The organism is Rhodovibrio sodomensis, assembly GCF_016583645.1.
Taxonomy (GTDB): Bacteria; Pseudomonadota; Alphaproteobacteria; order Kiloniellales; family Rhodovibrionaceae; genus Rhodovibrio; species Rhodovibrio sodomensis.
This window is the reverse complement of the sequence record NZ_NRRL01000002.1, coordinates 1-56,680: the sequence shown is the minus strand read 5'-3', so window position 1 is coordinate 56,680 and position 56,680 is coordinate 1. Positions and strand designations below refer to the sequence as shown.

Sequence of the window (56,680 nt, the reverse complement as noted above, 5' to 3'; positions counted from 1 at the left end):
ACGCGGCTGCCGTCCTCCAGGCGCGCGTCGACCAGCGGCGAGGACTCGTCGATCCGACGGCCCACCCGGGTGACGATCCGGGTGGCGATGTTCATGACGTGGGCGTTGTCGCGGAACTCGACGTCGGTCAGCTCCAGCTTGCCGCCGCGCTCGACGTACACCTGGTTGGGGCCGTTCACCATGATGTCGGTGACGCTCTCGTCGGCCAGCAGCGGCTCCAGCGGGCCCAGGCCCAGCATGTCGTGCAGCAGCAGCCGGACCAGCTGCTTCTGCTCGTTGCGGTTCAACTGGACCTTCTGCTCGATCAGCACCTCGCCGATCATCTCGCCGATCTGGCGTTCCAGCTCGGCCGGCTCGAGCGAGGAGGCGACCGCGACGTCGATCCGCTCCATGACGAACGGCTGCACCGTCTGCTTGGCCGCGCGCAGGCGGTTGGGCTTGCTGCGGCCCTGGCCCTGACCGCCTGGATGCTCGCCGTCGGCCTCCACCGCAGTGGCGGAACCTGCGGGCGCATTGCTGCCCGGCGCGGGCGCGTCGGCGGCGCTGGCGCCGTCGGCCGGCTGCGGGGAGGCGGCGGTTTTCGCCTCCGCCAGCAGGGCGTTCAGGACATCGGTGACGAGGTTGCGCTGGGCCAGCATGTCCAGTTGCTTGCCGTCCTGGCTCAGCACCTGGTCGAGGCAGGCGCCGACCTCGCGGGCGAGCTCGCGCCGCGACCGGCTGGCGAGCGCGCTGAGGTCGAGGCTTTCGCGCACCTTTGCCTGGACGCGCGCCGCGAGCCCGCCGCCGGTCGCGGCCGCGCGGCTGCCGGTGCCGTCGGGGGCGGTACCCTCGGGGGCGGTGCGGGTCGTCGCGGTCTCGTCGAGCATGGCCATCTAAGCGCCCTCAGCTCTTCTTCAGGAAGCTCAGCAGCGCACGCTTGCGTTTGCGCGGCTCGCCGACCAGCTCGATGAGCAGGGCGCGCAGGTCCGCCAGCAGCTTCGCCTTGGGCGCGCCGACGCTGAGCGTCCGGCCGGCCATCGCGGCCTTGGCGACGCTCTCCGGATCGAAGCTGAGCTGGGCGGCGAGGTCGGTTTCCAGCTCCTTCCCGAATTCCTGCGCGCCGACGTGCCCGGGCGCCTGCTTGCCCACCCGGTTGGCGACCACCCGGACCCGCAGCTTGCCGCCCTGCTGCTTGGCCAACCGGACCAGCCGGTTGCAGTCGCGCAGGCCGGCCAGGGAGAGATCGGTCACGAGCACCAGGTCGGTAACCTGCTCCAGCAAGTCTGGCTGTTGGCCCAGCAGGTGGCGCGGCAGGTCGGCGACCAGGACATCGCGGCTTTCGCGCAGCTTGGCGAGCAGCTGGGTGACGGCGGTGCGCGGCATCACCGGCACGTCGTCGACCGCCTCCTCGGCGGCGAACAGGCTGAGCCGCGCGTCCGCCTTGACGCCCAGGTTGTCGATCATGCTGTCGTCGACGCGCTCGGGATCCTCCAACGCCTCGCGCAGGCCGGCGGCGGGCTGCAGGTCGAACGCGAGCGCTTGGCAGCCGTACTGCAGGTCGAGGTCGAGCAGCCCGGTCTGGCGTTCGCGTTCGCTCGCGACCAGCCAGGCGAGGTTGCCCGCGACCATGGATGCGCCGACCCCGCCGCGTGCGCCGACCACCGCGATGCAGCGCCCGCGCCGGGTCTGCACCGGCTGAGCGGCGGCGCGTGCCGTCTCGGCGCGCTCGACGGCGGCGGCGAGCTGCTTGGTGTCGACCGGCTTGACCAGGTAATCGGCCGCGCCGGCGTCCATCACCCGGCGGAACATCCCGACGTCGTTCTGCGTGCCGAGCGCGATCACCTTGCTGCCCGCGGCGATCTCGCCCAGGCCCGCGGCGATCTCCTCGGCGTCCGCGGCGTCGGACAGGTCGACCAGCAGGATCTCGGGCGCCGCGATCACGCCCAGCTGGCGCAGGGCGGCGGCGAGGCCGCCGCGCTGCACCTCGGCCGGCGGCCAGCCGCGCTTGCCGGCCAGCTGGACGGCGGCGGCATAGGCGGTGTCGTCGGAAACGAAGGCGCCGAACGGCTCGCGCGCGTCCAGCCCCGGGTCGGCGGAGAACGCCGACGGATCTTCGGCCAGGCTCATTCCGCACCCTCCGTGCCGCCGCCCGACGGGCGGTAGTTGCCACCGGCCGCTTCCTGGTCGGCGGCGACGTTCGCGCCTTTGTCGTCGCTCAGGAACGACGGGGTGTAGCTGCGTCCGTCGTGGTAGTCGCGCACTGGGATCGAGGTGCGCGCGCCCGATACCGGGCCCATATCGCGCCCGCGCAGCAGGTCGCGCGGGTTCGCCACCATCAGCCCCAGGTTGCGGCGGTCGGCGCAGCCGAAGTTGCTGGCCGGCATGTTCGAGGTCGTGCTTGTCATGGTGCGGCTGTAGTTCGGGCAGTCGGGCAGCACGACGTGGTAGCGCGCGATCCGCACCAAGACCTCGCCGCCGCCGGGCTGGGCGGTGTCCAGCAGCGGATCGCTGGCGCGCGGGTCGAAACCGCGCCGGCGCAGCAGGCGCACGACCCGCTGGCGCCGCCGTTCCGCCAGATCGCCGGGGGCATCGGCGGCCGCGACCAGCACGGTCGCCTGGCGGTCCGCACCGCTGTGCCGCAGGAAACGGTCGAGCGCGGCCTGCTCGCCTTGGGACAGCTCGGCGCTGTCGCCGGGGAACGCGACGTCATGGCGGTACAGCGTGCGTTCGACGCCCAGATTGTGAATCTGCGGCCCGGAGCCGCCGGGCGGCCCCATCTGCGGGGTGCTGCAGGCGCCGGTCAGGGTGCCGGCGGCCAGCGCGGCGGCGAGGCCGGCGGCGCGGACTGGGTTCACGGCACGTTGGGTCACACGTGGGTTCACGGGCCTGACCTCCTATTCTTCCAGCATGAAGCCGACGGGGCCGGCCAGGGATTTGCCGTTGAGCTCCTGCTGAGCGGCTAGGCGGGCGCGGCTGTGTTCGCCGTACATCCGGCCGAAAAAGATCCGCTCGATATCGTCGGGCGGCAGCAGCTCGTCGGTCGGCGCGGCCAGCTGGCGGGTCGAGACGGGTTTCACGATGTACGGGGTGACGATGATCGCAAGCTCGGTCTCGCCGCGCTGGAACCGGTCGGACTTGAACAGGGCGCCCAGGATCGGCACGTCGCCGAAGCCGGGCAGCTTCTCGACGTCGTGGTTCTGGGTGTTCTGCAGCAGGCCGGCGATCGCGAAGCTCTGGCCGCTCGCCAGTTCCACGGTGGTGGACGCCCGGCGCGTGCTGATCGCAGGGACCGTCACCCGGCCGAACGAGAAGCCTTCCGCCCGGTTGAGCTCGCTCACCTCCGGCGCCACGGCGAGCGAGATCCGGCCGTTGTCCAGCAGCGTCGGCGTGAACTCCAGCTGCACGCCGAACTGCTTGAACTCGATGGTGATCTCGTCGTCCTGCTCGGCCACGGGAATGGGGAACTCGCCGCCGGCCAGGAAGGTCGCGGTCTCTCCAGACATCGCGGTCAGGTTCGGCTCCGCCAGGATGCTGACCAGCCCCTCGGTCGCCAGCACGTCGAGGATCCCGGTCACGCTGTCCGCGCCGTCGGTCAGTTGGCCGAAGATGTTGTAAGAGCCAGCGACGCCGGTCAGGCCGCCGCCGGCGACCCCCAGCAGGTCCGTACCGTTCTGCAGCAGCGCGTCCCACTGCACGCCGAGGCGCTTGCTCACTTCGCGCGACACTTCCGCGATCCGGACACGCAGGTTGATCTGCGTCGGGCCGGTGACCTGGATGCGGTTGATCACGTTGTCTTCGCCGGCGAACCGCGCCGCCAGCCGGCGGGCGTTCTCCGCCGCGGCCGGGGAGGGCAGGCGGCCCGAGATCAGGATGGCGTCGCCGATCGCGCGCACCTCGACCGGCTGCGCCGGCGCGAGATCGGCCAGCGCGCGCTCCAGGGCAGCCAGGTTGTGCTGCACGATCAAGCGTTCGCTCATCACCACCCGATCGTTGGGATCGACCGCGAACAACGTGGTCTCGCCCGGCTTCTTGCCGAACACGTAGATCAGCCGCGGCGACTTCACCTGAACGTCGGCGATCTCGGGATCGGCGACGAAGACGCTGTTAACCGGCCGTTCCAGGCGCACGAGCACGCCTTGGTCGCGGTTCAGCCGAACGCTGTTGTTGCCGGTGTCGACGATCTCCGCGGCGCCGGCTGGCGCACCGGCCGGCAGCGCCAGCGCGAGCGCCAGCAGGGCCGCGCGGGCGGGCCGGGCGAGGGTGGCGAACATGGGCCTCTACTCCCCGATCTCGACGCCGGTCATCTCGCTGCCGCGGACGACGACGACGGTGGGGCCGCGCGTGTTCCGCGGGGCGGACATCACGCGGCTGATCTCGGTAGCGGTGGTGAAGGTCGGACCGGCCGGCGCCTCGGGATCGCCGTTGCGCGCGAGCGGGCGCAGCGACAGCGACAGGTCGCCCAGCCTCTGCGCCAGCGACAGCGTCTCGGCTTCCTTCGGGGCGACCTCCAGGGTGGCCGTCTTGGCGACCACCCGCTCGCCATCGACGCCGTCGGTGCGCTGGTCGAGTGCGAGCACCCGGATGTCGGACAGCACGGTCTCGCTCGCCGTGCGTTCGCTCCGGCCGCCGGCGTCGCGGTCGTTCTTGATGCTGTGCGACAGGATCACGTCGACCCGGTCCCCCGGAAAAATCAGGCCGGAGATGCCGCTGGCGGCGTTGACCGGCACCGACAGCGCCCGATGGCCTGGCGCCAGCATCGCGGCCAGGAAGCCGCGGTCGCCGGGGCGCACCACGCGCTTGTCGGTGATCGGCTCGCCGTCGACCATGCTGGCGCGCACCACCGCACCGATCAGCGCGTCCCGGCCGTTCTCCGCCGCCGCGTCCCGGGCCGCCGTGTCGACGACGTAGACGTCGAGCACGCCGTCCTCAGGCCAGGCCTGCCAGCGCAGGTGGTCCGGCTTCAGGATCGTACCGGCGGTGAGCGCGCCGTCGGCGACCAGGATCTTGGGTTCCCTGGGCGCCTCGATCGGCGCCGGCGCGGCGGCGGCCTGGGTGGTCCGGCCCTGCTGTTGCTGCAGCCAGTTGTTGGTCATGACGGCCGCGCCGCCGGCGATCGTCAGCGACAGGGCGGTCAGCACAAGGACGCGTGGGCGCATGGGAGACTCCTTGGTGAGGGCGGATCAGGCGGCGATCAGGCCGTAGGCGATCCACAAGCCGCCGGCCGCGAGCGCGACGCCGTAGGGGACGCTCTCCCCGGTCGCGGCACGGCCGCCGGTTTGCGGACCCGCCCGGAGCGGGCTGGCCACCAGGTGGCCGAACGGGCCGTTGCGGGTTGCCAGGATCAGGACCGACAGCACCGCCCCGGTGAGCGCGGTGACCAGCACGAACCCGGCGAGGTCGCTGCTGCCGGCCCAGAGGCCGAGCGCCGCGGCCAGCTTGACGTCGCCGCCGCCGATCGCGCCCAGGGCGAAGCCGGTGAGGCCGATGGCGAACAGGCATCCACCGACGGCAAGGCCCGCCCACCAGTCGCCCGGAAGCACGCCGGCTGCGACCGCGACCGGATAGAGGGCGGCCAGCGCCAGTACGCCGGTATTCGGGATCCGACGCCGGCTCAGGTCCGTCCAGGCGCACCACAGCGACAGGACGGCGACCGGGGTTAGAAGTATGAAGGTATAGGGGTCGACCATGGGGTAGGCCTGAACCGGCAACTAATAAGGTAAGAGGGGACGGGAGGGAGCGTCCGGCCGCACTCGCGATCGAACGCTCCCCATCGCACCATCTTTACGGCGTGGCGCTCTGCAGCTCACTCGACACGCTGTTGAAGAGGCCGCTGATATCAGTGCCGACAGCGGTTGCAGCCCCGACGATCGCGACGGCGATCAGGGCGGCGATCAGGGCGTATTCGATGGCGGTCGCGCCCGACTCGTCGCGGGCGAAGGTCTTGATGAAGTTGCGCATGATTGCGTCCTCCTAAAGGTGAGTTCCGTCGAACGGCATGTCGGACTTTGCGCCCGGCCTGTAAAAATAGTGTTAATGTACAGGTTGAATATTTGCGTGGAATTCCAAATAACAAACAGCGTGTATTTTACGGGAAATCCTACGCTTATCAGAAACCGGAATACAACGCTCGCGCGTGGAGGCCAGATACGCGAATTTTTATATGAATGCCGGGTCCTTCGGGCCGCGCGACCGTAGTATCGAAAGGCGTATATTTGTGCGGAAACTTCGATCGAATGCCCGGTTTAACAGGCTGTTCACGGCCCGGCCGATAGCGTTCGCGCGGTACGGAGAGCCGGGCCGCCCGGTTTCCCCCGCGTTTGCTTCACGCTGTCCCTGCTCGAGGAGAGCTGGCCATGACCACCCAACTGGGCCGCATCGTCGCGGTCGCCGGCGCCGGCGTGACCGTCAAGCTGACCCCGGACGAACACGGCGCCTCCGCCGCGCAGATCCAGGCGCTCGTCCGGGTCGAGGCGGCCCAGTCGGTCGTCTTCGCGAGCGTCCGCGAACTGCGCGTCGACGCCCGCGCGGCCGGCGATACCCAGATCGCCGAGCTGGAGCTGATCGGCGAACAGGCGCGCACGCCGGCGCGCGGCCTGCATCCCTTCCAGCGCGGGGTGGTGCACTTTCCCGCGCTGGGCGACGCGGTGCACGAGGCCGCGGCGGAAGACTGGCGGCGGGTCTACATGCCGGATACCGGCGCCAAGCAGATGCGGCTGGGCGACCTGGACCGCGACGGCACCCTGCCGGCGATCCTGCTGTCCGACGAGCTGCTGTCCAAGCACTTCGCCATCCTGGGCACCACCGGCAGCGGCAAGTCCTGCTCGGTCGCGGTGCTGCTGCGCCAGCTGCTCGACGGCCACCCGAACGGCCACGTCATCCTGCTCGACCCGCACAACGAGTACCAGGCCGCATTCGGCGACCGGTGTGTGCTGGTCAATCCGCAGTCGATGTCGCTGCCGTATTGGCTGCTCAACATGGAAGAGATGATCGAGCTCTATTGCAGCCCGGACGCCGCGCAGCGGGAACTTGAATCGGACATTCTGAAACGCGCGGTGATGGCCGCCAAGCAGGCCTTCCACGGCGCCGAACAGACGCACATCACCGTCGACACCCCGGTGCCGTTCCGCCTGACCACCGTGGTGCAGCACATCGACCGGGAGATGGGGCAGATCAACAAGGGCAGCGACAGCCTGCCGTTCCTGCGCCTGAAAGCGCGGATCGAGACGCTGCGCTCGGACGCCCGCTTCGCCTTCATGTTCGGCCAGATCTCGGTCCAGGACACGATGGCCGACATCCTGTCGCGGGTGCTGCGGATCCCGGTCGCCGGCAAGCCGATCACCATCGTCGACCTGTCGGCGGTGCCGGTGGAGATCGTCGACGCGGTGGTCTCGCTGCTGGCGCGGATGATCTTCGACTTCGCCGTCTGGGGCGGCCCCGGCGCGGAGGTGCCGATCCTGCTGGTCTGCGAGGAAGCGCACCGCTACATCCCGAACGAGCCCGACGGGGGCTTTCAGCCGACCCTGAAGGCGCTGTCCCGGATCGCGAAGGAGGGGCGGAAGTACGGCATCTCGCTGGGCCTGGTCACCCAGCGGCCGAGCGAGCTGTCCGAGACCATCCTGTCGCAGTGCGGCACCCTGTTCGCGCTGCGCATGTCGAACGACCGCGACCAGGCGTTCGTCCAGCGGGCGCTGCCGGACGGCGCGCGCGGGCTGTTCGCCGCGCTGCCCGCGCTCAGCAACCGGGAAGCGGTGGTGGTCGGCGAGGCGGCGGCGGTGCCGATGCGCATGCGCTTCGCCGAACTGCCCGCGGACGCCCGACCGCGGGCCGGTCAGGCGAACTTTGCCGCCGCCTGGCAGAAAGACGATCCCGGCCGCGAGGTGCTGGACGGCGTGATCGCGCGCTGGCGCCGGCAGGACCGCAAAGCCGGCACGCCGCGCGCCGCGGCGGAGTAGCCGGCGTGTCCCAGCGCGGGATAGGCGGCCGGAACGCCGGGCTCAGCTCTCGAACCGGATCAGCGAGGTAACCGGGACGTCCAGCTTGTCGCGGCCGTTCAGGAACGACAACTCGATGATGCAGGCGCAGCCGCGCACGTCGCCGCCGATCTTGCGGATCAGCTCGACCGACGCCGACATCGTGCCGCCGGTGGCGAGCAGGTCGTCCAGGACGATCACGCGCTGGCCCGGCTGGATCGCGCCCTCCTGGATCTCGATCGTGTCCTGGCCGTACTCCAAATCGTAGGTGTAGGGCACGTTGGGGCCCGGCAGCTTGCCCTGCTTGCGTACCATGACGAAGCCCAGGCCAAGCTGCAGCGCGAGCGGCGCCGCCACCAAAAAGCCGCGCGATTCGATGCCGGCCAGGATGTCCGGCTGCTCCGGCTGGACGGTTGCCTCCAGCTGGCGCACCGTCTCCTGCCAGGCGTCCGGATGCGCCAGCAGGGTGGAGATGTCGTAGAACAGGATCCCCGGCTTGGGGAAGTCTGGCACCTGCCGGATGTGCTGCTTGAGGTCCATGTCCTGCGGCCCTGTTCTGGCGTCGTTGGAAAGGCGCTGTGCCGGATTGGCGGGGTGATGATTCCGGAACCTAACCCTACTGGGGCGACCCGCGGGTGACAACGGGCGCTCCGGCCTGTGCGATCTGCGCGGGCGGTTGCGGCCGATCCCGGCGCCACACCTCACGCGCCGGGGTTGCGCCAGCGGGCTGGTTGGCGTGGGATGCAGCCGGTTAGATTCGCAACAAGCCGACCCAGCCGGGGCCCGATGACCCGCATCCTGCACCGCGCGACCCGCCAGACCTATCCGACGGCCGTTGCCGGCGACGGCCCATACCTGATCGACCAGGACGGCAAGCGCTACCTCGACGCCTCCGGCGGGGCGGCCGTGTCCTGCCTGGGCCACAGCCGCCGCGACGTGGTCGAGGCGATCCAGGCGCAGCTCGACCGGCTGCCCTACGCCCACACGGCGTTCTTCACCAACCAGCCATCGGAGGAGCTGGCCGAGTATCTGACCAGCCAGGCGCCCGACGGCCTGACGCACGTTTATTTCGTCTCCGGCGGCTCGGAGGCGAACGAGACCGCCCTCAAGCTCGCCCGGCAGGCGGCGGTCGAGCGCGGCGAGGGCAAGCGGACCCAGATCATCGCCCGGCACCAGAGCTATCACGGCAACACGCTGGGCGCGCTGGGAGCGAGCGGGAACCCGGGCCGGCGCCGGCTCTACGGACCGCTGCTGGCGGACAACGTGCACTTTATCGATCCCTGCTACGCCTACCGCCATCAGGCCGAGGGGGAGCGCGACGCCGATTACGCCCAGCGCGCCGCCGACCAGCTGGAGGCGAAGCTGCAGGAACTGGGCCCGGACAACGTCCTGGCGTTCATCGCCGAACCGGTGGTCGGGGCGACGCTGGGCGCGGTGCCCGCGGTCGACGGCTATCTGAAGCGGATCCGCGAGATCTGCGACCGCCACGGTGTCACCCTGATCCTGGACGAGGTTATGTGCGGCATGGGCCGCACCGGTACGCTCTACGCCTGCCGGCAGGATGGCGTGGCGCCGGATATCCTGACCTGCGCGAAGGGGCTGGGTGCGGGCTACCAGCCGGTTGGCGCGGTGCTGATGTCGCAGGCGATCTACGATACGATCGCGGGCGGCAGCGGCGCGTTCCAGCACGGCTTCACCTATATCGGCCATCCGACCGCCTGCGCCGGCGCGCTGGCGGTGCAGCGGGCGATCGCGCGCGACGACTTGCTCGCCAACGTGGCCGGGCAGGGCGACAAGCTGCGCGCGGATTTGAGCGCGCAATTCGGCAACCACCCCCACGTCGGCGACATTCGCGGCCGGGGGCTGTTCGTGGGCCTGGAGTTGGTCGCCGACCGCGCCACTCGGGCACCGTTCGAGCCGGCCGACAAGCTGCACGCCCGGATCAAGTCGGCGGCGTTCGCCCGCGGGTTGATCTGCTATCCCAATGGCGGCACGGCCGACGGCGCGCGCGGCGACCACGTCCTGCTGGCGCCGCCCTACATCCTGGCGGACGGGCACCGCGAGGAGCTGGTGGAGAAGCTGCAAGGCGCGATCGCGGATGCGCTCGACCAGATCAAGGGGATGGCGGCATGAGTGTCAGCGAACCCCTGGTGATCGCCGCCGCGCCCAACGGCGCGCGTAAGACGCCGCAGGACCACCCCGCGCTGCCGGTGACGGCGGACCAGCTCGCCGACACGGCGGCGGCCTGCCAGGGCGCGGGGGCTGCGATGTGCCATCTGCACGTGCGCGACGCCGAGGGGCGCCACAGCCTCGACCCGCGCCACTACGCCCGCGCGGTTGACGCGATCCGGGCGCGCGTCGGCGAGCGGCTGGTGATCCAGGCGACCTCGGAATCCGGCGGGGTCTACGATCCGCCGGCGCAACTGGATGCGATGCGCGCGCTCGAGCCGGAGTCGCTCAGCCTGGCTGTGCGCGAGGTGATCGGCCGGACCGAGGACGAAACCGCGGCCGGCGAGTTCCTGGCCTGGGCGCGCGCCCAGGGCATCGCCGTGCAGTACATCCTGTATGATCGCGGCGATCTGGACCGCTACCGCGAGCTGGCGGCGCGCGGGGTGATTCCAGGCACCCGGCACTGGCTGCTGTTCGTCCTGGGCAGCTACGCCCAGCACCGCGACGCCGCCCCGGCCGAGCTGCTGAGCTTCGTCGGCGCGGACTGGCCGGATGACAGCCCATGGATGGTCTGCGCGTTCGGCCCGCGCGAAGCGGCCTGCGCGCTGACTGCCGCCGGGCTGGGCGGACAGGTCCGCGTCGGGTTCGAGAACAACCTGCAGCTGCCGGACGGCACCATCGCCCCGGATAACGCGGCCCTGGTCGCCAACGTCGCCGACGGCGCCCGCGCGCTCGGCCGGCCGCCCGCTGGGGCCGACGAGCTGCGCGCCCGATTGGCCGCGCTGGCGGCGGGCTAGAGCAAAATCGATGAAGGCCGAGTCGACCTTCATCGTGAATCTTGCTCTAACGGCTTGAAGGGATTGCAACATTCAGCTGAGAGGTGGCTTCACCTTTCAGCATCTTGCTCTAGCCGGGACCTGCGGGTTCGTGTGCCTGAACCTCCACTCTGGCCATCCCCGGCGAAACTGTGTTCAATGGGCGGCGCGCGTCCGTCCCGCCACTCAACGAAGCGGCGCCGCCAAGAACAACACGGCCGCCCGGGACCAGCCGGGCGAACAGGAACAGGCTTCAACGGAGGGGACGTTGAGGACCCGGAGTTCCGGTATGCGCCGGCAGGCGACGCGGTTTCGGTCACGCGCGCCGGACGACGGCGCTCCGTCACCGAGATCCGGCCGCTTCAGCGTCGTCGACTCCCCGTACGTCGCAGTGACAGCTCACCGCCGGTGTGTTGCCGCGCCATACGCGTGGCCGTCCGGCCGGGGCAAGAGGGCGTATCTGCCGTCGCCTTCCCAGGCCCCGACATCAACCAACCCAAGGCAGACTACGGAGGCTTTTCCATGAAGAAGCTCGTGATCACGGCTGCCGCCGTCGTTGCGGCGACCGGTGCCTGGATGGCGGGAACCAGCAACCAAGCGCTGGCCCAGGACGAGACGAACTTCGTCACCATCGGCACCGGCGGCGTGACCGGCGTGTATTATCCGGCCGGCGGCGCGATCTGCCGTCTGGTCAACAAGGACCGCGAGGAGCACGGCATCCGCTGCTCCGTCGAATCCACCGGCGGGTCGGTCTACAACCTGAACACCATCCGCGCGGGCGAGCTGGAGTTCGGCGTCGCCCAGTCGGACTGGCAGTACCACGCCTACAACGGCTCCAGCCGCTTCGAGGACGCGGGCGCGTACAAGGATCTGCGCGCGATGTTCTCGCTGCACCCCGAGCCGTTCACCGTGGTCGCCCGCAAGGGCAGCGGCATCGAGGACTTCGAGGACCTGAAGGGTAAGCGGGTCAACGTCGGCAACCCAGGCTCGGGCCAGCGCGCCACCATGGAGATCGCCATGGACGCGATGGGCTGGACCATGGACGACTTCTCGCTCGCTTCCGAGCTGAAGTCGGCGGAGCAGGCGCAGGCCCTGTGCGACAACAAGATCGACGCGTTCGTGTTCGTCGTGGGCCATCCGTCCGGTTCGATCCAGGAGGCGACGACGACCTGCGACGCCCAGCTGGTCAACGTGAACAACGAGCAGATCCAGAAGCTGGTCGAGAGCCGGCCGTACTACTCCTTCGCCACCATCCCGGGCGGCATGTACAACGCCAACCCGGACGACGTGACCACCTTCGGCGTGCGCGCGACCTTCGTCACCAGCGCGGACGTGAACGATAAGGTCGCCTACGAGGTGGCGCAGGCGGTGTTCGAGAACTTCGACCAGTTCCGGTCGCTGCATCCGGCCTTCCAGGTCCTGCGGAAGGACGAGATGGTCAGCCAGTCGCTGTCCGCCCCGATCCACGCGGGCGCGATGCAGTACTACAAGGAAGCCGGCCTGAAGTAAGCTGGCGTTCCCGCGACGCGACGGGCGGCCGCGTCCCGCACAGCCGGGGCGCGGCCGACCTGTTCGCGGATGTGAGAGGTGCGACGGCTCATCCATCCGTGGCGCCTCCTCACCCTGTCCCTCTCCCGTGGGAGGAGAGGGACAGGGTGAGGAGGGTGCCTCCCGGTTAGATGCGGGGGCGCGTACCTTTGAAACCGCCGATCGCCGGCGATTGAGCGCGCCGGACCACCTGGAGGCGTCATGGCGAGTTCGCAGAGCCCGCAGCAGGGCAAGGCGGCCGGGGACAAGAAGCTGGACGACCTGGTCGCGTCGACCGACACCGGCGCGCGCGATCCGCGCAACCCTGTTGCCAAGTGGACGATCCTAGGGGTCGCACTGGCCTGGTCGCTGTTCCAGCTTTGGTACGCCTCGCCGCTGCCGTTCATCCTGAACATCGGGATCATCAACGGCACCGAAGCGCGGTCGATTCACCTCGCCTTCGCGATCTTCCTGGCATTCACGGCGTATCCGACGCTGAAAAGCTCGCCGCGCGACCGGGTTCCGGAGCAGGACTGGCTGATCGCCGGCGTCGCCGCCTTCTGCGCGGCCTACCAGTTCTTCTTCTACGAGGCGCTGGCCGGGCGTGTCGGCCTGCCGACCTGGTACGACACCACGGTCGCGTGCGTCGGCATCGTCTGCCTTCTGGAGGCGACGCGCCGGGCGCTCGGCCCGCCGCTGATGATCGTGGCGCTGGTGTTCCTCGCCTACGTCTTCTTCGGGTCGTCCGTCCTCGTGCCGGATGTGATCCAGTGGAAGGGCGCCTCGCTGGACAAGGCGATGTGGCACCAGTGGCTGCAGACCGAGGGCGTGTTCGGCGTGCCGCTGGGTGTGTCGACCAGCTTCGTCTTCCTGTTCGTGCTGTTCGGTTCGCTGTTGGATAAGGCGGGCGCCGGCAACTACTTCATCAAGGTCGCGTTCGCCCTGCTGGGCCACCTGCGCGGCGGCCCGGCCAAGGCGGCCGTCGTTTCCTCGGCGATGACCGGCCTGATCTCCGGCTCCTCGATCGCCAACGTGGTCACCACCGGCACCTTCACCGTGCCGCTGATGAAGCGCGTCGGCTTCTCCAGCGAGAAGGCGGGCGCGGTCGAGGTCGGTTCGTCGGTCAACGGCCAGCTGATGCCCCCGGTGATGGGCGCGGCCGCCTTCCTGATGGTGGAATACGTCGGTATCCCCTACTTCCAGGTGATCAAGCATGCCTTCTTGCCGGCGATCATCAGCTACATCGCGCTGCTCTACCTGGTCCACCTGGAGGCGCTGAAGGGCGACTTTCAGGCGCTGCCCAAGCCGCAGGCGCCCAAGCCCGCGAAATGGACGCTGATCGCGCTCGGCCTGACCGTGGCGTCGATCGCGATTATCGCGGGCGGGGTCTACTGGCTGTTCGAACTGGCGGGGCTGCTGGCGCAGTCGTCCAACCTCTTGTGGGCGGTGGTGCTGATCGGCCTGCTGCAGGGCGCGCTTTACTTCGGGCTCAGCCGCTCGGTACCGCAAGACAGCCGCTGGCGGTACGTTTCCACGGGCGCCGTCGTCGCGGGCAACGTCGTGCTGGGCGCGTTCGGGGTCTACGGTTTGGTCAGTCTGGTGAGCGCGCTGCTCGGCGGCTCCGCCGTCTACGTGATGGTGCTGCTGGTGTTCGCCGCCTATGCCGGGCTGGTCTGGTACGCCACCCGCGTACCCGAATTGGAGCTGGACGATCCCAACGAGCCGGTCTACCACCTGCCCGAGGTCGCGCCGACGGTGAAGTCCGGGCTGTACTACCTGCCGCCGGTCGGCGTGCTGGTCTGGTGCCTGATGATCGAGCGGCTGTCGCCGGGCCTGTCGGCGTTCTGGGCGACCGCGTTCATGCTGTTCATCCTGGTCACCCAACGCCCGCTCAAGGCGTTCTTCCGCAACGCCGGCGATTACGGCAACCAGATGCGGGCCTCCGGGATCGAACTGCTGGACGGCCTGATCGGCGGCGCGCGCAACATGATCGGCATCGGTGTCGCCACCGCCGCGGCGGGCATCATCGTCGGCACCGTGACCCTGACCGGCATCGGCCAGGTGATGACCGAGTTCGTCGAGCTGATCTCCGGCGGCAACGTCATCCTGATGCTGATGTTCACGGCGCTGCTCAGCCTGATCCTGGGCATGGGCCTGCCGACCACGGCCAACTACATCGTGGTGTCGTCGTTGATGGCGCCCGTCATCGTGCAACTCGGCTCCGAGGTCGGGCTGGTGGTGCCGCTGATCGCGGTGCACATGTTCGTCTTCTACTTCGGCATCATGGCGGACGTCACACCGCCGGTGGGGCTGGCGTCGTTCGCCGCCGCGGCCGTCTCGGGCGGCGATCCGATCAAGACCGGCTTCACCGCGTTCTTCTATTCGCTGCGCACGGTGGTGCTGCCGTTCGTGTTCATCTTCAACACCGAACTGCTGCTGATCGGGATCGACGGACCGGTCGAATTCATCATCATCGTGACCTCGGCGCTCGCCGGGATCCTGGTGTTCGCCGCGGCGACGCAGGGCTACTTCGCCGCGCGCAGCAAGCTCTGGGAGAGTGCGCTGTTGCTGCTGGTCGCGTTCACGCTGCTGCGGCCCGGCTACTGGATGGACCAGATCATCCCGCCCTACCGCACGGTCGATCCGACCCAGATCACCGAGCGCGCGGCCGACGCGCCGGCCGGCGGTGCGCTCCGGGTGGTGATCGAGGGCCTGACGATCGAGGGCGAGGAAGCGCGCAAGACGGTGCGCCTGCCGCTCGGCCCCGCCGAGGGCAGCTCCGGGATCCAGCGTCTGCAGCATGCCGGCATCATGGTCCAGACGATGGGCGAGCAGGTGCAGATCACCAACGTCGTGTTCAACTCGCCGGCGGAGAAGGCGGGCGTGGACTTCGGCTGGAACTTGGTCGGTCTGCAGGTGCCCACCCAGCAGCCGCCGAAGGAGCTGTTTTTCATTCCGGCCCTGGTGCTGCTGGGCGGCGTCTACCTGCTGCAGCGCCGGCGCAATCCCGGCCGCGGCGTGGCCAAGCGGGCGCAGCCGCAGGGCGCCGGCGCGGAATGACGACGGTCGCGACCCAGCCGGCGGTCAGGGCCCGCGATCACGGCCGGCGATCAGGTATGGGGCACGCGGCGGGCCGGGCGGCGCGCCACTCGTGAAGGGATAACGTGATGTACAAGGACATCCTGGTTCCGGTCGACTTGGACGATACGAACTCCTGGTCGGCCGCGATCGCCCGGGCGGTCGAACTGGCGCAGGCGTTCGGCAGCCGGCTGCACGTGCTCACCGTCGTGCCCGACTTCGGCGCGACCATGGTCGCGCAGTACTTTCCGCAGGATTACGAGCAGAAGATCGTCGCGGAAGCCCGCCAGCGGCTGCATGCCTTCACCAAGGACCACGTGCCCGAAGGCGTCGGCGTGCAGCACCTGGTGGGCCACGGCCGGGTCTACGACGAGATCCTGCGCATGGCGGAAGAGGCGGACTGCGACCTGATCTGCATGGCCTCGCACCGGCCGGAGCTGCGCGACTACCTGCTGGGCCCGAACGCCGCGCGCGTGGTGCGCCACGCCAAGCGGTCGGTGCTGGTGGTACGCGAGGCCCCGAACGGTTAGGCTGGCGGGACGGCAATCATCGGGGCGGGACACATCCGCCGAACGAAAGTCAGACGCTCTTGACCGTGCAGGCTGAGACGGCGGCCGCGCCCGAAGGCGGCCTGAAGACTGCGGATCTGGCCCGGCTCGACGATGCCGAGCTGGCGGCGCTGGCGGCCGCGGCCCGCACGGTCCGGGAGGTCGAGGCCGACCTGACCGCGCGCGGCGGCAACGTGGTGGCGCGCCTGCTGGCGGAGGCTGATGACGGCTTCTACGAGTGGGATCACTATCCCGACGGCGACGCCTACGATGCGGAAAGCGAGAGCCAGTACTTCTACCACGCCCACGCCGCCGACCAGCGCTTCCCGGGCGAGCACGGCCACTTCCATAGCTTCGTGCGGCCGTTCGGCCTGAGCCATCTGCTGCCCGACGACGCGCCCCCGCCGCCGACCGCGCTGACCCATCTGATCGCGGTGTCGGTGGATATCGAGGGGCGGGCGACGCGCCTGTTCACCACCAACCGCTGGGTCACCGCGGAGCGCTGGTACCCGGCCGCGACGGCGGTGCGGCTGCTGGCGAATTTCGAGATGCGCGGCGACACGCCGGCGCCAGAGGTGAACGCCTGGCTGACCGCGCTGCTGCGGCTGTACCGCGCCGACATCGCCGCCCTGATGACCGCGCGCGATAGCCGGCTTGCCGCCGGCGGCGGCGTCGTCACCGAGGGCGCGCTCGACGACCGCGCGCTCGAGGTCACCAGCCTGCAGGAGATCGACGTGCCCGCGCGCGTGCAGGCGGTCGAGGCGGAAGCCGCGCGGCGCGGGCTTTGAGCCAGGTTCGCCGCCCGTGGTGCCGCGAACCGGGGTGCGCACGTTCCTCGCTTGACAGGGTGAGCGCGCTGGCTAGCTTGGCGCCACGCCCCGCGGCGGGTCTGTCCGCGGCGGGTCCGACCGACGCAAGTTCAGAAGGGCACAGGTTTTGACGAGCGTTGCCGACGCCGCCAAGGCGGTGACGATCACACTTCCCGACGGCAACCAACTGGCGTTCGAGCAGCCGCCGACCGGGCGCGAGGTCGCCGAACGGATCGGCAAGCGGCTGGCGAAGGACGCGCTCGTCGTCAAGGTCGACGGCGAGCTGCGCGACCTCGACCAGCCGATCCCGCAGGACGCCCGCGTCGAGATCGTGACCCCGACCCACCAGGACGCCCGTCAGATCATCCGCCACGACGCCGCCCACGTGATGGCGGAGGCGGTGCAGGAGCTGTTCCCGGACGCGCAGGTCACCTTCGGCCCGCCGACCGAGACCGGCTTCTATTACGATTTCGCCCGCGCGCATCCGTTCTCGAGCGACGATCTGGAGAAGATCGAGAAGCGGATGCACGAGATCGTGGACGCCGACAAGCCGTTTGTCCGCGAGGTCTGGGACCGCGACGCGGCGGCGCACTTCTTCGACCAGAAGGGCGAGAAGTACAAGGCGCAGCACATCCGCGAGGGCATTCCCAAGGGCGAGCAGATCACGATCTACCGCCAGGGCGACGATTGGCTGGACCTGTGCCGGGGCCCGCACGCGCCGTCGACCGGGCGGGTCGGCCACGCGTTCAAGCTGATGAAGGTCTCCGGCGCCTACTGGCGCGGCGATCCCAACAACGAGCAGCTGCAGCGGATCGCCGGCACCGCCTGGGAGAGCGAGAAGCGGCTCAACGAATACCTGACGATGCTGGAGGAGGCGGAGAAGCGCGACCACCGCCGGCTGGGCCGCGAGCTCGACCTGTTCCACATCCAGGAGGAAGCCGTTGGCAGCGTGTTCTGGCACCCCAAGGGCTGGACGCTGTACCGCCAGGTGGAGAAGTACGTCCGCGCCATGCAGGAGCGCGAGGGCTACCACGAGGTCAAGACGCCGCAGCTGATCGACCGCGCGCTGTGGGAGCGCTCCGGCCACTGGGACAAGTTCCGCGAGGCGATGTTCACCGCGCGCAGCGAGGACGACCACGTGCTCGCGCTCAAGCCGATGAACTGCCCGGCGCACGTGCAGATCTTCAACAAGGGTATCACCAGCTACCGCGACCTGCCCTACCGGATGGCGGAGTTCGGCTCCTGCCACCGCTACGAGCCGTCGGGCGCGCTGCACGGGCTGATGCGGGTGCGCGCGTTCACCCAGGACGACGCGCACATCTTCTGCACGCCCGAGCAGATCAACAGCGAGACGCAGAAGTTCTGCGACATGCTGCTGGAGATCTACAAGGCGTTCGGCTTCGAGGACGTGCGGGTGAAGTTCTCCGACCGCCCGGAAACCCGCGCCGGCTCCGACGCGGTCTGGGACAAGGCGGAATCCGCGCTCAAGGAGGCGATCGAGGCGACCGGCCTGCCGTATACCATGAACCCGGGCGAGGGCGCGTTCTACGGGCCCAAGCTGGAGTTCGTGCTGCGCGACGCGATCGGCCGCGACTGGCAGTGCGGCACCCACCAGGTCGACTTCGTGCTGCCCGAGCGCCTGGACGCCGACTACGTCGGCGAGGACGGCAACAAGCACCGCCCGGTGATGCTGCACCGGGCGATCGTGGGCTCGTTCGAGCGCTTCATCGCGATCCTGATCGAGGAGCACGCCGGGCGCTTCCCGATGTGGCTGGCGCCCGTGCAGGTCACCGTGGCGACGATCACGAGTGCCGCCGACGACTACGCCAAGCAGGCCGCGCAGGCGCTGCGCCAGGCCGGCCTGCGGGTGGAGACCGACCTGCGCAACGAGAAGATCAACTACAAGGTCCGCGAACACTCCAATCAGAAGGTCCCGGTGATCGCCGTCGTCGGCGAGCGCGAGGCGCAGGAGCGGACCGTCGCGCTGCGCCGGCTGGGCAGCAAGCAGCAAGAGGTTCTTGCGCTCGACGATGCGGTGACTAGACTCGGTGAAGAGGCGGCACCGCCCAAGGTCGATTGACCCGGTCAAGGGTCCGCACGGGCGGACCGCCGGTCCGGGTTGGAGGACCGTTGGCCGGTCACCACGTATAGTAATGGACGCATAGTGCCGGTCGGCGAGGGCGCCGAGGGCGGTATGCCGGCAAGGTTCAACAGGCAAGGGAGTCTGATCCATAGCAAGGCCAGCCACTTCGGGCCCGCCCACCAAAGGCGGTCCCCGCGTCAACGACCAGATCAACGTCCGTGAAGTGCGCCTGATCGGCCCCGAGGGCGAGAACCTCGGTGTGCTGGACACGCGCGAAGCGCTCGAAAAGGCCGGCGATTTTGGCCTCGACCTGGTCGAGGTGTCGCCCAACGTCTCACCGCCGGTCTGTCGGATCCTGGATTACGGCCGCTACAAATACGAAGAGCAGAAAAAGCGCGCCGAAGCCCGGAAAAAGCAAAAGACGGTCGAGCTTAAAGAAATCAAGATGCGGCCGAACATCGACGATCACGACTATGGCGTGAAGATGAAGGCCATCCACAAGTTCCTGGACGAGGGTGACAAGGTTAAGGTCACCTTGCGCTTCCGCGGCCGCGAGATGGCGCACCAGGACCTGGGCAAGCAGTTGCTGGGCAAGGTGCAGGAAGAGCTCGGCGAAAAGGTCAAGGTCGAGGCACATCCCAAGCTCGAAGGGCGTCAGATGATCATGGTCCTGGCGCCGCGTTAAGGCGGCCTCCGGGCTGGTGCGTCGAGCTGGCATCCCGGGGTGCAGTGCCGTGCGCCGGATCACCGGCCTCGATCCGTCGGCTCTGGATCGAACACGACAAAGCCCGCCGACCTTGGAGGGTCGGCGGGCTTTGTCATGGTGAGCGTTGGCGCAGCGCTTGCGCGGGCACGCGGACGTCCCGGGGTCAGCTGGCGTCGCCGCCCATCTGGCCGACCAGCTTCGGCAGGGCCCGTTCCAGAACCGCGCGCTCCTGCTCGTCGAGCGTATCGATCGCGCGCACCAGCTCGTTGATCGGATCGTCGCGCAGCAATTCGTGGCCGGCGTCGGTGACGAACAGGCCGCTGTTGCGCGCGCTGCCGGAACTGCGTCCCAGATAGCCCTTGCGCACCAGGGCCGAGATCGTGGTCGAGGCCGTGCCCATGGTCGAGCCGCGGTGGCGGGCGAACGCGGTGACCGTGCGTTCTTCCAACGGCATCACCGCGAAGTAGCGCAGGGCGTGCCACTGCGCCGGCTTGAGCCCCTGCACGAAGCTGCGCGCGAAGTGCACGCGGACCAGCTGCTCAAGCGCATGGGCCACCGCGCCGGGGCCGCGCGCGTGATGGGTGATCGTCGGATGTTTCGATGCGCCCGGCACCTCCCGATCGTCATTCATGGTGTCCGCCAAACGGAGGCTCGGCGTTCCCGCCGGATCGCGCGGGGGCGTCGGGATCGGCTTGCGATCTGAACCGGCCATGTTCGTGCTGCGCACTCCTACGCTGCTCGGTTGTGTCTCGAGCTCTAAATACCAAAAGTTTAGCGATCCCCGCCATGGAAAAAACAGTTATCGAAGTCGAAAGTGGAAAACGCGCCAGCCAAGACCTTCGGCCATTGCTTAACGAGTTTCAGACTCTGGTACAAGGTAAGACGAGAAAACCGTTAATGCGCCGGCAATGAACATCTGGACTGCTGTAGATACCGAATCTAGTTTTGAGTTGTAACCCGGAAATGCTTAACCACCCTCACCGACTGGCGCGCGTCGAGCGCGTAAAGCTTGCGGTACAGGGCATCCAGGGCGTGCCGCGCCTGCGCGCGTGCGCTCGGGCACCAGGCGACCGGCGGGCCCGGGTGGCCCAGGTCCCGGGCGAAGCCGTTCAGGTCGTAGCTGGTATGGCAGAGCTGCTTTAGCGCCGCGCGGACGTGCGCCGCGGCGTCGGCCGGGTAGGCGCCGGGCGGGATGACCGGCAGTTGTTCCAGGATGTACAGGTTCAGGTTCTGCCCCTGCAGTTTGCCGCGGGCCAGCCAGTCCAGCACCTGGGCGTTCAGGTTGGCGAGCAGCAGCGGTGCGGTGCGGCGATAGGCCTCAACCGCCGCCGGGTCGTCGTCGGCCGGCAGCAGCAGCGGCAGTGAGTTGGCGGCCGCGCACGGCGGCACGGCGGCCGCGATCACGGTGCGCGCGTTGCTGGGGGAGGTGACGTGCTTCAGCGCGATCGCCCAGTCCAGGCCGTCCGGCCAGCGCGCCTGATCGGCCGCCACGCCGAACCGCGGGGTTGGCCGGAACGCCGGGTCGGCCCGCTCGGCCTCGGTGGTGCGGCGCGGCTGCGCCGGGCGCTTCAGGTTGCCGGCGTGGGTGACGACGCTGGCGGCGCGATGGTCGAACGCCTGCACCATCTTACCCTCGTACAGCGGCCAGGCGTCGCCGTCCGCCCGCGGCCAGGGCTGGAAATGCTGGGCATCGTTGGTCAGGTCGAACATCCGCCGGTAGCGGGCCGGAAAGGCGTGCACCGGCGCCGGTCCGCGCCGGTCGACCAGCGGCGGCCAGCGCCGGTGCAGCCGCAGCGCGAGCGCGGCATCGGCCCGGCAGCGCGGCATCGCCAGCCCGCCGGTCGCCGGGTTCAGGGTCGCCAGCGCCCGGGGACTGAGCGTCAGCGGCCGTGCGTTGCCGAGATCGCCCGGATCGCTGAGCGCAAATGCCAGACGGGACCGGCGGACCCGCCCCGCTCGGCCGGTCAGGCAGAGCGCGGCGAACCGGAACCGCCCGTCGACGCCCGGGAAGAACCGGGTGCCCGGCTGCGTGCGCCCCGGGCCGCGGTTCTCGAAGTCGAGGAAGGCGGCCAGCCGGCCCGCGCTTGCCAGCCGGCGGACCAGTCCGTGGGTGCCGCGGTCGGCGGCGATGCCGCTCGGCACCAGCAGCGCGGCCCGGCCGTCGGGTGCGATCCGCGCATCGGCGAGCGCGGCGAAGCCGGCGTAGAGGTTGGCGTCGCCGCCGCACGCCTCCGGATAGCGCGCGCGCAGCCGCGCGGCATACGCGGCCCGCCGGCGGCGTTCCGCGTCGAACGCCCGCCACAACGGCGTGTCCGCCGCCGCCAGGGTGGCCAGCCGTTGCTTGCGCTGGCCAGCATCCAGACCGCGGAAGCCCGGATCGTGCGCGGCCAGCCATTCGACCTGCTGCAGCTTGGCGCGTTCCCAGGGCGGGTTGCCGACGATCGCGTCGAAGCCGGGGGCGGCCGGCCCGGCGGGCGTCAGCGCCGCCCACGCCCGGTCGTCCAGCAGCGCGTCCGCGCACACGATCCGGTCTGTCAGGTCGGGCGCCGGCGCGCCGTCGGCCCGGAGCCGCAACGCCAGCGCGACCCGCGCACAGGCGACCGCGCAGGGATCGACGTCGATGCCGTACAGCCGGTCCGCCGGCATCCGCTGCTGGGCGGCGAGGAGGAACGCCCCCGGGCCGCAGGCCGGGTCGATCAGCGCCCGCGTACCGGCGTCGACACCCGCCCAATCCAGCAGCAGCGTTATCAGGGCGGGCGGGGTGTAGTACGCCCCCGCTTGCTGGCGGGCGAACGGGCGCGGGGTCAGCTGGGGCTGCCCATCCTTGTCCCACGCCACCGCGAGCGCGAGGAGTTGGCCGTAGGCCGTCTGCACGGCCGCCGGGGTCGGGGCGCACAGCGGCGCGGCGGCGACCGGCCCGTCGCCCAGATGGTGCCGCCGCCAGCTTGGGCCGAGTGTCCTCTGCGCGAGCGCGCGCAGGCCCGCGAGGATCCCGCCGGCGAGCGGATCGGCGCGGTCGAGCGCCCCGCGCGCGGCCAGATCGGCCAGCAGACGGGCGAACGCGGGGCGGGCGTCGTCGGTCTCGGGCAGGCTGCTGGCGTCCGGCAAGGGCGCCTCCCGTCCGGGCGCGGATTCTGGGGCGGAGATCGGCCCGGCGCCGCGCCCTCACAGCCAGAATCGCATCCGCGCGGCAGCCCGGCAAGCGGCCGGCCGGGTGCCTTGCAATGGCCGGCCTGCGTGGTTATAACCGCGCACCTCCGAACAAGGGCGACCGCGGCCATCTGGACATGCCCGGAAGCTCGAACAGTGGGCCGGCGCGCGGCTCAGCGTGTCGGCCGGTAACGGCCCGATCCGAAAGGAACCAAAATGTCCAAGCTCAAGACCAAGAGCGGCGCCAAGAAGCGCTTCAAGATGACCGGCACCGGCAAGGTCCGGGTCAAGTACGCCTTCAAGTCCCACAACCTGCGCAAGCGGCCGCAGAAGATGAAGCGCCAAGCGCGCGGGATGATGGTGCTGCGGAAGACCGAAGCCAACATGGTCAAGAAGCACTACCTGCCGAACGGCTGAGTGCGGCTTCGCCGACCCGAGCGACCCGAACCCACGATCCGTCATCTCCTAGCCAAGCAGGAGCGCCGCCATGTCCCGCGTAAAGCGTGGAGTTACCTCCCGCGCCAAGCACAACAAGGTCCTCAAGGCCGCCAAGGGCGCCCGGGGCCGTCAGAAGAACACGATCCGCGTCGCCCGGCAGCGGGTCGAAAAGAACCTGCAGTACGCCTACCGCGACCGCAAGCAGCGTAAGCGCGAGTTCCGCAGCCTGTGGATCCAGCGGATCAACGCCGGTGCGCGCAACAACGGCCTGACCTACAGCCAGCTGATGGCCGGGCTGCGCGAAGCCGGCGTCGAGCTGGACCGCAAGGTCCTGGCCGACCTCGCGGTGCGCGAGCCGGATTCGTTCGCCAACCTGGTCGAGCAGGCCCGCAAGGCGCTGCCCGCGGGTGCCAAGGAAGACGCCTCCGCCGGCCGCGGCGCGATGTAACGCGCCCGGGCGGGCCCGGACGTCGGGGCCGCCAGGGGTGTCACGACGACGACTGCAACGGCGGCCCGGTCATCACGGCGATGGCTGGGCCGCCGGTGCGCCGGGCGGGTGCCAGCGCCCGCCCACCGGTCTCCAAAACAGCAAGTACGTGTGCCGCGATGGACGAGCCCGAGGAGCTGAAGCGGTCCCTGCTGGCCGAGGTCGACGGGGCCAACACGCTCGATGACCTGGAGCAGGTGCGGGTGTCCGCGCTCGGCAAGAAGGGGCGCCTGACCCAGCAGATGAAGCAGCTGGGCCAGCTCGATCCCGAGGAGCGCAAGCGCGTCGGCCAGGCGCTGAACGAGGTCAAGGACGCCGTCCAGCAGGCGATCGAGACCCGCAAGGCCAGCCTGGCGGAAGCCGAGATGCAGGCGCGCCTGGAGCGCGAGCGGGTCGACGTGACCCTGCCGGCGCGGCCGTTCGACATGGGCCGCATCCACCCGATCTCGCGCACCATCGAGGAGATGATCCAGATCTTCGGCGCGATGGGCTTCCGGGTCGCCGAGGGGCCGCATGTCGAGGACGACTTCCACAACTTTACCGCCCTCAACATCCCGCCCGAGCACCCGGCCCGGCAGGAGCACGATACTTTCTACGTCGAGGGCACGGGCGACGACGGCCATCGCAAGGTCCTGCGCACGCACACCTCGCCGGTGCAGATCCGGGCGATGCGTCAGCTGGAGGAGCCGCCGATCCGGGTGATCGCGCCCGGGCGCACCTTCCGCAGCGACGACGATGCGACGCACAGCCCGATGTTCCACCAGATCGAGGGGCTGGTGGTCGACCGGACCACGCACATGGGGCACCTGAAGGGCACGCTGATCGAGTTCTGCCGCGCCTTCTTCGGCGTCGACGACCTGCCGGTGCAGTTCCGCCCCAGCTACTTCCCGTTCACCGAGCCGTCGGCCGAGGTCGACATCGGCTGCTCCAAGCAGGGCAACGAACTCAAGATCGGCAAGGGCGGCGACTGGCTGGAGATCCTGGGCTGCGGCATGATCCATCCGAAGGTGCTGGAGAACTGCGGCATCGATTCCAGCCAATACCAGGGCTACGCCTTCGGCATGGGGGTCGAGCGCGCGGCGATGCTGAAGTACGGCATCCCCGACCTGCGCACCTTCTACGAGTCCGACCTGCGCTGGCTGCGCCACTACGGCTTCCTGCCGATCGAGACGCCGTCGCCGGTGAAGGGCCTGTAATCCGATGAAGTACACGCTGTCCTGGCTGAAGGATCATCTCGACACCGAGGCGACGGCCGCGGAGATCGGGGAGGTGCTGACCAACCTCGGCCTGGAGCTGGAAGGCCTGGAGAACAAGGCGGAGGAGCTGGCGCCTTTCAAGGTCGCCTACGTCAAGGAGGCCGCCCAGCACCCCAACGCCGACCGGCTCAAGGTCTGCACGGTCGATCCGGGCGACGGCGCGTCGGTGCAGGTGATCTGCGGCGCGCCCAACGCCAAGACCGGCATGAAGGGCGTGTTCGCGCCGGTCGGCGCCTACATCCCGGGCATCGACACCACGCTCAAGGCCGGCAAGATTCGCGGCGTCGAATCCAACGGCATGCTGGTCTCCGAGCGCGAGATGGGGCTCAGCGACGCGCACGAAGGCATCATCGAGATGCCCGAGGACGCGGAGGTCGGGGCGCCGTTCGCCAAGGCGATGGGCCTGGACGATCCGGTGTTCGACATCGCGATCACGCCCAACCGCGCGGACTGCCTGGGCGTGCGCGGCGTCGCCCGCGACCTGGCGGCGGCGGGTCTGGGCACGCTGAAGGACGACCCGCGCCTGGAAGCGGTCGCCGGCAGCTACGACCCGCCGCTACAGTGGCGACGCGACCTGCCGGCGGGCGCGGAAGCTGCCTGCCCTTACGTCGGCGGGCGGCACTTCCGCAACGTCAAGAACGGCGAAAGCCCGGCCTGGATGCAGCGGCGCCTGCGCGCGATCGGGCTGCGGCCGATCTCCGCGCTCGTGGACATCACCAACTACGTCACCTTCGACCTGGGCCGGCCGCTGCACGTGTTCGACGCTGGCCGGGTGACAGGCGATCTCACCATGCGCCTCGCCCGCGACGGCGAAGAGATCGAGGCGCTGGACGAGCAGACCTACACCCTGGATCCGGAAACGGTCGTGATCGCCGACGAGACCCGCGTCCAGGGCATCGGCGGCCTGATGGGCGGCCAGCAGTCCGGGGTTACCCACGACACCACCGAGGTGTTCCTGGAGGTGGCGCTGTTCGATCCGGTGCGCATCGCCAAGGCCGGCCGGCGCCTAGGGGTGCTGTCCGACGCGCGCTTCCGCTTCGAGCGCGGGCTCGATCCCGAAAGCGCCGACTGGGGGGAGGCGGTCGCCACCCGCCTGATCCAGCAGATCTGCGGCGGCGAGGCGAGCCACCTGACGTCCGCCGGCGAGATCCCGCGCGATCGCGCGCAGGTCGACCTGCGGGTCAAGCGCGTGGCCGAGCTGGGCGGCCTGGAGGTGGGCGCCAAGACCTGCCGGCGGATCCTGGACGACCTCGGCTTCGAGACCACGGTTTCCGATGCGGGCGGCGACGGCGAGCTGATCAAGGCGACCGTCCCGCCGTGGCGCGTCGACGTCGAGAGCGAGGCCTGCCTGGTCGAGGAGGTGCTGCGGATCAACGGCTACGACGCCATCCCGACCGAGCCGCTGCCGCCGCTCACGGCCGTGCCGCAGGCCGCCGTCACGCCCGGCCAGCGCCGGGGCGAGCTGGCGCGCGCCGCGCTCGCCAGCCGCGGCATGAACGAGGCGGTGACCTTCTCGTTCATGTCCTCGCGCCACGCCGAACAGTTCGGCGGGCAGGTGGCGGATCTCTATCTCGCCAACCCGATCTCCAGCGAGCTCGACGTGATGCGCCCGGTCGTGCTCGCCAACCTGGTCGAGGCGGGCGCGCGCAACGCCGACCGCGGCTTCCCCGACGTCGCGCTGTTCGAGCTCGGCCCGCAGTACGTGTCCGCTGCCCCGGACGGGCAGGACACGGTCGCCGCGGGCCTGCGCGCCGGCCACAGCGCGCCGCGCCACTGGGCCGCCGAACGCCGGGTCCACGACGCCTTCGACGCCAAGACCGACGCGCTCGCCGCGCTGACGGCCGCGGGGGCGCCCGGCGACAACCTGCAGGTCTCGACCGACGCGCCAGGCTGGTACCACCCGGGCCGCGCCGGTGCGCTGCGGTTGGGCAAGCAGGTGCTGGCGTACTTCGGCGAGCTGCACCCGCGGGTGCTGGAGGCCTACGACATGCGCGGCCCGGTGGCGGCGTTCGAGGTGTTCGTCGACCGCGTGCCGCAGACCAAGAAGCGCGGCGGCCTGACCCTGTCGTCGCTGCAGCCGGTCGAGCGCGACTTCGCCTTCATCGTCGACGCCGACGTGCCGGCGGAGAACCTCATCCGCGCGGCCAAGGGCGCCGACAAGGACCTGATCGCCGATGTGAAGCTGTTCGACGTCTATACCGGCGAGAAGGTCGGCGACGGCAAGAAGTCGCTCGCCATCGCCGTCACCCTGCAACCCCGGGAAAAGACCCTGACCGAACAGGAAATCGACACCGTCGGCCAGAAGGTGATCGACCAGGTCCAGAAAAAGACCGGCGGCGAGCTAAGAGGGTAGGTTAGGGCTCACCACCAAGGCACCACGGACACTAGAGGAAAGGCGGGCTCACGCGCTGGCTTATCCAATTCCCCTCCTCCACTGGGAGGAGGGGCTAGGGGAGGAGGGTGCCGCCGGCATAGGCCGTGCAAACCTCCTCTCCCTATCCCTCTCCTCCCACGTGGAGGAGCGGGGACCAGCGGCCAGCGCCCGTTGAAACCGCGGAAATCCGGGCCGCCGCAAGGCCTTCGCGTGCCGCGGCCGATTGTTCTGCTCGGTTCGGAAACCTCGGGCTCCGTGCCCTTTGTGTCCTCCGTGGTGAACCCGCTTACCGCGGCGCCCGGATCAGGAACGAGCCCCGCACGTCGACCGTCCCGTCGTCGGCGACCTCGATCACGATCACTTCGCCGCTCGATGGGAACACGTCGGTCAGCGCGGTGATGTTCACCTGGTGGGTGACCAGCACGAGCTTTTCGTCCGCGGGCGCGTCGGCCAGGAGGTCGCGGACGGCCGCGGTCTGCTGGTCGCGGGTGGAGCGGTCCTCGAAGAAGGAGTTGAGGGCCGGGAAGTCCGCCACCGGCGCCAGGCCGAGCAGCTCCGCCGTCTGGCGGCAGCGGCACCACTGGCTGGTCAGCACGCGGTCGACCTGAATGCCGTGGTCGCGGAACGCCTGGCCGATCCGGCGGGACTGCTCCCGGCCGGCGCCGTTCAGGGTGCGCTGGGTCGAGCAGTCGCCCAGCTCGAAGTTCGCCGGGTCGCCGGTGCCGGGCGCGAGGGCGTGGCGCATGATCGCGACGGTTCCCGGTTGTTTGAGCGCGGCCCAGGCGCCGCCGCCGCTTTGCGCCTGCACCGGGGCGGGCAGGGCGAACGCGGCCGTCAGGAACGCGGCGAGCGCGGTCAGTCGGAACATCCAGGAACCTCCCCGTTAATCGGCTGTCGCAGGTGATATTGAACCGGTGAGATAGGGCGGCTCAGCTTCCGGTGAAGGCGATCAGCCGCCCGCAGGCGAGCGCGCCCAGCCAGGCGACGATCGAACCGATCCCGGCCAGGGCGCGCAGCCGCCGTCCGGCGCGGTCCGGGTCGCGGCCGACGCGCAGACGAAACGCGAGGGCGCCCGTCGCCCCCAGCGCGATCAGCGCCAGCTTGCCCCACAGCACCGGGACCTGGGCGTATTCCAGCGGCCGCACGCTGAACAGCAGCACGCCGGTCACAACCGCGAGCAGCAGTCCGGCGGCCGCCATCGGTGTCAGCACGGCCGCGAGCGGGCGCATCTCGACCGACCGCCACAGGCCGAGCAGCCGCAGGTCGAGCGGCAGGATCCCGCCGACCAGCAGCGCGATGCCCAGCACGTGCAGCGCGCTGACCGCAGCGTAGCTCCAGCGCCCTTGGGTGAGCGCCTGCGCGACCGGCCAGTCGGCGAGCGCGCTCAGCGCGGCGGTCAGCAGGTCCGGCACCGGCCGAGGTCAGTCGCGGTTCGGATAGAGGACGTATTCCCGCTCGCCGATGAACAGCCGCTCGACCTTCATCCGGCGCTTTTCGGGCTCGGCCGACGGCTCGCCGATCGCGCGGATTTCCACGCCCGGCGCCAGATCGCCGGCCTTCAGCCCGGCGCGGTCGTTGCGCCACGGCTGGCCGACCTCGACCGTCCAGCTCTCGCCGTCGGCGTCCACGCTCAGAACGCCGTGCGGGTTACCGAGCTGGGCGTCCTGGATGATGCCGGTCAGCTCGATGTTGCCGCCGGTGGTCCAGCGCCAGCCGTGGTGGGCTTCGGCCAGGACCGGCACCAGCAGGGCGAGCGCGGCGAGCGCGCCGAGCATTCGCGTTCGCATGTCGAAGCCTCCCTATTGTCTAAGAGCCCGTGGGTCGACCGGCGGCATCCGGTCGCCTGGACACGTTTCGGCTGAGATAATGCGGTCAGCGGGCGGCGAAAATAGGGCAACGGTCTTCGCGGTTGGCCAAAAGAGCCCCGGCAGCCGGTTGGCCGCCGGGGCCATGGGGCAGATTGGCACGTGAAAACGGGTCGGCAGGCTGGTACCGGGGAACCTCGGCGGTGCAACGCCGGCGTATGGTATCGCCTGCCAGGGAGGCCGGGCCGCCCGCCCGTACGGACGGGCACACACGCACGGGACGGGCGGCCCCAGGGACCCGGCGGACGGGTCCCAGTTCGCCGCGGCTCGGAAGAGACGGGAAGAAACCGCCGCGAACTATCCTTGATTACGCGGTTCGTTTTGAACCGGTTCATAGGGGACCAGAAAAATTTTTGGAGTGCAAAGGTTGCTGTTCCCGCGGCGACCGCAGGTCGCAGCGACTCGTGCCCCGGCGTGTCCGCGTTGACCCGGTGAAAGCCGCGCAGTCGGGCCGTGCCGGGCCAGTTGCGTGGACCGGACGCGGCCCCTATGGTCGCGCGGGCCGCGCGCGCCACCTCAGATCGGGCGGCATCCGCGGCGACGTCGCGCGGCAGGCCGCCAGGGCGCTAGATCGTCATGGTGCTGGGCCTACCGCGCCGACCCCGCGTGGCCGTGCCCGACGCGCCGGCCCCCTTAGCGCCGGACCGCCAAGGCTCGGGACGCCCGCGACCCGGACAGTGAACCGTTAACCCCGTAAAAGCCCCGCATGACCGATCAGCAGCACACGCGCAACTTCGCCATCATCGCGCACATCGACCACGGCAAGTCGACCCTCGCCGACCGGATGATCCAGCTGTGCGAGGGGGTGAGCGAGCGCGATATGCGCGAGCAGTTTCTGGACAACATGGACCTGGAACGCGAGCGCGGCATCACCATCAAGGCGCAGACCGTGCGCCTGACCTACCGCGCGCGCGACGGGCAGGCCTACACCTTCAACGTCATCGACACCCCCGGCCACGTCGACTTCTCCTACGAGGTGTCGCGGTCGCTCAAGGCGTGCGAGGGCTGCATCCTGCTGGTCGACGCCAGCCAGGGCGTCGAGGCGCAGACGCTCGCCAACGTCTATCTCGCGCTCGACCACGACCTCGAGATCATCCCGGTGCTGAACAAGGTCGATCTGCCGGCCGCCGATCCCGAACGGGTGATGCAGGAGATCGAGGACGTGATCGGCCTGGACGCGACCGACGCGCTCTTGATCTCCGCCAAGACCGGGCAGGGCGTGGAGGACGTCACCGAATCGATCGTCCAGCGCATTCCCCCGCCCGCCGGCGACCCGCAGGCGCCGCTCAAGGCGCTGCTGGTGGACAGCTGGTACGACCAGTACATGGGCGTGATCGTGCTGACCCGCGTCATGGAAGGCCGGGTCAAGCCGGGCACGCAGATCCGCATGCTGGGCACGCGCGCGCTGCACGACGTCAACGAGGTCGGCACCTTCCAGCCGGCGCGCACCAAGGGCGAGGTGCTGGGGCCGGGCGACCTCGGCTACATCATCTCCGGCATCAAGGATATCGACGAGGCGCAGGTCGGCGACACCATCACCGACGAGAAGAACCCCTGCGCCAAGCCGCTGGAGGGCTATAAGCCGTCCGTGCCGGTGGTGTTCTGCGGCCTGTTTCCGGCCTCGACGGAGGACTACGAGCAGCTGCGCGACGCGCTCGGCAAGCTGCGCCTGAACGACAGCTCGTTCCAGTTCGAGCCGGAAAACTCGCCCGCGCTCGGCTTCGGCTTCCGTTGCGGCTTCCTCGGCCTGCTGCACCTTGAGATCGTGCAGGAACGCCTGGAGCGCGAATACGATCTCGACCTGATCACCACCGCCCCGTCGGTGATCTACCGGGTGATGAAGACCAACGGCGAGATGGTCGAACTGCACAACCCGACCGACATGCCCGATCGGATGCACATCGAGGCGATCGAGGAGCCGTGGATCCGGGCGACCATCCTGGTGCCGGACACGTATCTCGGCAACGTGCTCAAGCTGTGCGAGGACCGCCGCGGCATCCAGCAGGACCTGACCTACGCCGGCGACCGGGCGATGGTGGTCTATCAATTGCCGCTCAACGAGGTGGTCTACGACTTCTACGACCGGCTGAAGTCGATCACCAGCGGCTACGCCTCGTTCGACTACCAGATGGAAGGCTACCACGAGGGCGACCTGGTCAAGCTGGACATCCTGGTGAACCAGGAGCGGGTCGACGCGCTCGCCCTGATCGTCCACCGCAGCCAGGCGGAGGGGCGCGGCCGCGCGGTCTGCGAGAAGCTCAAGGAGCTGATCCCGCGGCAACTGTTCAAGGTCGCCATCCAGGCCGCGATCGGCGGCAAGGTGGTGGCGCGCGAGACCGTGCCGGCGGTGCGCAAGGATGTCACCGCCAAGTGCTACGGCGGCGACGTGACCCGTAAGCGCAAGCTTCTGGAGAAGCAGAAGGAAGGCAAGAAGAAGATGCGCCAGTTCGGCAAGGTCGAGATCCCGCAGTCGGCCTTCCTGGCGGCGCTCAAGATGGACGACCAGTAGCCTTCCCCAGCCGACCCGGTCGGTCGGTTCGCGACGAATCGCCGCGGCGCGGGGGCGCGGAACCGGCCGCGTCCGTGCGGCCAGCTGGTCCGAGGCACCCGCGGCCCGGCTGGCGTTAAACGGGTCTTTAAGAAAGCTGCGGGTAAGTCGAGCGCGCTAGTGCGCGAACGGTGTCGGAGTCGCCCCGGCCGCGTTCGCGTCGCCCCGTTCGAACCTGCCCGGTAAAACCATGTCGCTTAAGAACCTTACTGTCCACGCCAAGCTGTGGATCCTGCTTGGCGTCACCGTTGCCGCTTTGCTCGTCGCCGCGGGCACCGCGCTCTCCATCGCCCGCGGCAACATGATCGAAGACCGCATTACCAAGCTCCGCGATCTCTCCGAGACCGCGCAAGGCATCGCCGGCCGCCTACAGGCGCGGGTCGCAGACGGCGAGCTGACCCGCGAGGCGGCGCTGGATCGGTTCCGCGAGACGCTCAACGCCATGTGGTTCGACGACGGCAACAACTACCTCTACGCCTGGACGCTGGACGGCACCAACGTCGCCCACCCCGCCAAGCCGGAGCTGGTCGGCCAGAACAAGATCGGTCTGACCGACAGCCACGGCCTGCGCCTGATCGAGGAACTCGCCCAGATATCGCAGCAGCCGGGCGGAGGCTATCTCTATTTCATGTGGCCGCGGCCCGGATCCGACGAGCCGGTGCGCAAGCTGGGCTACGCGCTCGCGTTCGAGCCGTGGAACATGTTCGTCGGCACCGGCATCTACCTGGACGACTTCGATACCGCGTTCAGCCATCTGGCGATGCGGGTCGGTGGCGTGATCCTGGTGGTCACCCTGCTCGCCGCCGGGGTCGTGCTGGCGGTTCAGCGCGACATCGTCGGCGGTCTGCGCGCCCTGTCGACCAAAATGCGCCGGATCGCGGACGACGATCTCGACCTGGAGATCACCGAGACCGGGCGCCGCGACGAGGTCGGGACGATGGCCGAGGCCTTGCAGGTGTTCCAGGACAACGCGCGCGATAAGCGCCGCCTGGAGGCCGAGCAGAAGCGGACGGCCGAACGCAACGAGGCGGACAAGCGCGCGGCGATGCGCGAGCTCGCCGACCGGTTCGACCAGGAGATCGGGGGGATCGTCAACCTGGTCGGCTCCGCGGCGACCGAGCTGCAGGCCACGGCCCAGCAGCTGACCGGGGCGGCGGACTCGACCGAAACCCAGACCACGGCCGCGGCGAGCGCCGGCGACCAGGCGTCGGGCAACGTCCAGACGGTCGCCTCGGCCTCGGAACAGCTGTCGGCGGCGATCCAGGAGGTCAACGGCCAGGTGGCGAACGCGGCCCAGAAGCTGCAGGCGACCGCCACCAGCGCGCAGGACGCCGGTCAACGGATGGACGAGCTGCAGCAGGCCGTCGCCCGGATCGACGAGGTGGTGAGCCAGATCGGCGACGTCGCCGAGCAGACCAACCTGCTCGCCCTCAACGCGACCATCGAGGCGGCGCGCGCCGGCGATGCCGGCAAGGGCTTCGCGGTCGTGGCCGGTGAGGTGAAGACGCTGGCGAACCAGACGCAGAAGATGACCGACAGCATCGCCTCGCAGCTGGCCGCCGTGAAGCGGGCTTCGGACGCGGCCGTCGGCGGCACCCGTCAGATCGTCCAGGAGGTCGACGAGATCAGCGCCGCCACCAACGCGATCGCCGCGTCGATGGAGCAGCAGACCGCGACGACCGCCGAGATCAGCCGAAGCGCGCATCAGGCCGCCCAAGGCACCGAAACGGCATCGGGCAGTCTGCAAACCGTGCGCGAAGCGGCGCAGCAGACCTCGGAAGCCACGGGCAGCGTGCGCTCCGCCGCCGACCAGCTGGCCGAGCAGGCCGAGACGCTGCGCGGGGCGGTCAGCGGCTTCCTGAACGAGGTCCGGGCGGCTTGAGCCGCCCGGACTTCGGCAAGCGGCCGGACTCGAGCAAAAACGATGAAGGTCGAGTCGACCTTCATCGATTTTGCTCTACCTGCTTGAAGAGAGAGCAAGCTTCAACTGAAACGTGGCTTCACTTTTCAGCATCTTGCTCTAGCGGAACTTGCGGTCTCGGCCGCGGCGGCGGCGGGCGAGCAGCAGGAAGACCAGCGCGAGGGCGAGCGCGCCCAGGCCGACGTACAGGCCCGGCTGCTGCAGCAGCGGGAACACCCCGAACTGCCACAGTGGCGGCCAGATGGCGCGCTCGATCGTTGCCTGGGCCAGGTTCAGGCTGCCGCTGTCGAGGTTGAACCAGAGCTGCCCCAGCGGCTGCGTCAGCGCCATGCCGGATGCCGCGGCGGCGACCAGCAAGCCCGCCGTCGCCAGCCCGAGCGCCAGCGCCAAGATCCCCAGAAGTCCGAATAGAAACCGCACGATCCCCGCGTCCGCTCCCCTGTATCGTCTCTTGCGTGCTGTCCGCCGCGTCTGTCGTCCGCCGTATGTGGCGACGGTCGTGTGTGGCGACAGTGATGCGCGGCGCCTGGGCTGCCCGCTTGCCGGGCACGCGCCCCAGGCGCGCCAGGCCCTGCGCCGGACGCAGCCTAAGTCACGCCGTGGGCGCGCGAAAGCCCGGCCGTATTGGCCCCAACCCCCCGGGGCGGGCGGCCGCCGACACCGCCCGCGACTCCGGCCCTCGCCCCGCCGCCGTCTTGTTGCATCGCCGGAACGCCTTCGCTAGGTTGCGCGCGCGCCAGCCGGCGGGTCACCGCGCCGGCCGGCAGCCGCCATACCGCGCCCGCCGGCGGCCCGCTGTTCGATCGGCCGCCGGCGCTGGCCGGGCGCGCGAACGCGGAGGGGTGGCCGAGCGGTCGAAGGCGCACGCCTGGAAAGCGTGTGTACGGGTATTCCCCGTACCGAGGGTTCGAATCCCTCCCCCTCCGCCACCAAGTCGCGGAACGCCTGTCCCCGAAAAGTCGATCCGTTCGACGGCAGCTGAACCCCGACGCCGTGGCCGGCGCGGGATGGCCCGTGCACGGGCATGGGGCGGGTGCGCTGGGCGAGCTAGAGCAAAATCGATGAAGGCCGCAACGGCCTTGATCGTCAATTTTGCGCTACCTGCTTGAAGGGAGAGCAAGATTCAGCTGAAAGGTGGCTTCACCTTGCAGCATCTTGCTCTAGAACACCTGATGCCCGGCGACCAGGCCGACGCCGAGCAGGACGACGAAACCGATCCAGAGCCAGCTCATCGCTTCGTTGGTCATCGCGGCCTCCCACACGTTTCCCGCGTCGTTCGGTCGACTGAGCTTACGACAACCTTGTGACTTTTCGGAGGTCACAGGTTAGGTACAGGTGACGTTTTACGCCCGCGCGCCGCCGGCCGCTGTGACAGCGCGCACACGGCGGGCGCCGCGCCACGCGGTGCGGAAACCGGCGGCCGGCGCGGGAACGGCGCAACTGGGGCAAGTTGCTGAAGGCCAGAACATCTCAACTGCTGGCCCTGGCATTCAGGCGATAGAACGACCAGCCGGCCGGCGGGTCGACGACGCCCTAAAGACGCCTTGTGGGCCGGCCCAACGGGCCGCCCTCAGGCGTCGGCGCGGGCGATCACGTGCAGGGCGTAGCGGTTGCCGTCGGCCAGGAAGTCGGCGGTGCGCACCAGGCCCGCGGGCGCCAGGTCGGCGTCCAGGCTGTCGGGCGTGAACTTGCGGCTGATCTCGGTGAAGATGCTGTCGCCCGGCGCGAACGCGTGGCTGGCGTCCAGCGCCGCGAACGTCCCGGTCTGCGCGCGGGTCGCGTCGAGGTAGGATTCGATCCGCTGCAGCTCGGGGTTATAGACCGCGCGGTGGCGGAAGCCGGCGATGTCGAGGTCGCCGTCCAGCTCGCGGTTGAGGACGTTGATCAGGTTCTCGTTGAACGCCGCCGTCACGCCCGCGGCGTCGTTGTAGGCGGCTTCCAGCGTCGCCGTGTCCTTCACCGTGTCGACGCCGAGCAGCAGGCGGTCGTCCGGCCCCATCTGCCGGGCGATGTCGCCCAGCAGGCGCTGCGCGCCCGCCGGCTCGAAGTTGCCGAGCGTGCTGCCCAGGAACACGAACAGGCGCGCGCCGCTGCGCGCGGGCAGGTGGCTCAGGCCCGCCGTGTGGTCGCCCGCCAGCGGCTTGACGGCGATCCGCGGAAAACGCTCGCGCAGGCGCTGGGCCGCCTCGTCGAGCGCGCTGACGCAGACGTCCATCGGCCAGAAGGTCAGGGGCGCCTGGTTGCGCGCGGCGTGGTCGGCGGCCGCGGCCAGCAGGATTTCGGTCTTGCGCGCGCTGCCGGCCCCCAGCTCGACGATCTCCGCCGGGCGGGCGGCCTCGATTATCGCCGTGGCGTGCGCGTGCAGCAGCGCGGTCTCGGTGCGGGTCAGATAGTATTCGGGCAGGGCGCAGATCTGCTCGAACAGCTCGGCGCCGCGGGCGTCGTACAGGTGCTTGGGCGACAGTTCCCGCGGGCGCTTGGCGAATCCGGTCTCGACTTCCGCCCGAAGCGAGGGCACCACGCGGGTCGGCGGCACGTCGCGGACGGCGCTGTTCGGGTGGGTTCGCGCCGAGGCGGTCGGGTGCGTTGGGGCGGCGGTGCTGCCGTCCGGGGTCATCATCGGTCTGGGCGTCCCTGTCGGTGGTGATTTTGCACACCAGAAGTTGGGGCGCGATGTCACACCGTCCAGGCGTTTCGGGGACGCAGGCAGGATACCGCCCGGCATCCCGCCCGCCGCCGAAGGCGGCCCATCCGGGCCAGGCCCCGGGCGTCGTCCGGCTGCAGGCTGCCCCCGCCGAACGCGGCGTCGATATAGCGCAGGATCGCCGTGGTTTCGTAGATATCGAAGCCGTCGTGCTCGAACGCCGGCACCTTGCCCCAGGGATGCCGGGCGAGGTGGCCCTCGTTCTGGTTCTCGCCGGCGAAGATGTTGACCGCGTTCAGGTCGTAGGCCTGCCCCTTCTCCTCCAGCGCCATGCGCACGCTGCGCACGTAGGTCGAGAAGTTCGGCCCGTGGATCGTCGGATTGGCCATGGTGGCGTCTCGCTCCGCGTCGTTGCGGCGGCATGGAGTCCGGTGCCCGGGCGATCAGCTAGAGCAAGATGCTGAAGGGTGGAGCCACCTTCATCGATTTTGCTCTAGCCCGACGGGGGCGCGACACAAGGCGTGGAGAGAAGGGTCCGGGAGGTGCCTCAGGCGCCGTCGAGGGCCAGCACCTTGCCGGCGAGGTAGAGCGAGCCGCAGATCAGCACGCGCGCCGGCGGGCTGTCCGGGCCGCGCGCGAGCGCGTCCAGGGCGGCGGCAACGTCGGCGGCCTCGGCGACGCGGGTCGCGCCGGCCTGGCGCGCGAAGCCGGCGGACTCGGCCGCCGTGTGGCTTGCCTGCTCGCCGGGAATGGCGACGGCGGTCAGGCTGTCGGCGCGGGCGACCAGCGGGGTCAGGAATTCGACCGGCTGCTTGGAGTTCAGCATGCCGAAGACGACGTGCAGCGGGCGGGCGGACCGCGGATCGGCCTGCCAGGCGTCGACCGCCGCGGCGACCACCGCGCCCGCATCGGCGTTGTGCCCGCCGTCGAGCCACAGCTCCCAGCCCGCCGGCAGGCGGGCTGCGAGCGGGCCGTCGGCCAGCTGCTGCATCCGCCCCGGCCAGGATGCCCGAGCGAGGCCGGTGCGCGCCGCGGCGTCGCCGACGTGGAAGCCCTCCAGCCGTTCCGCGCAGGCGAGCGCCATCGCGGCGTTGGCGATCTGGTAGGGGCCCAGCAGGCTCGGCGCCGGCCAGTCGCCGGTCAGCCGCCCGCCGTCGTAGCGGAAGCCGCGGCCGCCGCCGTGGGCCCGGTAGGTCCAGTCGGTGCCGTGGCTGAAGGTCGGCGCGCCAACCGCCGCGGCCCGGTCGTGCAGGACCCGTGCCGCCCGGGGTTTCTGCGGGGCGAACACGGCCGGCCGACCGGGCTTCAGGATACCGGCCTTCTCGCCCGCGATCGCTTCCAGCGTGTCGCCCAGGAACTGCATGTGGTCCATGCCAATCGGGGTGATCGCGGTCAGCGCCGGGCGGTCCAGCACGTTGGTCGCGTCCAGCCGGCCGCCCAGTCCGGTCTCCAGCAGCAGCACGTCCGCCGGCTCCCGGGCGAAGGCGAGGAAGGCGGCGCAGGTGGTGACCTCGAAATAGGTGATCGGGTCTTCGCCGTTCGCCCGCTCCGCCGCCTCCAGCAGCGCGATCAGATCGTCCTCCGCGATCAGCCGGCCGGCGAGGCGGATGCGCTCGTGAAAGCGCACCAGATGCGGGGAGGTGTAGACGTGGACCCGGTAGCCCTGCGCCTCCAGCATCGCGCGCAGGAAGGCGAGCGTGCTGCCCTTGCCGTTGGTGCCGGCGACGTGGACCGTCGGCGGCAGGCCGCGCTCCGGATGCCCCAGCGCCGCCAGCAGCCGCCACACCCGGTCGAGCGACAGATCGATCACCTTGGGATGCAGGCGCATCAGGCGCTGGAGCACCCGGTCGCTGGCGGCGGCGTCTGGCGGGGTCATGACGGGCTGGCGGGGTGTCCGGGTGGCGGGCGCGGGCGCGGGGTCGTAGCCGTCGGGCGCCGTTCGACACGCCGCGCCTGCGCCGGGCTCAGGATCGGCTGCTCAGGGTGAAGTCTTCCGGTAAGAAATCGAAATTCCCGGAACCTTTATCCTGAGACACGTCCCCCTGAGCAGGCGGCTTCAGCGGCCCCGTGTCAAAGGATGCCCGGCGGGTCGGCGCGCGGCTACTCCGCGGCGCGGCGGTCGGGATCGGTGGCCGGAGTCTCGTCGTCGCCGCCGGCCTGGTGCGGGTCGGCGGAGGCGGCGTGGGCGTGACCGCCGGTCTCGCCGGCGCTGTCGGCCTGCTTGTCGCCTTTTTGGGTGTCCTTCGGCCTGTCCGACTTGGCTGTCTCGGGCTTCGCCTTCTCGGCCTTGGGCTTGTCCGGCGTCTTGTCGCCGCTCGCCTTGTCGCGGCTGCGGCCGGTCAGGCTCAGGCTCCAGCTGCTGCGCTTTTCGGCTGGCTGCTGCTGGGCCTCGCCAGTGTCCGCGGGCTGCGGCTCGGCGGTCGGCCGGCCGTCGTCGATCCGCGGACCGCCACCGGCGACGCGCGGGCCGTCCAGCTTCAGCGATCCCTCCGGAATGCGCACGATCCGCGCCTCCGGCGTCGTCCGCGTCAGCAGGCCGAACAGCGTGATCAGCCGGTCGCGCAGCTCGCGCCGGTCGACCACCTGGTCGACCATGCCGTGGTCGCGCAGGTATTCGGCGCGCTGGAAGCCCTCGGGCAGCTGCTCGCGCACCGTGGCCTCGATCACCCGCTGGCCGGCGAAGCCGATCACCGAGCCCGGTTCCGCCAGCGTCAGGTCGCCCAGCATGGCGAACGAGGCGCTGACCCCGCCGGTCGTCGGATCGGTCAGCAGCACGACGTAGGGCAGGCCCTTTTCCTTGACCATGTCGACCGCGACGGTGGTGCGCGGCATCTGCATCAGGGACAGGATACCCTCCTGCATGCGCGCGCCGCCGGACGCCGGCACGACCAGCAGCGGCGCCTCCTGCATGCAGGCAAGCCGGGCGGCGGCGAGCAGCCCCTCGCCGACGGCGATCCCCATCGAGCCGCCCATGAACGAGAAATCGAAACACGCCATGACCACCGGATGGCCGCCCATCCGGCCGTGCGCGACCATGATCGCGTCGGTCGCCTCCGCCTTGGCGCGGGCCTCGCGCAGGCGGTCGCTGTAGCGTTTGCGGTCGCGGAACTTGAGCGGATCCTGGATCGTCTCCGGCAGTTCGATCGGGGTGAACTGGCCGCTGTCGAACAACAGGCGCATGCGCTCGTTCGGGCCGATGCGCAGGTGATAGCCGCAGTGGGTGCACACCCTGAGCGCCTTCTCGAGCTCCCGGTGGAAGATCATCTGCCCGCAGTCGGGGCACTTCTCCCACAGGTCGTCGGGAATGTCCTGGCGGGTGACCAGCGCCCGGATCTTCGGGCGGACGTAGTTGGAGATCCAGCTCATCGATGGCCCCTCAGGCCTGCTTGACCGCGCCACGCACGCCGTCGGCGAGCGCGCGCACCTGATCCAGCACGGCGCGCGCGCAGCCGGTCTTCGGCGTGCCGTCGGCGTTCAGGTTGGCGGCCACCGTCTCGACCAGCGCGGAACCGACCACGGCGGCATCGGCGATCTCCGCGATCTTGGCCGCCTGTTCCGGCGTGCGGATGCCGAAGCCGACGGCGACCGGCAGGTCGGTGTGCCGGCGCAGCCGTTCGACCGCCTCGGCGACCTGCTGGTCGGCGGCGGCGCGGGTGCCGGTGATCCCGGCGATCGAGACGTAGTAGACGAAGCCGCTGGTGTTGGTCAGCACCGCGGGCAGGCGGTTGTCGTCGGTCGTCGGGGTCGCCAGACGGATGAAGTTCACCCCGGCCTTGAGCGCGGGGATGCACAGCTCGACGTCTTCTTCCGGCGGCAGGTCGACGATGATCAGCCCGTCGACGCCGGCGGCCTGCGCGTCGGCCAGGAAGCGTTCCACGCCGTAGGCGTAGATCGGGTTGTAATAGCCCATCAGCACGACCGGCGTGTCGCCGTCGCGTTCCCGGAAGCCGGCGACCAGGTCGAGCGTGCGCCGCAGCGTCATGCCGGCGCGCAGGGCACGCAGGCTGCCCTGCTGGATCGCGGGTCCGTCCGCCATCGGGTCTGAGAAGGGGATGCCGAGTTCGATCAGGTCGGCGCCGGCGTCGGGCAGCCCTGCCAGAAGCTCTGCGCCGGTCTCGAAATCGGGATCGCCGGCCGTGACGAAGGTGACCAGGCCGCCGCGCCCCTCCGCCTTCAGCCGGTCGAAGCGCGCGCGGATCCGGCCGCTGTCGGCGCCGCGCTCGCGCTCCGGGACCTGACGCTCCTGGATCGCCAGGTCGGCGGCCGTCCTGGGTTGGGTCGCGCGCTCGCTCACAGCTCCACTCCGAGGCGCTTGGCGACCGTGGCGACGTCCTTGTCGCCGCGGCCGCACATGTTCATGACCATCAGATGATCGCGCGGCAGCTCGGGCGCCAGCTTGCGTACCACCGCCAGCGCGTGCGCGGGTTCCAGGGCCGGGATGATGCCTTCCTTGCGGGTGCACCACTGAAAGGCGTCGAGCGCCTCCTGGTCGCTCGCGGAGAGGTAGGTCACCCGGCCGGATTCGTGCAGCCAGGCGTGCTCCGGGCCGATCCCCGGGTAATCCAGCCCCGCGGAGATCGAGTAGGCGTCCAGGATCTGGCCGTCGCCGGTCTGCAGCAGGTAGGTCCGGTTGCCGTGCAGCACCCCCGGCCGGCCGCCGTTCAGCGAGGCGGCATGCTCGCCGCTCTCGATGCCGTGGCCGGCCGCCTCGACGCCGTAGATGTCGACCTCCGCGTCGTCCAGGAAGGGATGGAACAGCCCGAGCGCGTTCGACCCGCCGCCGATGCACGCGACCAGGCTGTCCGGCAGCCGGCCCTCGGCCTCCTGCATCTGCCAGCGGACTTCCTGGCCGATCACCGACTGGAACTCGCGCACCATGTAGGGGTAGGGGTGCGGGCCGGCGACCGTGCCGATGATGTAGAAGGTGTTCTCGACGTTCGCGACCCAGTCGCGGATCGCCTCGTTCATCGCGTCCTTCAGCGTCGCGGTGCCGCTGTCGACCGGCACGACTTCGGCGCCCAGCAGCTTCATCCGGAACACGTTGGCCGACTGGCGCTCCATGTCGGTGCGGCCCATGTAGACCACGCACGGCAGGTTGAAGCGCGCGCACACGGTTGCGGTCGCCACGCCGTGCTGGCCGGCCCCGGTTTCCGCGATGATCCGGGTCTTGCCCATCCGCCGGGCGAGCAGGATCTGGCCTAGGGTGTTGTTGATCTTGTGCGCGCCGGTGTGGTTCAGCTCGTCGCGCTTGAAGTACACCTTGGCGCCGCCGAGCTCCTCGGTGATCCGCTCGGCGAAGTAGAGCGGGCTCGGCCGGCCGACGTAGGTGCGGCTGTAGACGTCCAGTTCGCGCAGGAACTCCGGGTCCTCGCGCGCTTCGTTGAAGGCGCGCTCGACCTCCAGGATCAGCGGCATCAGGGTCTCGGCGACGAACCGGCCGCCGAAGATGCCGAAATGGCCGAACTCGTCCGGGCCGCTGGCGAAGGTGTTGGGGCGTTCGACGGTCATTTGCGGTCAATTAACCAGGGTGGCTGTCAGGGCGCGGACAATGCCGCATTCCGCGGCCACAGGCAACGGGACGCAGGGTCCCTCAGCCAACCGGACGCAGGCGCCCCGCCGCGCCCAGCAAGGCTCTTATCTTATCCGGGTTCTTCTGCCCCGGGGCGTCTTCGACACCGCTCGAGACGTCGATCGCGGGCGCGCGCGAGATCTCGACCGCTTGCGCGAGGTTGTCGACGTCGAGACCGCCCGAGAGCATCCAGGGCAGCGGCCAGCTGCGCCCGGACAGCAGCTGCCAATCGAACGACAGCGCGTTGCCGCCCGGCAGGGCGTCGGGCTTTTCCGTGGGCGGCTTGGCGTCGAACAGCAGGCGGTCGGCCACGCCGGCATAGGCGTCTGCCCTGTCCAGGTCGTCCGCGCCGGCGACCGCGACCGACTTCATCACCGGCAGGCCGAAGCGCGCCCGCACCTCGGCGACGCGCTGCGGCGTCTCCGCGCCGTGCAGCTGGATCAGGTCGATCCGTGCGACCGCGAGGATCGCGGCCAGCGCGTCGTCCGTGAGGTCGACCGTGACCGCGACCTTGGCGGCCGGCCCCGCGTGCCCGGCGAGCTCGGTGGCCTGCTGCGGCGTGACGTAGCGCGGCGAGCGGGGATAGAAGATGAAGCCGACGTAGGCCGCGCCGGCCTCGGCCGCGGCGGCCATCGACCGCGGGTCGGTCAGTCCGCAGATCTTGACGTCCACGCTCATCCTGAGGTCTCCGCGCTTTCGGTCCGCGCGCCCGGGTCGGGCCAGCCGGACAGCTGCCGGGCCATCACCGCGATCAGGGTGAGCACGGTCAGCAGCAGCAGGTATTCGACCAGCACCTCGACCAGAAGCGCGCCGGCGGCGAGCGGCAGGGCAACCGAGGGGTCCTGCGGCTGCGGCAGGTGGGCGGGGCCCTGCGTGGCCGCGACAGCGAAGACGAGGTAGACCAGCCAGGCAAGCGCGGCGTTGGGCACGTTGGCGAGCCGCGCCTGCCAGGCGCGTCCCGGCAGCTCCGCGCGGATCGTCCGGACCGGCACGCGCACGGCGAGCGGTGTCATCAGGCTCAGAGTGACCCAGGCCGTGGCCGCGATCGCGATCCGTCCCGCCTGCTCACCGATCGGCAGGTTGGAAATCACCAGCGTGATCAGAACGATCGCGCCCAGCACCGAGACCGCGAACACGAACGCCCAGATCAGAAAGTCGGTCTCCGCCTTGCCCCAGCCGAGCGCGGGCACCCGGGCGTGCGGGCGGCCCAGCAGCAGCAGGCGCAGCCAGGCCGTCGCCAGCATGACGTCGAACGGCAGGGTCAGCAGGTTCAGGCTGGCCGCCGCCTCCACGTTCGGGAAGCCAAAACGCTGCACCATCGGCACTAGTAGCGCGACCAGCACGGCGGGCCAGGCCAGCCGGGGGATCAGGCCCAGGTGGCCGCGGAGCGCGCGCACGGTGCCGGCCAGCACCGGGCCGGTATCGATCCGGCCCTGACCGGTCGACGTCAGGCTGGGGGCGGTGTCGGTCATGGGACGCAGACTTAAGGCCTCAAGCGCGGGTGTCGACGCCGGCGCGCTTCTGGAAGATCACCGACAGCAGCGTGGCGCCGAGCGCCATCTGCGCGAACTCCACCGTGAGCGAGATCAGCACCCCCGGGATATGCGGGCCGCCCTGGCCGAAGATCGAGGCGTTCAGCGCCAGCACCGAGACGCCGACGATGTAGGCCGGCGCCAGCACCAGCACGACCAGGCCGAGCACCTGGAACAGCACTTCCTTGGTCGCCTCGAACGACGCGCCGATCGAGTAATTGCGGTCGACCGCGGTGGCCGGCAGGACCAGCCCGAAGGCCATCATGCCGGTGATCGCGAGCAGGGCGCCGATCAGCGTCATCGCGAGCGCGCCGGCCTGCGAGCCGACGATGCCGGGCGCCAGGATCACCGCCGGCATGGCCGCCAGAACGCCGATGAAGAAGATCAGGATGCCGCGCAGGAAATACCGGACATCCCGGCAGTGCAGGCGAAGGCGCGGGCGCGTCGTTTCCGGCGTCGGCCCGAACAGCACCAGCCGGTGCCAGTCGACCAGGAAGACGACGTAGGCCGCCATGATCACCGGCACCAGCAGCACCAGGAGCGGCGTCGGGCCGCCCGCTGGCTGACCGGAGATGAACGGATTGCCGCCGGCCAGGATGATCCCGCCCTGGACCAGGAAGATCGCGGTGAACGGCACCAGCGCGACCTGCGGCAGGTAGCGCAGCAGCTGGCCGAAGGTGCGGATCGTCTCCTGCGCGGTCTGGGTCACCGGCAGCGGCTGGCGCGGCGACGGCCGGCCGCCGCCCTGGTTGCGCCGGGGCGGCTGGGGATCGTCGTCCTGTTCGAAACGCTCGTCGCCGTCGTCGGGTCGCATCCGCTTTCCGGGTCCTTCAGGGCCGTTGTCAGGCCGCGAGCTCGGCCACGATCCGCCGGGCCGCCGCCGCCGGGTCGTCCGCCCGGGTGATCGGCCGGCCGATCACCAGCAGGTCGGCGCCCGCCGCGAGCGCGGCGTGGGGTGTCGTTATCCGTTTCTGGTCGCCCGCTCCAGACCATGTGGGGCGGATTCCCGGGACTGCCAGCGCGATTTCGGATCCCAGGCCGGCGCGCAGTTGGGCGATCTCCCGCGGCGAGCAGACCAGGCCGTCGACGCCGTTGTCGCGGGCCAGCGCGCCCAGGCGTGCGACCTGCTCCCCGGCCGGGGTGTGCTGGCCGACCGCGGCCAGATCCGCGTCGTCCAGGCTGGTCAGCACCGTCACCGCCAGGATGCGGGTGCGCGGCTTACCCTCAGCCTGGGCGGTCTCGGCGGAGGCGTCGGCCGCGGCGCGCAGCATCGCCGGGCCGCCGCTGGCGTGCACCGTCAGCCAGCTCGGGGCAAGCGGCGCGGCCGCGCGGATCGCACCGGCGACCGTGTTGGGGATGTCGTGGAACTTCAGGTCCAGGAACAACCCCAGATCGCGGGTCTCCGGCGCTCCCAGGATCGCGCGGATGCCCTCCGGCCCGTGGGCGGTGAAGAACTGCTTGCCCAGCTTGACCCCGCCCACGAGTCCGGCGAGCGCGTGCGTCAGCGCCCGCGCGCGGTCCAGGTCGGGGGTGTCGATCGCCGCGTAGATCCGCGCGGCCGGGCTGTCGGGCTGCATGTTAGGCGGACGTGTAGCAGACCGCCGGCAGCGCGTCATGGGGCTTGCAGCGTCTGCCCGGCGGTCAGCCGTTGCCGGCCAGCCAGGCTTGGAACGTGCCTTCTTCGAGCCGGCCGGCCGCCAGTTCGGCGAACCGTTCGCCGATCAGGGGACCGAACTTGAAGCCGTGGCCGGAGAAGCCCGCGAGGGCGTGGGCGCGGCCCGCGCGGCGGTGCAGGAACCGCGAATCCGGGGCGACCGTGTAGAAGCAGGTCCGACCCGACAGCAGGCGATAGCGCGCGGGCGTGGCCAACTGGCGGCAGGTGGTCTCGAACAGGCGGTCGAGCTCGGCCTCGGCAGGGCTGCGGTCGGTGTCCGGGTCGCCGGTCAGGGAGAACGCGTGGTCGCCCAGCTTGAGCGGCGCGCCGCCGATCGGCGGCACGGCGTAGGCGCTGCCTTCGCTGCGGGATTCCGCGTCCGCGATGTCGAGCACCATCGGCATCCGCCGCCAGGCGGCATAAAGGTCGTCGGGCGTATCGACGTAGCAGACCAGCTGGCGCGAGGGGGTCAGCTGCCGCGCCAGATCCGGCCACAGCCGCCCGGTCCACGGGCCGGCGGCGACCAGCAGCAGATCGGCGGTGCGGCGCGTGCCGTCCTCCAGCCTGACCCGGCCCGCTTCCGGGTCCAGCTGGGTGACGGCCGTGTGCGCGGTGATCGCGGCGCCCTGGGCCCGCAGCCGGCGCGCGAGGTCGTCGACGATCGGTTCCGCCGCCAGGACGCCGCCGCCCTCCACCCAGTAGACGCGCTCGACGCCCTCCAGGTTCAACAGCGGGAAGCGCCGAGCGGCCTCGTCCGGGCTCAGCACGCGGTAGGGCTTGGCGAGCCGGTCCAGCGTGGCGGCGCTGTCCTGCGCCCAGGTCGCGCCCGGCCGGCTCAGGACCAGCGTGCCGGTCTGGGTATAGTAGGACCGTCCGAGGTCGTCCCACAGCCTGTCCCAGGCGGCGAAGGCATCGTCGACCAGCGCGGCGTAGCCGTGCTGCGTACCGTAGGTGTGGCGGATCAGACGGCTGGAATCGACCGACGAGCCGTGCGCGTTCGGAACCGGACCCTGCTCGAGGACGTCGACCCGGTAGCCCTCGGCCAAGAGCGCGCGGGCGGCCGAGAGGCCGACGATCCCGGCCCCGACGACGACCGCCGACGGCGCGCCCGCCATCCCGGGATCAGTCCGCGCTGCGTTCGTAGGCGAGGACGGCGGCGGCCAAGTCCTCCAACGCCGCCCCGGTCGACTTGAACAGCGTGATCCGGTCGTCCGATGTCCGGCCCGGGTGCTTGCCCTGCGCCAGGGCGAACAGGTCGGCCAGCACGTCCTCGCGCGCGAGCGCGCCGGCTTCGATCGGCTGTACCAGGTCGCCGCCTTCCTTCAGCGCGCCGGCGAAGGTGTCGCAGAAGACGTCGGCGACCTGCACCGCCCGGTCGTCGGTCTCGCGCATCGACGGCTTGAACGCACCCATCAGGTCGACGTGCTGGCCGGGCCTCAGCCAGGTGCCGTGGATCAGCGGCTCGGTCGACATGGTGGCGCAGGAGATCACGTCGGCCTGCTCGACGCCGGCCTCCAGGGACTCGATCGGCTGGGCGTTCAGGCCTTCGTCCCGCAGCTGCGTGGCCAGTTTGTGCGCCTTGTCGGGCGTGCGGCCCCAGACGTCGATCCGCGCGATCGGGCGGACGGCGCAGTGCGCGCGTACCATCTCCGGCGCCATCGCGCCGGTGCCCACCATCAGCAGGCGCTTGGCGTGCTTGACCGCGAGGTAGTCGGCGGCGAGCGCACTCGCCGCGGCGGTGCGCTTGTTGGTCAGCGGCTGGCCCGCGACCAGCGCCAGCGGCTCGCCGGTGGCGCCGTCGTTCAGCAGCACGTTCGCCATCACCGACGGCAAACCGCGGCCGGGGTTGTCGGGAAACACGGTGGCGACCTTGACGCCGAGGTAGCGGCCGGTCTGCCAGGCCGGCATCAGCAGCAGCGTGCCGTCGGCGCCGGGGTGGTTCGGCACCTCGTGGTGATGGCGCGGCGGCGCCTCCGCCCCGCCGCGGAACACCTGCCGCAGCGCCTCCACCAGACTGGGGTAGTCGAGCGCCTGGCCGACCTGCTCGGCGGAGAGGACTTTCATCACGTGCTGCCTTCGCGGACGGTCTGAGAGGCAAGCCCGTCTCACCTTGACGGGAGCGATACCCCTCTCCCTCGAGGGGAGAGGTCGGGGCCCGCGACCCGAAGGGTCGTGGGAAGGGTGAGGGTGGGACTCCCCGGCTGCATCCGAGGAGTCCCACCCTCACCTAGGCTCTCCCCTCAAGGGAGAGGGACCCGCCGGAACGCCGTGCGCATGCCGTGGGCGTCGATCGCGCTGCCAGCTGCGGCGCGCTCAGCTGCCGGTCTTGGACAGCGGGCGGGACTGGTTGCTGGTGTTGGCGGGGGCGGACAGGCGCGGGTTGCCGGACGGCTGGCCGCCGGTCTGGCCGCTGTCCGCGTCGTCCTGCGCCTTCTCCAGCTTGCGCTTCAGGAAGGCGACCTCGCGCTCCAGCTCATCGATCCGGTAGCGGCGCCAGCGCGCCGTGCGGCGGTTGCGGCCCTGGCTCCACCAGTCGATCGAGCCACCGAGCAGGAAACCGATGAACACGGCCAGCAGGACAACCAGATAGACCGGCGGCTCGATCGCGAGCGGCAGCGGCCACAGGTCGATTTCAACCGGCTGGCGGTGGTTCACGGAGAAGATCACCGCGATCGCGATCAGCGGCAGGGTGATGATCCAGGATAGGTATTTCACGCCGGGCTCCGCCTTGTCGTGACTGGGTGGAACAGCGCCGCCCGTTGGGTGCCTGAGACGCGGTTGCCGACCCCGCGGTTGCCGACGCCGCCGTCAGCCGGCGCGGGGCGCGGCTCCGGCACCCCCTAGTCTGTCGCGTTCAGACGCTCGCGCAACAGTTTTCCGGTCTTGAAGAAGGGGATGCGCTTGCTCTCCACGTGTACCGTCTCGCCGGTGCGCGGGTTGCGGCCGGTCCGGCTGTCGCGGTCCTTGACCGAAAAGGCGCCGAAGCCGCGCAGCTCGACTCGCTGACCGTGCGCCAGCGCGTCCGCGATCTCGTCGAAAATAGTGGAGACGATCCGCTCCACATCGCGCTGGTAGAGATGCGGATTCATCTCCGAGATCCGCTGGATCAGCTCGGATTTGGTCATGCCTCGAGTGCCCCTGTTGTCGCGGCCGTGATGTGACGCCCCAGCTTTACTGGCGTCCCTTGGTTGCGGGGTCGCCGCCCCCTTTGAACCGGCGCGGGCGATACCGCGCAAGGCGGTTTCGAGCCTAAGCGCGGCCTGCGCCCGATCTGCCGAATAGAAGCGGACAAGATGTACCCGGAAGGTGGCTGAACCTCCCGCGACCCCGTCGCGCGCTGAAAACGTTCGCAAACCGCGCCGGTCGGGTCAAGTTAACTCGCTCACTTGCCTGGATTTTTGCGATGCCGCGGGTGGAGCCGCCCGCGCCCGCCGGCCCGAACAAGAAAGCCCGGCTGCCGGGGGCGTCCCGACAGCCGGGCTGGCAAGCCGTGCGGCCCGCGTGGCCGCGTTAGCTCTCGTCGGAGTCCGCGTCGCCCTTGCTCTTGGCCGAGCTCTTCTTCGCCCCGCCGCTCTTCGAGCCGGACTTGGCCTCCTCCTCGCTCGTGGCTTCCTTCACGGCGGAGCGCATTGCCGGGCCGAGGATCTCGCCCAGGCTGGCGCCGGTGTCCGTGGAGCCGTACTCGGCCATCGCCGCTTTCTCCTCGTCGATCTCGCGCTGCTTGATCGACAGGGTGATCCGGCGGTTCTTCTTGTCCACGCTGGTGACCTTGGCGTCGACCTTCTCGCCCGGAGCGTAGCGGTCGGGCCGCTGCTCGGAGCGGTCGCGCGCCAGTTCGGCCTTGCGGATCGTGCCGGTCGGGCCGTCCTCGTCGCCGACGCGGACCTCGATCGCGTTGTCCTGGACTTCGGTGACCGTGCAGGTGACGACCTGACCCTTGCGGACCTCGCCGGCGGCGGCCTCGAAGGGATCGTCCTCGAGCTGCTTGATGCCGAGCGAGATGCGCTCCTTCTCGGTGTCGACGTCGAGCACCTTGACCTTAACTTGGTCGCCCTTCTGGTAGTCCTTCACGGCCTCGTCGCCGCTGCGGTCCCAGGACAGGTCGGACAGGTGGACCATGCCGTCGATGTCGCCCGGCAGGCCGACGAACAGGCCGAACTCGGTGATGTTCTTGACCTCGCCCTCGAGCTCGGTGCCGGCCGGGTACTTCTCCTTGAACTCTTCCCAGGGGTTCGGCAGGCACTGCTTGAGGCCGAGCGAAATCCGGCGCTTCTGCTCGTCCACGTCGAGGATCATCACCTCGACCTCCTGGGAGGTGGAGACGATCTTGCCCGGATGGATGTTCTTCTTGGTCCAGCTCATCTCGGAGACGTGGACCAGACCCTCGATGCCGGGCTCCAGCTCGACGAACGCGCCGTAGTCGGTGATGTTGGTGACGCGGCCGGTGAACTTGGCGCCGGTCGGGTATTTCTGGGAAGCGCCCTCCCACGGATCGGCCTCGAGCTGCTTCATGCCGAGCGAGATCCGCTGGGTGTCCGGGTTGAAGCGGATCACCTGGACCTCGACGGTCTGCCCGATCTGCAGGATGTCGGTCGGGTGATTGACCCGCTTCCAGGACATGTCGGTGACGTGCAGCAGGCCATCGACGCCGCCCAGGTCGACGAACGCGCCGTAGTCGGTGATGTTCTTCACCACGCCCTGCAGCACCTGGCCTTCCTTGAGGCTGGCGACCAGCTCGCTGCGCTGCTCGGCGCGCGTCTCCTCCAGCACCGCGCGGCGGGACACCACGATGTTGCCGCGGCTGCGGTCCATCTTGAGGATCTGGAACGGCTGCGGGGTGCCCATCAGCGGGGTCACGTCGCGCACCGGGCGGATGTCGACCTGGCTGCCGGGCAGGAACGCCACGGCGCCGTTAAGGTCGACGGTGAAGCCGCCCTTGACCCGGCCGAAGATCTGGCCGGTGACGCGCTCGTTGTTGTTGAACGCGCGCTCGAGCTGGGTCCAGGCCTCCTCGCGGCGGGCCTTCTCCCGGCTGAGCACGACCTCGCCGTTGCGGTTCTCGTACCGCTCGAGGAAGACCTCGACGTCGCCGCCTTCCTTGAGGTCGGCATCCTCGCCGGCCTTGGCGAATTCCTTGAGCGCCACGCGCCCCTCGCTCTTCAGGCCGACGTCGATCATCACCTCGTCGCCGTCGAAACCGAGCACGGTGCCCTTGAGCACCGTGCCTTCCAGGCGGCCCTCGCCGCCGAGGCTCTCCTCGAGCAGGGCCGCGAAGTCTTCCTGGGTGCTGCTCTGCGCAGCGGCGGATTCAGCCATGATGTCTCACGTATCCTTCTTTTGAACCGTCTTCGTATTCAGGCCAGCCGGTTGTGTCCGGCGGTCTTCCCGACGCCAGAGGCGGAAGGCCGGGCGTGTCTTCGAGCGTCCGGTGTCCGCGGCCGGGGCCCGGGTGGGCCCGCCAGCCGCCCTTCCATGCGGCGACGACCCCATATCCACCGCCGTCCGGGTCGGACGGGGCGGTTGGGGCCGCGTGGGTGTTTATGCGGTGCGCGTATCCGCTGTCCAGCGAAACCGGCCTTCTCGCCGGGCCGCAGGTGGCGGGGACCCCGGGGGGCTTCAGCCCGCCGTCACGCCACAGCGGGCGCGCACGATGTCCAGGGCCCGTTCGAACGCGGCGTCGACGTCGAGATCCGAGGTATCCAGCACCACCGCGTCGGCCGCCGCCGTCATCGGGGCGGCATCGCGGGCCGCGTCGCGCTCGTCGCGTTCCTTCAGGTCCTCCAGGACGCGCGCATATATACGCGCCTCGCCCCGGCCAAGCAACTCTTCGTGCCGGCGGCGCGCCCGCTCTTCCAGGCTGGCGGTGACGAACAGTTTGGCGCAGGCATCCGGGCAGACGACGGTCCCGATGTCGCGCCCATCCAGCACCGCGCCGGCCCGACCGGCCGGCGGGTCGAACGCGACCGCGCGCTGGAATTCCAGTAGCGCCTCGCGCACCGCCTGATGGGCGGAGACGACCGAGGCCGCCGCGCCGACGCCTTCCGCGCGCAGGTCGTCGCGGTCGAGATCGGCGCTTGACAAGGCCCGGGCAACGCGGCTCGCGGCGTCGGCGTCGGCGGGGTCGCCGCCGCCGGCCAGCAGCTTCGCCGCGACCGCACGGTAGATCGACCCGGTATCGAGGTAGACCAGGTTCAGCGCGGCCGCCAGCCGTCGGGCCAGCGTGCCCTTGCCGGCCGCGGCGGGACCGTCCACCGCGACAACGATCGCGTCGTCGCGGGGCGTTGCCTGTGAGGTGCGCGCACTCATCGCGCGCCGTCTAGCACAGCCGGCGCGGCCAGGGGAGGGGGTGTCTGGCCGTCCGGGCGCGCTCTCGCCCAGGCGCCGCCGGGGCGCGCGCCCGGGACCGGCCTACCTCTGCGCGGTGCGCCGGTCGGGGTAGATGAACCCGACCACCTCGTAGGCGCTGCCGCCCAGGTGGTTGCCGGGGACGTACCAGACCCGGACCTTCGACCAGTCGCCGGCGCGGGAGACATCCCGCACCGGCGTGTTCTCGTGGATCCGGCCGCGGTTCAGCCAGTTGGCGTGGTCGACCACGATCTCTCGCGGGCCGCGCACGTCGGTGACGTAGGCCAGGTGGCCGCGCTTGCGCCCGGTGTCGAGCACCATCACGGCGCCGGTGCGCGGACGCGCGCCGCGCCTATAGAGGCCGTCGGCCTGCGGCCACCAGGTCCAGGCGTCGCCGCGGATCGAGATGCCGGAGGCCTGCCGGGCGTAGGGCACGCATTGCAGCGGCCGGGCGGGGGCGTACATCACCGGTCGGGCGGTCGGTGCCGGCGCCGATTGCCGTGCGTCCGGCCGGTCGGGGACGGACCGCGCGGTCTCGACCGCGGGCCTCGGCGAACTGCAGGCGCCCAGCGCAAGCAGCACGACGGCGAACGGAACGAAACGCATCCGGATCACGGCTGAGCCCCCGAAGTGTCGTAAGATTCGCCAGCTTAGCTGACGCTCGTGAGCGCGGAAAGCGTTTTTTGTAAGGCCTTTACACGGTCTGTTTGTATCGGTGCATGAGCGCCGCACGCTAACTGGGGCCGGCCAGGCCCGGCTTGCCGGGCGGGCGGTCTGGATGCGACATCTCGGACCTGGGGCAGGTGCGGTCGCCGCCCTTGGCCGCGGCCCGGGCCGGGCGCCATGTCGGACGCATCGCAGGACGGGTGTGCGTCACGGGCGGAAGCGAACAGCAAGAACGAGGCAGGTTCCGTTATGCAGCACGGCGAGAGCGGCGCCCGCGGCGCGCCGGCAACCCCCGCGTCGACCCCGCTGGAGGCGGCCCCGCTGCGCCAGGCGGTCGGCGAACTCGTGTTCCAGACGCGCGGCCAGGGATTCCGGGAGATTACGCGGGAGGTCCAGGACTGGGTCGCGGGGCACGGGCTGCAGGAGGGCCTGCTGACCGTCTTCATCCGGCATACGTCGGCCTCCCTCGTGATCCAGGAGAACATCGATCCCGACGTGCAGTCGGACATGCTGGACTTTTTCCGCCAGTTGGTGGTGGAGGACACCAGCCTGTACCGGCACAGCTACGAGGGCCCGGACGACCAGCCCGCCCATATCCGCGGCGCACTGACCTCAACCGATCTCAAGATCCCGATGCAGGACGGCAAGCTGATGCTGGGCCGCTATCAGGGGATTTTCCTGTTCGAGCACCGGACCAGTCCGAAGACCCGGCACATCGCGCTGCACCTATTGGGCAGCTAGAGCAAAATCGATGACGGTTGAATCGACCTTCATCGTGAATTTTTCTCTAACTGCTTGAAGAGAGAGCAAGATTCAGCTGAAAGGAGCCTAATGTCGTCCGCGAGCATCGCGCCTTCGCGTCAGAGGCTTTAGCCCGCGCGCTCGCAAATCCGTCGGGCGTCCTTCGACACGGCTTGGCTTCGCAACCCGGCGCAAGAACAGGTTTGGCGGGCGCGGATCGTGCTCTGCACAGCCGAGGGTCTGGCCGCCACCGCCATCATGCGCGGGACCGGCACGGCCACGACCGGCGTCTGGCGCTGGGGTTTCGCTTCGGAAGCCGGCTCCACGGCTTTTTCTGCCTCTGTGTCTCCGTGGTTGCGTCTTGGCTTGGCGCGGCACCGCGAAGCTGGGACGCAGGCCGCCGCGCGTGTCGCATACGCCGCGCGGGCTTGGCTTCATGCGTCGTCGCGTCCCCCCGTGCCCTTTGTGGTAAATCCGCGCCGGCCGACACGTAACCCGGCCGACACGTAACGGGGTATTTCCGTTTGCAGGCGGCTCGGCGAACGCGCTAGGACGAAGCCCGCTCGGCCGGCCGGCCCGACAGCCCCTGCGTGGCCGGTGCGAGCGTACGATCTGCTCACGTCACCTGTCCGGGACGACGCGTCGATGACCGCCAACGCCGACCAGGCCCTGCTGCCCGCCGGCCTTCAGGACCTGCTGCCGCCCGCAGCGGCGCAGGAAGCGGGCGCGGTCGAACGGCTGATCCAGGCGTTCCGCGGCTACGGCTACGACCGGGTCAAGCCGCCGCTGATCGAGTTCGAGGACGCGCTTCTGGCCGGCGCCGGCGCCGCGCTGGCACAGCAGACGTTCCGGCTGATGGACCCGGTCAGCCAGCGCATGCTGGGCGTGCGCGCCGATATGACCACCCAGGTGGCGCGGATCGCCACCTCCCGCCTGTCGCGCGCGCCGCGGCCGCTTCGGCTGTGCTACGGCGGGCAGGTGCTGCGGGTCACCGGCAGCCAGCTGCGCCCGGAACGCCAGTTCGCCCAGGTCGGCGCCGAGCTGATCGGCAGCGAGAGCGAGCACGCCGACGCGGAAGCGCTGATCATGGCGGTGAGCGGCCTGAACGGGATCGGCGCGGAAGGCCTGACGGTGGACCTCAACCTGCCGCCGCTGGTCGCCGCGCTGGCCGAACGGCTGCAGCTCGACGCCGAGGTGACGCAGCGCCTGCGCCAGGCGCTCGACCGCAAGGACGCCGCCGCCGTCGCGCAGCTGGCGGGCGACCACGCGCCGCTGTTCCAGGGCCTGCTGCGCGCCGCCGGGCCGGCCCAGGACGCGCTCGACGACCTGTTCGCGCTCGACCTGCCGGAGCGGGTGCAGCGCGAGGCGGACCGGCTGAAGCGGGTGGTCGCGCTGGTCCAGGCGGCGCTGCCGGATCTGACGCTGACAGTGGACCCGGTGGAGCACAGGGGCTTCGAATACCACCGCGGCGTCACCTTCACGATCTATGCCCGCGGCGTGCGCGGCGAGTTGGGCCGGGGCGGCCGCTACACCACCGACGCCGACGGCGGCCCGTGGGAGCCCGCGACCGGGTTCACGCTGTTCATGGACAGCGTGCTGCGGGCGCTGCCGGAGCCGGCGGCGCCGGCGCGCGTCTACGTGCCGCACGCGCACGCGCGCACGGCGGCGCGGCTGCGCACGGATGGCTGGCAGGCGATCGCCGGCCTGGTGCCCGAAGACGATCCGGCGGCCGAGGCCCGCCGGCTGGGCTGTACGCATCTGCTCAAGAACGGCGACGTGCAGCCGCTGGACGACGCGTAGGACGCGCGTCGATCCGCATTTGGACCGACAACTTCGAGGAACCTGACGAGATGGCCAACGTGGCGGTCGTGGGCGCCCAGTGGGGCGACGAAGGCAAGGGCAAGATCGTCGACTGGCTGTCCGAGCGCGCCGACGTGATCGTGCGCTTCCAGGGCGGCCACAACGCCGGCCATACCCTGGTCGTGGGCGGGGTGACCTACAAACTGTCGCTGTTGCCCGCCGGGGTCGTGCGCAAGGACAAGCTGTCGATCATCGGCAACGGCGTGGTGATCGACCCCTGGGCGCTGATCGAGGAGATCGACCGGTTGCGGGGCCAGGGCGTCGAGCTGACGCCGGAGCGGCTCAAGATCGCGGAGAACGCCTGCCTGATCCTGCCGCTGCACGGCCAGGTCGACCGCGCCCGCGAGGAAGCGCGCGGGGCCGAGAAGATCGGCACCACCGGCCGCGGCATCGGGCCGGCGTACGAGGACAAGGTCGGCCGCCGCGCGATCCGGGTCTGCGACCTGATGGACGATCAGCTGCTGGAAGAGCGGATCGACCACCTGCTGCTGCACCACAACGCGCTGTTCCGCGGCCTGGGCCGGGACGAGTTCGACCGCGCGGAATTGCTCGAGGGTCTGCGCGCGATCGCGCCGCGCATCCTGCCGTTCGTCGACCGGGTCTGGGACGTCCTGGACCAGGCGCGCAAGCGCGGTCAGCGCATCCTGTTCGAGGGCGCGCAGGGGGCGATGCTGGACGTCGACCACGGCACCTATCCCTACGTGACCTCGTCCAACACCGTCTCCGGGCAGGCGCTGACCGGCAGCGGGTTCGGCGGCGGCTTCGACTACACCCTCGGCCTCGCCAAGGCGTACACCACCCGCGTCGGCTCCGGCCCGTTCCCGACCGAGCTGTTCGACGAGACCGGTCAGCAGATCGGCGAGCGCGGCCGGGAGTTCGGCACGGTCACCGGCCGGGCCCGGCGGTGCGGCTGGTTCGACGCCACGATGGTCCGCCAAGCGGTCAAGGTCGGCGGGATCGACGGCATCGCGCTGACCAAGCTCGACGTGCTGGACGGCCTGACCGAGCTGAAGGTCTGCACCGGCTACGAGATCGATGGCGCGACCTACGATCACCTGCCGGCCGCGCCCAGCCTGCAGGCCAGGGCCACGCCGGTGTACGAGACGCTGGAGGGCTGGTCCGCCTCGACCCAGGGCGCGCGCAAGTGGCGCGACCTGCCGGCGACCGCGATCAAGTACATCCGCCGGATCGAGGAGCTGATCGAGGCGCCGGTCGCCCTGCTCTCGACCAGCCCGGAGCGCGACGACACGATCCTGGTGACCGATCCGTTCCTGGTTCACTGAGCCACGCAGGAGCGAAGGGCGGGGCGATGTTCGGCAAGCTGTTCGGCAACAAGGGCGGGGACGCGGCGAAGTCCGTCGGCCCGCCCGACCTCTCGGCGGTGACGGAGACCGGCGGCGCGTTCTTCCTGCCCGGTATCGACGACCCCGAAACCGCCCGCGCCCGGATCGAGGAGGCGCGCGACCGCCTCGCCCGGCCGCTCAAGGCGGCGGTCGGGCCGCGGGCCTACGCCTGCGTCGATTACACCCACGAACAGGACAGCTACCGCGCGGAAGTGGGCGAACTGGACCCGCGGCTGAACGAGACCGTGCGCGCGATACTGCGCCAGGACGCAAAGTACCGCTTCCTGGTGCTGACCGACCGCCACGGCTTCGCCGCCGGCCTGCCGCTGATCGTCAGCGACCGCGAGGTGACCCGCGCGGTGGTGTTTCGGGACGGGTAGGGGGCGGCCGCGCTTTCGCAGCCGTTTTCGCGCGCAAGAGCAGCCGTGTGGCGTGCTTCGACACGCTGGCCTTCGGCCAGCTACTCAGCATGATGGGTAACTGGGGCATCTTCCCGGGCGCTGCGTAAGGCGAGACTCATCACGGGTTGTCTTCAGGACTCTACTCTGGTTGCATCGGGGTATGGCCGACGTCCCGCCAGATCTGGACAACGCCTCGCACGAG

50 protein-coding genes and 1 tRNA gene (1 of these 51 cut by a window edge) are annotated in these 56,680 nt (G+C 70.2%); 20 read left to right on the top strand and 31 right to left on the bottom strand.

What is annotated here, in order from left to right; translation table 11 throughout:
- The 7 genes from CKO28_RS02010 to CKO28_RS01980 all read right to left on the bottom strand — a co-directional run.
- Window positions 1–872, bottom strand: partial view of a TadA family conjugal transfer-associated ATPase gene (locus CKO28_RS02010; RefSeq protein ID WP_242480296.1) — the 5' portion only. It extends 847 nt beyond the left edge of the window; only the first 872 of its 1,719 coding nucleotides appear in the window; the start codon lies at window positions 870–872; the stop codon falls past the left edge of the window.
- Between the two features lie 10 nt (window positions 873–882).
- Entirely contained in the window at window positions 883–2,106 is a 1,224-nt protein-coding gene (locus tag CKO28_RS02005) for a CpaE/TadZ family protein (RefSeq protein WP_200338863.1), read from the bottom strand.
- Window positions 2,103–2,861: a CpaD family pilus assembly lipoprotein gene (locus CKO28_RS02000; protein ID WP_200338862.1), complete on the bottom strand. Its 759-nt coding sequence runs from the start codon at window positions 2,859–2,861 to the stop codon at window positions 2,103–2,105. Before CKO28_RS02000 ends, CKO28_RS02005 begins: the two co-directional genes overlap by 4 nt.
- Window positions 2,862–2,873: 12 nt before the next feature.
- Complete coding sequence (locus CKO28_RS01995) at window positions 2,874–4,250, bottom strand: type II and III secretion system protein family protein (protein ID WP_200338861.1); 1,377 nt, start codon at window positions 4,248–4,250, stop codon at window positions 2,874–2,876.
- Window positions 4,251–4,256: 6 nt separating this feature from the next.
- Window positions 4,257–5,135 carry a Flp pilus assembly protein CpaB gene (gene cpaB, locus CKO28_RS01990; protein ID WP_200338860.1) on the bottom strand — a complete coding sequence of 293 codons (879 nt, stop codon included), beginning with the start codon at window positions 5,133–5,135 and terminating at the stop codon, window positions 4,257–4,259.
- A 24-nt stretch (window positions 5,136–5,159) separates the two neighbouring features.
- Window positions 5,160–5,666, bottom strand: coding sequence for an A24 family peptidase (locus CKO28_RS01985; protein WP_200338859.1), 507 nt, complete (start codon window positions 5,664–5,666; stop codon window positions 5,160–5,162).
- A 94-nt stretch (window positions 5,667–5,760) separates the two neighbouring features.
- A complete protein-coding gene (locus CKO28_RS01980) occupies window positions 5,761–5,937 on the bottom strand; it encodes a Flp family type IVb pilin (RefSeq protein WP_200338858.1) in 177 nt (58 codons plus the stop codon).
- 395 nt (window positions 5,938–6,332) lie between these two features.
- Between CKO28_RS01980 and CKO28_RS01975 the strand changes: the two genes are divergently transcribed.
- Window positions 6,333–7,931, top strand: coding sequence for an ATP-binding protein (locus tag CKO28_RS01975; RefSeq protein ID WP_200338857.1), 1,599 nt, complete (start codon window positions 6,333–6,335; stop codon window positions 7,929–7,931).
- 42 nt (window positions 7,932–7,973) lie between these two features.
- Here the strand turns inward: CKO28_RS01975 and CKO28_RS01970 are convergent, their stop codons facing one another.
- Window positions 7,974–8,489 carry an adenine phosphoribosyltransferase gene (locus CKO28_RS01970; RefSeq protein WP_200338856.1) on the bottom strand — a complete coding sequence of 172 codons (516 nt, stop codon included), beginning with the start codon at window positions 8,487–8,489 and terminating at the stop codon, window positions 7,974–7,976.
- 246 nt (window positions 8,490–8,735) lie between these two features.
- On the opposite strand from CKO28_RS01970, the gene CKO28_RS01965 reads away from it, so the two are divergent.
- The 8 genes from CKO28_RS01965 (at window position 8,736) to infC (ending at window position 19,663) form a co-directional block, all read left to right on the top strand.
- Window positions 8,736–10,082, top strand: coding sequence for an aspartate aminotransferase family protein (locus CKO28_RS01965; protein WP_200338855.1), 1,347 nt, complete (start codon window positions 8,736–8,738; stop codon window positions 10,080–10,082).
- Window positions 10,079–10,915, top strand: a complete 837-nt coding sequence (locus CKO28_RS01960; RefSeq protein ID WP_200338854.1) for a beta-keto acid cleavage family enzyme — start codon at window positions 10,079–10,081, stop codon at window positions 10,913–10,915. Before CKO28_RS01965 ends, CKO28_RS01960 begins: the two co-directional genes overlap by 4 nt.
- A 540-nt stretch (window positions 10,916–11,455) precedes the next feature.
- The gene (locus tag CKO28_RS01955; protein ID WP_200338853.1) at window positions 11,456–12,442 is read left to right on the top strand and encodes a TAXI family TRAP transporter solute-binding subunit; all 987 of its coding nucleotides are present in this window, start codon (window positions 11,456–11,458) and stop codon (window positions 12,440–12,442) included.
- 240 nt (window positions 12,443–12,682) lie between these two features.
- Window positions 12,683–15,520, top strand: coding sequence for a TRAP transporter permease (locus CKO28_RS01950; protein WP_200338852.1), 2,838 nt, complete (start codon window positions 12,683–12,685; stop codon window positions 15,518–15,520).
- Window positions 15,521–15,627: 107 nt separating this feature from the next.
- Complete coding sequence (locus CKO28_RS01945; protein WP_200338851.1) at window positions 15,628–16,068, top strand: universal stress protein; 441 nt, start codon at window positions 15,628–15,630, stop codon at window positions 16,066–16,068.
- Between the two features lie 65 nt (window positions 16,069–16,133).
- The gene (locus tag CKO28_RS01940; RefSeq protein WP_437127604.1) at window positions 16,134–16,874 is read left to right on the top strand and encodes a DUF6969 family protein; all 741 of its coding nucleotides are present in this window, start codon (window positions 16,134–16,136) and stop codon (window positions 16,872–16,874) included.
- A gap of 178 nt (window positions 16,875–17,052) precedes the next feature.
- On the top strand, window positions 17,053–18,975 hold the full coding sequence (thrS, locus tag CKO28_RS01935; RefSeq protein ID WP_200338946.1) for a threonine--tRNA ligase: 1,923 nt from the start codon (window positions 17,053–17,055) through the stop codon (window positions 18,973–18,975).
- Window positions 18,976–19,126: 151 nt separating this feature from the next.
- On the top strand, window positions 19,127–19,663 hold the full coding sequence (gene infC / locus CKO28_RS01930; protein WP_200338945.1) for a translation initiation factor IF-3: 537 nt from the start codon (window positions 19,127–19,129) through the stop codon (window positions 19,661–19,663).
- A gap of 184 nt (window positions 19,664–19,847) precedes the next feature.
- Here the strand turns inward: infC and CKO28_RS01925 are convergent, their stop codons facing one another.
- Both CKO28_RS01925 and CKO28_RS01920 read right to left on the bottom strand, forming a co-directional pair.
- Complete coding sequence (locus tag CKO28_RS01925) at window positions 19,848–20,315, bottom strand: MarR family winged helix-turn-helix transcriptional regulator (protein WP_200338849.1); 468 nt, start codon at window positions 20,313–20,315, stop codon at window positions 19,848–19,850.
- A gap of 308 nt (window positions 20,316–20,623) precedes the next feature.
- A complete protein-coding gene (locus CKO28_RS01920) occupies window positions 20,624–22,792 on the bottom strand; it encodes an N-6 DNA methylase (protein WP_200338848.1) in 2,169 nt (722 codons plus the stop codon).
- Window positions 22,793–23,050: 258 nt separating this feature from the next.
- Between CKO28_RS01920 and rpmI the strand changes: the two genes are divergently transcribed.
- The 4 genes from rpmI (at window position 23,051) to pheT (ending at window position 27,368) form a co-directional block, all read left to right on the top strand.
- Window positions 23,051–23,251 carry a 50S ribosomal protein L35 gene (gene rpmI, locus CKO28_RS01915; RefSeq protein ID WP_200338847.1) on the top strand — a complete coding sequence of 67 codons (201 nt, stop codon included), beginning with the start codon at window positions 23,051–23,053 and terminating at the stop codon, window positions 23,249–23,251.
- A 70-nt stretch (window positions 23,252–23,321) separates the two neighbouring features.
- Window positions 23,322–23,720 (top strand): 50S ribosomal protein L20, encoded by a 399-nt coding sequence (rplT, locus tag CKO28_RS01910; protein ID WP_200338846.1) that lies wholly within the window; start codon window positions 23,322–23,324, stop codon window positions 23,718–23,720.
- A gap of 158 nt (window positions 23,721–23,878) precedes the next feature.
- On the top strand, window positions 23,879–24,955 hold the full coding sequence (gene pheS, locus CKO28_RS01905; RefSeq protein ID WP_200338845.1) for a phenylalanine--tRNA ligase subunit alpha: 1,077 nt from the start codon (window positions 23,879–23,881) through the stop codon (window positions 24,953–24,955).
- Between the two features lie 4 nt (window positions 24,956–24,959).
- Entirely contained in the window at window positions 24,960–27,368 is a 2,409-nt protein-coding gene (gene pheT, locus CKO28_RS01900) for a phenylalanine--tRNA ligase subunit beta (protein WP_200338844.1), read from the top strand.
- 307 nt (window positions 27,369–27,675) lie between these two features.
- On the opposite strand, the gene CKO28_RS01895 is transcribed toward pheT, so the two are convergent.
- From CKO28_RS01895 to CKO28_RS01885, 3 genes are all read right to left on the bottom strand, one after another.
- Window positions 27,676–28,257, bottom strand: coding sequence for a histidine phosphatase family protein (locus tag CKO28_RS01895; RefSeq protein WP_242480295.1), 582 nt, complete (start codon window positions 28,255–28,257; stop codon window positions 27,676–27,678).
- A gap of 61 nt (window positions 28,258–28,318) precedes the next feature.
- Window positions 28,319–28,801, bottom strand: coding sequence for a DUF2214 domain-containing protein (locus tag CKO28_RS01890; protein ID WP_200338843.1), 483 nt, complete (start codon window positions 28,799–28,801; stop codon window positions 28,319–28,321).
- Between the two features lie 9 nt (window positions 28,802–28,810).
- Window positions 28,811–29,176, bottom strand: a complete 366-nt coding sequence (locus tag CKO28_RS01885; RefSeq protein ID WP_200338842.1) for a DUF6152 family protein — start codon at window positions 29,174–29,176, stop codon at window positions 28,811–28,813.
- A 784-nt stretch (window positions 29,177–29,960) separates the two neighbouring features.
- On the opposite strand from CKO28_RS01885, the gene lepA reads away from it, so the two are divergent.
- Together lepA and CKO28_RS01875 are read left to right on the top strand one after the other, a co-directional pair.
- The gene (gene lepA, locus CKO28_RS01880; RefSeq protein WP_200338841.1) at window positions 29,961–31,763 is read left to right on the top strand and encodes a translation elongation factor 4; all 1,803 of its coding nucleotides are present in this window, start codon (window positions 29,961–29,963) and stop codon (window positions 31,761–31,763) included.
- A gap of 229 nt (window positions 31,764–31,992) precedes the next feature.
- Window positions 31,993–33,684 (top strand): methyl-accepting chemotaxis protein, encoded by a 1,692-nt coding sequence (locus CKO28_RS01875; RefSeq protein ID WP_200338840.1) that lies wholly within the window; start codon window positions 31,993–31,995, stop codon window positions 33,682–33,684.
- Window positions 33,685–33,822: 138 nt separating this feature from the next.
- Here CKO28_RS01875 and CKO28_RS01870 read toward each other — a convergent pair whose 3' ends face one another.
- Window positions 33,823–34,143, bottom strand: coding sequence for a hypothetical protein (locus CKO28_RS01870; protein WP_200338839.1), 321 nt, complete (start codon window positions 34,141–34,143; stop codon window positions 33,823–33,825).
- 416 nt (window positions 34,144–34,559) lie between these two features.
- On the opposite strand from CKO28_RS01870, the gene CKO28_RS01865 reads away from it, so the two are divergent.
- A tRNA-Ser gene (locus CKO28_RS01865) sits at window positions 34,560–34,652 on the top strand.
- A 641-nt stretch (window positions 34,653–35,293) separates the two neighbouring features.
- Here the strand turns inward: CKO28_RS01865 and egtD are convergent.
- The 17 genes from egtD to CKO28_RS01780 form a co-directional block, all read right to left on the bottom strand.
- On the bottom strand, window positions 35,294–36,343 hold the full coding sequence (egtD, locus tag CKO28_RS01860) for an L-histidine N(alpha)-methyltransferase (RefSeq protein WP_200338838.1): 1,050 nt from the start codon (window positions 36,341–36,343) through the stop codon (window positions 35,294–35,296).
- Between the two features lie 56 nt (window positions 36,344–36,399).
- Window positions 36,400–36,756 carry a glutathione S-transferase N-terminal domain-containing protein gene (locus CKO28_RS01855; protein WP_200338837.1) on the bottom strand — a complete coding sequence of 119 codons (357 nt, stop codon included), beginning with the start codon at window positions 36,754–36,756 and terminating at the stop codon, window positions 36,400–36,402.
- Window positions 36,757–36,914: 158 nt separating this feature from the next.
- Window positions 36,915–38,243, bottom strand: coding sequence for a bifunctional folylpolyglutamate synthase/dihydrofolate synthase (locus CKO28_RS01850; RefSeq protein ID WP_200338836.1), 1,329 nt, complete (start codon window positions 38,241–38,243; stop codon window positions 36,915–36,917).
- 224 nt (window positions 38,244–38,467) lie between these two features.
- Entirely contained in the window at window positions 38,468–39,733 is a 1,266-nt protein-coding gene (gene accD / locus CKO28_RS01845) for an acetyl-CoA carboxylase, carboxyltransferase subunit beta (RefSeq protein WP_200338835.1), read from the bottom strand.
- A gap of 10 nt (window positions 39,734–39,743) precedes the next feature.
- Complete coding sequence (gene trpA, locus CKO28_RS01840) at window positions 39,744–40,616, bottom strand: tryptophan synthase subunit alpha (RefSeq protein ID WP_200338943.1); 873 nt, start codon at window positions 40,614–40,616, stop codon at window positions 39,744–39,746.
- 41 nt (window positions 40,617–40,657) lie between these two features.
- Window positions 40,658–41,875: a tryptophan synthase subunit beta gene (trpB, locus tag CKO28_RS01835; protein WP_200338834.1), complete on the bottom strand. Its 1,218-nt coding sequence runs from the start codon at window positions 41,873–41,875 to the stop codon at window positions 40,658–40,660.
- Between the two features lie 82 nt (window positions 41,876–41,957).
- Entirely contained in the window at window positions 41,958–42,614 is a 657-nt protein-coding gene (locus CKO28_RS01830; protein WP_200338833.1) for a phosphoribosylanthranilate isomerase, read from the bottom strand.
- Window positions 42,611–43,408, bottom strand: a complete 798-nt coding sequence (locus CKO28_RS01825; RefSeq protein ID WP_200338832.1) for a hypothetical protein — start codon at window positions 43,406–43,408, stop codon at window positions 42,611–42,613. Before CKO28_RS01825 ends, CKO28_RS01830 begins: the two co-directional genes overlap by 4 nt.
- Window positions 43,409–43,427: 19 nt before the next feature.
- Window positions 43,428–44,282 (bottom strand): hypothetical protein, encoded by an 855-nt coding sequence (locus CKO28_RS01820; RefSeq protein WP_200338831.1) that lies wholly within the window; start codon window positions 44,280–44,282, stop codon window positions 43,428–43,430.
- Between the two features lie 28 nt (window positions 44,283–44,310).
- Complete coding sequence (gene pyrF / locus CKO28_RS01815; RefSeq protein WP_200338830.1) at window positions 44,311–45,045, bottom strand: orotidine-5'-phosphate decarboxylase; 735 nt, start codon at window positions 45,043–45,045, stop codon at window positions 44,311–44,313.
- Window positions 45,046–45,109: 64 nt separating this feature from the next.
- A complete protein-coding gene (locus tag CKO28_RS01810) occupies window positions 45,110–46,237 on the bottom strand; it encodes an FAD-dependent oxidoreductase (protein ID WP_200338829.1) in 1,128 nt (375 codons plus the stop codon).
- A gap of 7 nt (window positions 46,238–46,244) precedes the next feature.
- The gene (lhpI, locus tag CKO28_RS01805; RefSeq protein ID WP_200338828.1) at window positions 46,245–47,186 is read right to left on the bottom strand and encodes a bifunctional Delta(1)-pyrroline-2-carboxylate/Delta(1)-piperideine-2-carboxylate reductase; all 942 of its coding nucleotides are present in this window, start codon (window positions 47,184–47,186) and stop codon (window positions 46,245–46,247) included.
- A 249-nt stretch (window positions 47,187–47,435) separates the two neighbouring features.
- The gene (locus CKO28_RS01800; protein ID WP_200338827.1) at window positions 47,436–47,837 is read right to left on the bottom strand and encodes a lipopolysaccharide assembly protein LapA domain-containing protein; all 402 of its coding nucleotides are present in this window, start codon (window positions 47,835–47,837) and stop codon (window positions 47,436–47,438) included.
- 125 nt (window positions 47,838–47,962) lie between these two features.
- Complete coding sequence (gene ihfB, locus CKO28_RS01795) at window positions 47,963–48,247, bottom strand: integration host factor subunit beta (protein ID WP_200338826.1); 285 nt, start codon at window positions 48,245–48,247, stop codon at window positions 47,963–47,965.
- A 385-nt stretch (window positions 48,248–48,632) separates the two neighbouring features.
- Window positions 48,633–50,438 (bottom strand): 30S ribosomal protein S1, encoded by a 1,806-nt coding sequence (rpsA, locus tag CKO28_RS01790; RefSeq protein WP_200338825.1) that lies wholly within the window; start codon window positions 50,436–50,438, stop codon window positions 48,633–48,635.
- Between the two features lie 300 nt (window positions 50,439–50,738).
- Entirely contained in the window at window positions 50,739–51,428 is a 690-nt protein-coding gene (gene cmk, locus CKO28_RS01785; protein WP_200338824.1) for a (d)CMP kinase, read from the bottom strand.
- A 102-nt stretch (window positions 51,429–51,530) separates the two neighbouring features.
- Window positions 51,531–52,073: a CHAP domain-containing protein gene (locus CKO28_RS01780; RefSeq protein ID WP_200338823.1), complete on the bottom strand. Its 543-nt coding sequence runs from the start codon at window positions 52,071–52,073 to the stop codon at window positions 51,531–51,533.
- Window positions 52,074–52,382: 309 nt separating this feature from the next.
- Between CKO28_RS01780 and CKO28_RS01775 the strand changes: the two genes are divergently transcribed.
- The 4 genes from CKO28_RS01775 (at window position 52,383) to CKO28_RS01760 (ending at window position 56,457) form a co-directional block, all read left to right on the top strand.
- Window positions 52,383–52,874 (top strand): secondary thiamine-phosphate synthase enzyme YjbQ, encoded by a 492-nt coding sequence (locus CKO28_RS01775; protein ID WP_200338822.1) that lies wholly within the window; start codon window positions 52,383–52,385, stop codon window positions 52,872–52,874.
- A gap of 645 nt (window positions 52,875–53,519) precedes the next feature.
- Complete coding sequence (locus tag CKO28_RS01770) at window positions 53,520–54,674, top strand: ATP phosphoribosyltransferase regulatory subunit (RefSeq protein ID WP_200338821.1); 1,155 nt, start codon at window positions 53,520–53,522, stop codon at window positions 54,672–54,674.
- Window positions 54,675–54,724: 50 nt separating this feature from the next.
- Window positions 54,725–56,017, top strand: a complete 1,293-nt coding sequence (locus CKO28_RS01765) for an adenylosuccinate synthase (protein WP_200338820.1) — start codon at window positions 54,725–54,727, stop codon at window positions 56,015–56,017.
- Between the two features lie 26 nt (window positions 56,018–56,043).
- Entirely contained in the window at window positions 56,044–56,457 is a 414-nt protein-coding gene (locus CKO28_RS01760; RefSeq protein WP_200338819.1) for a hypothetical protein, read from the top strand.
- Window positions 56,458–56,680: the final 223 nt, after the last annotated feature.

Excerpts from the sequence above, each read along its gene's own strand:
- CKO28_RS01925 (WP_200338849.1), bottom strand. The coding sequence starts at position 20,315 with ATGAATGACGATCGGGAGGTGCCGGGCGCATCGAAACATCCGACGATC.
- CKO28_RS01810 (WP_200338829.1), bottom strand. The coding sequence starts at position 46,237 with ATGGCGGGCGCGCCGTCGGCGGTCGTCGTCGGGGCCGGGATCGTCGGC.
- CKO28_RS01820 (WP_200338831.1), bottom strand. The coding sequence starts at position 44,282 with ATGCGACCCGACGACGGCGACGAGCGTTTCGAACAGGACGACGATCCC.
- cpaB (WP_200338860.1), bottom strand. The coding sequence starts at position 5,135 with ATGCGCCCACGCGTCCTTGTGCTGACCGCCCTGTCGCTGACGATCGCC.
- egtD (WP_200338838.1), bottom strand. The coding sequence starts at position 36,343 with ATGATGACCCCGGACGGCAGCACCGCCGCCCCAACGCACCCGACCGCC.
- pyrF (WP_200338830.1), bottom strand. The coding sequence starts at position 45,045 with ATGCAGCCCGACAGCCCGGCCGCGCGGATCTACGCGGCGATCGACACC.
- CKO28_RS01855 (WP_200338837.1), bottom strand. The coding sequence starts at position 36,756 with ATGGCCAATCCGACGATCCACGGGCCGAACTTCTCGACCTACGTGCGC.
- CKO28_RS01970 (WP_200338856.1), bottom strand. The coding sequence starts at position 8,489 with ATGGACCTCAAGCAGCACATCCGGCAGGTGCCAGACTTCCCCAAGCCG.
- CKO28_RS01875 (WP_200338840.1), top strand. The coding sequence starts at position 31,993 with ATGTCGCTTAAGAACCTTACTGTCCACGCCAAGCTGTGGATCCTGCTT.
- CKO28_RS01850 (WP_200338836.1), bottom strand. The coding sequence starts at position 38,243 with ATGACCCCGCCAGACGCCGCCGCCAGCGACCGGGTGCTCCAGCGCCTG.
- cmk (WP_200338824.1), bottom strand. The coding sequence starts at position 51,428 with ATGAGTGCGCGCACCTCACAGGCAACGCCCCGCGACGACGCGATCGTT.
- pheT (WP_200338844.1), top strand. The coding sequence starts at position 24,960 with ATGAAGTACACGCTGTCCTGGCTGAAGGATCATCTCGACACCGAGGCG.
- rpsA (WP_200338825.1), bottom strand. The coding sequence starts at position 50,438 with ATGGCTGAATCCGCCGCTGCGCAGAGCAGCACCCAGGAAGACTTCGCG.
- CKO28_RS01765 (WP_200338820.1), top strand. The coding sequence starts at position 54,725 with ATGGCCAACGTGGCGGTCGTGGGCGCCCAGTGGGGCGACGAAGGCAAG.
- rpmI (WP_200338847.1), top strand. The coding sequence starts at position 23,051 with ATGTCCAAGCTCAAGACCAAGAGCGGCGCCAAGAAGCGCTTCAAGATG.
- CKO28_RS01825 (WP_200338832.1), bottom strand. The coding sequence starts at position 43,408 with ATGACCGACACCGCCCCCAGCCTGACGTCGACCGGTCAGGGCCGGATC.
- CKO28_RS01975 (WP_200338857.1), top strand. The coding sequence starts at position 6,333 with ATGACCACCCAACTGGGCCGCATCGTCGCGGTCGCCGGCGCCGGCGTG.
- ihfB (WP_200338826.1), bottom strand. The coding sequence starts at position 48,247 with ATGACCAAATCCGAGCTGATCCAGCGGATCTCGGAGATGAATCCGCAT.
- trpB (WP_200338834.1), bottom strand. The coding sequence starts at position 41,875 with ATGACCGTCGAACGCCCCAACACCTTCGCCAGCGGCCCGGACGAGTTC.
- CKO28_RS01770 (WP_200338821.1), top strand. The coding sequence starts at position 53,520 with ATGACCGCCAACGCCGACCAGGCCCTGCTGCCCGCCGGCCTTCAGGAC.
- lepA (WP_200338841.1), top strand. The coding sequence starts at position 29,961 with ATGACCGATCAGCAGCACACGCGCAACTTCGCCATCATCGCGCACATC.
- CKO28_RS01955 (WP_200338853.1), top strand. The coding sequence starts at position 11,456 with ATGAAGAAGCTCGTGATCACGGCTGCCGCCGTCGTTGCGGCGACCGGT.
- CKO28_RS01985 (WP_200338859.1), bottom strand. The coding sequence starts at position 5,666 with ATGGTCGACCCCTATACCTTCATACTTCTAACCCCGGTCGCCGTCCTG.
- CKO28_RS01995 (WP_200338861.1), bottom strand. The coding sequence starts at position 4,250 with ATGTTCGCCACCCTCGCCCGGCCCGCCCGCGCGGCCCTGCTGGCGCTC.
- CKO28_RS01945 (WP_200338851.1), top strand. The coding sequence starts at position 15,628 with ATGTACAAGGACATCCTGGTTCCGGTCGACTTGGACGATACGAACTCC.
- CKO28_RS01775 (WP_200338822.1), top strand. The coding sequence starts at position 52,383 with ATGCAGCACGGCGAGAGCGGCGCCCGCGGCGCGCCGGCAACCCCCGCG.
- CKO28_RS01895 (WP_242480295.1), bottom strand. The coding sequence starts at position 28,257 with ATGTTCCGACTGACCGCGCTCGCCGCGTTCCTGACGGCCGCGTTCGCC.
- CKO28_RS01960 (WP_200338854.1), top strand. The coding sequence starts at position 10,079 with ATGAGTGTCAGCGAACCCCTGGTGATCGCCGCCGCGCCCAACGGCGCG.
- lhpI (WP_200338828.1), bottom strand. The coding sequence starts at position 47,186 with ATGAAAGTCCTCTCCGCCGAGCAGGTCGGCCAGGCGCTCGACTACCCC.
- accD (WP_200338835.1), bottom strand. The coding sequence starts at position 39,733 with ATGAGCTGGATCTCCAACTACGTCCGCCCGAAGATCCGGGCGCTGGTC.
- CKO28_RS01980 (WP_200338858.1), bottom strand. The coding sequence starts at position 5,937 with ATGCGCAACTTCATCAAGACCTTCGCCCGCGACGAGTCGGGCGCGACC.
- CKO28_RS01965 (WP_200338855.1), top strand. The coding sequence starts at position 8,736 with ATGACCCGCATCCTGCACCGCGCGACCCGCCAGACCTATCCGACGGCC.
- pheS (WP_200338845.1), top strand. The coding sequence starts at position 23,879 with ATGGACGAGCCCGAGGAGCTGAAGCGGTCCCTGCTGGCCGAGGTCGAC.
- CKO28_RS01760 (WP_200338819.1), top strand. The coding sequence starts at position 56,044 with ATGTTCGGCAAGCTGTTCGGCAACAAGGGCGGGGACGCGGCGAAGTCC.
- CKO28_RS02005 (WP_200338863.1), bottom strand. The coding sequence starts at position 2,106 with ATGAGCCTGGCCGAAGATCCGTCGGCGTTCTCCGCCGACCCGGGGCTG.
- rplT (WP_200338846.1), top strand. The coding sequence starts at position 23,322 with ATGTCCCGCGTAAAGCGTGGAGTTACCTCCCGCGCCAAGCACAACAAG.
- CKO28_RS01780 (WP_200338823.1), bottom strand. The coding sequence starts at position 52,073 with ATGCGTTTCGTTCCGTTCGCCGTCGTGCTGCTTGCGCTGGGCGCCTGC.
- CKO28_RS01885 (WP_200338842.1), bottom strand. The coding sequence starts at position 29,176 with ATGCGAACGCGAATGCTCGGCGCGCTCGCCGCGCTCGCCCTGCTGGTG.
- CKO28_RS01830 (WP_200338833.1), bottom strand. The coding sequence starts at position 42,614 with ATGAGCGTGGACGTCAAGATCTGCGGACTGACCGACCCGCGGTCGATG.
- CKO28_RS01950 (WP_200338852.1), top strand. The coding sequence starts at position 12,683 with ATGGCGAGTTCGCAGAGCCCGCAGCAGGGCAAGGCGGCCGGGGACAAG.